The organism is Pseudomonas sp. NFX1, assembly GCF_051123555.1.
GTDB lineage: Bacteria > Pseudomonadota > Gammaproteobacteria > Pseudomonadales > Pseudomonadaceae > Aquipseudomonas > Aquipseudomonas capeferrum.
The window spans coordinates 2,341,477-2,399,147 of sequence record NZ_CP169366.1; the positions used below are offsets into that span (position 1 = coordinate 2,341,477).

General features: G+C 64.3%; 37 protein-coding genes (2 of these 37 only partly in view). 23 read left to right on the forward strand and 14 right to left on the reverse strand.

Going from position 1 to position 57,671, the window contains the following annotated elements; genetic code table 11:
* Positions 1–603, reverse strand: partial view of a class II aldolase/adducin family protein gene (locus tag DJ563_RS10190; protein WP_033697159.1) — the 5' portion only. Its footprint begins 129 nt before the window's first position; only the first 603 of its 732 coding nucleotides appear in the window; its start codon is at positions 601–603; its stop codon lies beyond the left edge, outside the window.
* Between the two features lie 27 nt (positions 604–630).
* Positions 631–1,686, reverse strand: a complete 1,056-nt coding sequence (locus tag DJ563_RS10195; RefSeq protein ID WP_274099744.1) for an ABC transporter substrate-binding protein — start codon at positions 1,684–1,686, stop codon at positions 631–633.
* Positions 1,687–2,042: 356 nt separating this feature from the next.
* Here DJ563_RS10195 and DJ563_RS10200 point away from each other — a divergent pair, with 356 nt between their 5' ends.
* The 12 genes from DJ563_RS10200 (at position 2,043) to DJ563_RS10255 (ending at position 18,397) form a co-directional block, all read left to right on the forward strand.
* Complete coding sequence (locus DJ563_RS10200; protein ID WP_047583974.1) at positions 2,043–3,275, forward strand: acyl-CoA dehydrogenase family protein; 1,233 nt, start codon at positions 2,043–2,045, stop codon at positions 3,273–3,275.
* Positions 3,276–3,363: 88 nt separating this feature from the next.
* The gene (locus DJ563_RS10205) at positions 3,364–5,139 is read left to right on the forward strand and encodes an ABC transporter ATP-binding protein (protein WP_274099746.1); all 1,776 of its coding nucleotides are present in this window, start codon (positions 3,364–3,366) and stop codon (positions 5,137–5,139) included.
* Entirely contained in the window at positions 5,132–6,979 is a 1,848-nt protein-coding gene (locus tag DJ563_RS10210) for an ABC transporter ATP-binding protein (RefSeq protein ID WP_434519425.1), read from the forward strand. The genes DJ563_RS10205 and DJ563_RS10210 overlap by 8 nt, the downstream gene beginning before the upstream one ends.
* A gap of 311 nt (positions 6,980–7,290) precedes the next feature.
* Positions 7,291–8,442, forward strand: coding sequence for an LLM class flavin-dependent oxidoreductase (locus DJ563_RS10215; RefSeq protein ID WP_434519426.1), 1,152 nt, complete (start codon positions 7,291–7,293; stop codon positions 8,440–8,442).
* A 19-nt stretch (positions 8,443–8,461) separates the two neighbouring features.
* Positions 8,462–9,526, forward strand: coding sequence for an ABC transporter substrate-binding protein (locus tag DJ563_RS10220; protein WP_434519427.1), 1,065 nt, complete (start codon positions 8,462–8,464; stop codon positions 9,524–9,526).
* Positions 9,523–10,581 (forward strand): ABC transporter substrate-binding protein, encoded by a 1,059-nt coding sequence (locus DJ563_RS10225; protein ID WP_274099750.1) that lies wholly within the window; start codon positions 9,523–9,525, stop codon positions 10,579–10,581. The genes DJ563_RS10220 and DJ563_RS10225 overlap by 4 nt, the downstream gene beginning before the upstream one ends.
* Before the next feature lie 204 nt (positions 10,582–10,785).
* The gene (locus DJ563_RS10230; RefSeq protein ID WP_274100382.1) at positions 10,786–13,029 is read left to right on the forward strand and encodes a TonB-dependent receptor; all 2,244 of its coding nucleotides are present in this window, start codon (positions 10,786–10,788) and stop codon (positions 13,027–13,029) included.
* Between the two features lie 71 nt (positions 13,030–13,100).
* Positions 13,101–15,548 (forward strand): TonB-dependent receptor plug domain-containing protein, encoded by a 2,448-nt coding sequence (locus DJ563_RS10235; RefSeq protein WP_434519428.1) that lies wholly within the window; start codon positions 13,101–13,103, stop codon positions 15,546–15,548.
* Positions 15,549–15,727: 179 nt separating this feature from the next.
* Positions 15,728–16,480, forward strand: a complete 753-nt coding sequence (locus DJ563_RS10240; RefSeq protein WP_434519429.1) for an ABC transporter permease — start codon at positions 15,728–15,730, stop codon at positions 16,478–16,480.
* 10 nt (positions 16,481–16,490) lie between these two features.
* Positions 16,491–17,246 (forward strand): ABC transporter permease, encoded by a 756-nt coding sequence (locus DJ563_RS10245; RefSeq protein ID WP_434519430.1) that lies wholly within the window; start codon positions 16,491–16,493, stop codon positions 17,244–17,246.
* Between the two features lie 11 nt (positions 17,247–17,257).
* A complete protein-coding gene (locus DJ563_RS10250) occupies positions 17,258–18,043 on the forward strand; it encodes an ABC transporter ATP-binding protein (RefSeq protein ID WP_274100379.1) in 786 nt (261 codons plus the stop codon).
* 57 nt (positions 18,044–18,100) lie between these two features.
* Positions 18,101–18,397 (forward strand): chorismate mutase, encoded by a 297-nt coding sequence (locus tag DJ563_RS10255; protein ID WP_186661321.1) that lies wholly within the window; start codon positions 18,101–18,103, stop codon positions 18,395–18,397.
* Between the two features lie 148 nt (positions 18,398–18,545).
* Here the strand turns inward: DJ563_RS10255 and DJ563_RS10260 are convergent, their stop codons facing one another.
* Positions 18,546–30,074 (reverse strand): peroxidase family protein, encoded by an 11,529-nt coding sequence (locus tag DJ563_RS10260; protein ID WP_434519431.1) that lies wholly within the window; start codon positions 30,072–30,074, stop codon positions 18,546–18,548.
* Between the two features lie 469 nt (positions 30,075–30,543).
* Here DJ563_RS10260 and DJ563_RS10265 point away from each other — a divergent pair, with 469 nt between their 5' ends.
* The 4 genes from DJ563_RS10265 to DJ563_RS10280 all read left to right on the forward strand — a co-directional run bounded on the left by DJ563_RS10265 (position 30,544) and on the right by DJ563_RS10280 (position 35,987).
* Positions 30,544–32,280, forward strand: coding sequence for a type I secretion system permease/ATPase (locus DJ563_RS10265; RefSeq protein WP_033697131.1), 1,737 nt, complete (start codon positions 30,544–30,546; stop codon positions 32,278–32,280).
* Positions 32,281–32,286: 6 nt separating this feature from the next.
* A complete protein-coding gene (locus DJ563_RS10270) occupies positions 32,287–33,627 on the forward strand; it encodes an HlyD family type I secretion periplasmic adaptor subunit (RefSeq protein ID WP_050506031.1) in 1,341 nt (446 codons plus the stop codon).
* Between the two features lies 1 nt (position 33,628).
* Positions 33,629–34,957, forward strand: a complete 1,329-nt coding sequence (locus tag DJ563_RS10275; protein WP_186661330.1) for a TolC family outer membrane protein — start codon at positions 33,629–33,631, stop codon at positions 34,955–34,957.
* A gap of 361 nt (positions 34,958–35,318) precedes the next feature.
* Positions 35,319–35,987 carry a class I SAM-dependent methyltransferase gene (locus DJ563_RS10280; RefSeq protein WP_434519432.1) on the forward strand — a complete coding sequence of 223 codons (669 nt, stop codon included), beginning with the start codon at positions 35,319–35,321 and terminating at the stop codon, positions 35,985–35,987.
* Positions 35,988–36,062: 75 nt separating this feature from the next.
* On the opposite strand, the gene quiC is transcribed toward DJ563_RS10280, so the two are convergent.
* Positions 36,063–37,970 carry a 3-dehydroshikimate dehydratase QuiC gene (quiC, locus tag DJ563_RS10285; protein WP_274100460.1) on the reverse strand — a complete coding sequence of 636 codons (1,908 nt, stop codon included), beginning with the start codon at positions 37,968–37,970 and terminating at the stop codon, positions 36,063–36,065.
* A 466-nt stretch (positions 37,971–38,436) separates the two neighbouring features.
* On the opposite strand from quiC, the gene DJ563_RS10290 reads away from it, so the two are divergent.
* Complete coding sequence (locus DJ563_RS10290) at positions 38,437–39,810, forward strand: MFS transporter (protein WP_274100459.1); 1,374 nt, start codon at positions 38,437–38,439, stop codon at positions 39,808–39,810.
* A gap of 38 nt (positions 39,811–39,848) precedes the next feature.
* On the opposite strand, the gene DJ563_RS10295 is transcribed toward DJ563_RS10290, so the two are convergent.
* The 5 genes from DJ563_RS10295 to DJ563_RS10315 all read right to left on the reverse strand — a co-directional run bounded on the left by DJ563_RS10295 (position 39,849) and on the right by DJ563_RS10315 (position 45,954).
* A complete protein-coding gene (locus DJ563_RS10295) occupies positions 39,849–41,261 on the reverse strand; it encodes a DOPA decarboxylase (RefSeq protein ID WP_274100458.1) in 1,413 nt (470 codons plus the stop codon).
* A gap of 81 nt (positions 41,262–41,342) precedes the next feature.
* Complete coding sequence (locus DJ563_RS10300) at positions 41,343–42,287, reverse strand: LysR family transcriptional regulator (protein ID WP_434519433.1); 945 nt, start codon at positions 42,285–42,287, stop codon at positions 41,343–41,345.
* Between the two features lie 138 nt (positions 42,288–42,425).
* Positions 42,426–43,136 carry a YebC/PmpR family DNA-binding transcriptional regulator gene (locus DJ563_RS10305; protein ID WP_434519434.1) on the reverse strand — a complete coding sequence of 237 codons (711 nt, stop codon included), beginning with the start codon at positions 43,134–43,136 and terminating at the stop codon, positions 42,426–42,428.
* A 95-nt stretch (positions 43,137–43,231) separates the two neighbouring features.
* On the reverse strand, positions 43,232–44,623 hold the full coding sequence (locus tag DJ563_RS10310; RefSeq protein WP_186661336.1) for an FAD-dependent oxidoreductase: 1,392 nt from the start codon (positions 44,621–44,623) through the stop codon (positions 43,232–43,234).
* 14 nt (positions 44,624–44,637) lie between these two features.
* Positions 44,638–45,954 (reverse strand): MFS transporter, encoded by a 1,317-nt coding sequence (locus DJ563_RS10315; protein ID WP_434519435.1) that lies wholly within the window; start codon positions 45,952–45,954, stop codon positions 44,638–44,640.
* A gap of 245 nt (positions 45,955–46,199) precedes the next feature.
* On the opposite strand from DJ563_RS10315, the gene DJ563_RS10320 reads away from it, so the two are divergent.
* Together DJ563_RS10320 and DJ563_RS10325 are read left to right on the forward strand one after the other, a co-directional pair.
* Entirely contained in the window at positions 46,200–47,069 is an 870-nt protein-coding gene (locus DJ563_RS10320; protein ID WP_274100273.1) for a LysR substrate-binding domain-containing protein, read from the forward strand.
* 63 nt (positions 47,070–47,132) lie between these two features.
* A complete protein-coding gene (locus DJ563_RS10325; protein WP_434519436.1) occupies positions 47,133–47,504 on the forward strand; it encodes a DUF2784 domain-containing protein in 372 nt (123 codons plus the stop codon).
* On the opposite strand, the gene tam is transcribed toward DJ563_RS10325, so the two are convergent.
* Positions 47,494–48,270, reverse strand: a complete 777-nt coding sequence (tam, locus tag DJ563_RS10330; protein WP_434519437.1) for a trans-aconitate 2-methyltransferase — start codon at positions 48,268–48,270, stop codon at positions 47,494–47,496. The two genes, DJ563_RS10325 and tam, sit on opposite strands and share 11 nt — an antisense overlap.
* A gap of 107 nt (positions 48,271–48,377) precedes the next feature.
* Between tam and DJ563_RS10335 the strand changes: the two genes are divergently transcribed.
* Entirely contained in the window at positions 48,378–48,569 is a 192-nt protein-coding gene (locus DJ563_RS10335; RefSeq protein WP_434519715.1) for a hypothetical protein, read from the forward strand.
* Positions 48,570–48,572: 3 nt separating this feature from the next.
* Here the strand turns inward: DJ563_RS10335 and DJ563_RS10340 are convergent, their stop codons facing one another.
* Positions 48,573–49,982: an amino acid permease gene (locus DJ563_RS10340; RefSeq protein WP_274100276.1), complete on the reverse strand. Its 1,410-nt coding sequence runs from the start codon at positions 49,980–49,982 to the stop codon at positions 48,573–48,575.
* 326 nt (positions 49,983–50,308) lie between these two features.
* On the opposite strand from DJ563_RS10340, the gene DJ563_RS10345 reads away from it, so the two are divergent.
* The 3 genes from DJ563_RS10345 (at position 50,309) to DJ563_RS10355 (ending at position 54,036) form a co-directional block, all read left to right on the forward strand.
* Entirely contained in the window at positions 50,309–51,733 is a 1,425-nt protein-coding gene (locus tag DJ563_RS10345; RefSeq protein WP_274100277.1) for a PLP-dependent aminotransferase family protein, read from the forward strand.
* A gap of 828 nt (positions 51,734–52,561) precedes the next feature.
* Positions 52,562–53,788 (forward strand): S-type pyocin domain-containing protein, encoded by a 1,227-nt coding sequence (locus tag DJ563_RS10350; protein WP_434519438.1) that lies wholly within the window; start codon positions 52,562–52,564, stop codon positions 53,786–53,788.
* Positions 53,785–54,036 (forward strand): bacteriocin immunity protein, encoded by a 252-nt coding sequence (locus DJ563_RS10355; RefSeq protein WP_434519439.1) that lies wholly within the window; start codon positions 53,785–53,787, stop codon positions 54,034–54,036. Before DJ563_RS10350 ends, DJ563_RS10355 begins: the two co-directional genes overlap by 4 nt.
* A 232-nt stretch (positions 54,037–54,268) precedes the next feature.
* Here the strand turns inward: DJ563_RS10355 and DJ563_RS10360 are convergent, their stop codons facing one another.
* The 3 genes in view from DJ563_RS10360 to DJ563_RS10370 are tightly spaced (at most 30 nt apart) and all read right to left on the reverse strand, a layout consistent with a single transcriptional unit that may run on beyond the window.
* On the reverse strand, positions 54,269–55,291 hold the full coding sequence (locus DJ563_RS10360) for a histone deacetylase family protein (protein ID WP_274098697.1): 1,023 nt from the start codon (positions 55,289–55,291) through the stop codon (positions 54,269–54,271).
* Positions 55,291–56,532, reverse strand: coding sequence for a Zn-dependent hydrolase (locus DJ563_RS10365; protein ID WP_434519440.1), 1,242 nt, complete (start codon positions 56,530–56,532; stop codon positions 55,291–55,293). The genes DJ563_RS10360 and DJ563_RS10365 overlap by 1 nt, the downstream gene beginning before the upstream one ends.
* A 30-nt stretch (positions 56,533–56,562) precedes the next feature.
* Positions 56,563–57,671 carry the 3' portion of an MFS transporter gene (locus tag DJ563_RS10370; RefSeq protein ID WP_434519441.1) on the reverse strand. It continues 196 nt past the right edge of the window, so only the last 1,109 of its 1,305 coding nucleotides appear in the window; the start codon falls outside the window, past its right edge; the stop codon is at positions 56,563–56,565.

A 57,671-nucleotide genomic window follows, 5' to 3' on the forward strand; every position in this document is an offset into this window, starting at 1 on the left:
CAACTGAATCTGCGCGCCCTCCTCCAGCAACAAGATGAACTCGGCCGTTGCCCGCAGCCCCTGCTTGCCCCACACGGTGGAGCCGCCGTTGGCTTCCAGAATGGCCAGGTTGAACGGGTTTTCGGCAATCTTGTCGAGGATGAAGTCCACCTCGGCCTGACGCCGGTCGATGTACACCGGCAACTCCCTGGCCAGCTGGTAGCGCTGCACCGGCACATAGTGGAACGGCAAGGTGCGGTGGGTCTGGGCCCAGGCGCCGAGGTAAGGGCTGTGCACATGCGAGACCGTGGTGATGTCAGGGTGCGTGTGGAACAGTTTGGTGTAGCGGCCCAGGCCGCCTTTGCCCTTGCCGACGATGACGTTGCCAGAGAAGTCGGTCACGGTGGCCTGCAGCGGCTTGCGGTGGTTCCAGGGGCCGCCGTAGTTCACCGACACCAGCAGCTCTTCACCGGGCACGCGCTCGATGAAACCGACCGTGCCATTGGCGGTGATGGTGTTGGTCTCGCGGAACACGGTAAACGCAGCTTCGGCTTCAGCCACCACCTGGTCGATGAAGGCTTGCAGTTCGGCAGTGACGGGGCGTTCGTTGATCAGTACGGTCATGTTCAATCTCCGGTTGCTAGTGCAAGGTCAGGCGCGGCGCTGGGCCAGCAGTTCATGGGCAGCTTGCAGGGGCCTTGGGTCGACCCAGTCGGCGATGTTGAAATCGGCTTCCAGGAAGCCATGCAGGTACAGAAAGTCTTTTTGCCTGCCGAGGAAGGCCAGGCGTTGCTCGGACAGGTCCGGCGCCAAGGTGGTGTGGAAGGCGCCGCGGTAGGCGTCGGCCACACCCTGGCTACCGGCGCGGGTTTCGTCTTCGAGGAAGCGGTTCAGTGCCTCGCGGTTGCCCGCGGCCCACTCGGCAGCGCGCAAGGTCTGGGCGAGGAAGCGCGCGACCAGGTCGAAATGGTTGTCGAGCAGGCTCTGGTGAACGGTGATCGGCCTGGGCGTACCGTTGTTGATGCGGTGGCGCGGGTCAGGCAGCAGGTCGAGGTCGACGCCCACCACCAGGCCCAGGCGCCGCGCCGCATCGGCAGCTGCCGCGCCCTTCACGTAGACGGCGTCGACTTCGCCGCGCACCAGGTAATCAAGGCCAGACCACAGGCGCTGCAGGCCCAGTTGCGGGGTAGCGGCGCTGGCCTGGTCGAGCAGCGCCACTTCCACCAGTTGCACGTCATCGAGCTGCAGGCTGGCCGAGGCCAGGGCGCCTTTGTAACCCTGCAGGCTCATGGCGCGGGCAATGCTGCCGGGGCGGCTGTCGCCCCAGGCCGGCAGGGCCAGGCGCTTGCCGCGCAGGTCGGCGGCGCTGCGGATGCCTGCGTCGGGGCGCACCAGGATGGTCTGCCATTCTTCGATCCAGGTCAGGCCGATCAGCCGGCTTGGCGAACCGGCGGCACGGGCGGCCAGTGCCGGCACGTTACCGCCTTCGCGAAACAGCCCTGGCAGCTGGTGATCGTAATGGTGGTGGCCGAGCTGACGGGCCTCTTGCAGGGTCGAGACCGGCAAACCGTCACGGGCGAACTCTTCGTCCAGCCAGCCAAGCTTGTAGGCAATGCCCGAGGCGGTGGGCACAGGGCAGCGGGTGAACCAGATGCGGTCCAGGGCGGTAGGGTCGTCGGTATGCGTTGCGGCAGTAGCACGTGTCATGGGGTGGCTCCTTGGGCGTCGTGAAAGCCCCATTGCAGCGTGCGTGCCAACCGCTGGAGGCCTTGATTTACGCGGAGCTCGTAGTCGCTCGCAGGCCCTGGCTGCTGGGCACGGAGCAGGATTGCGGGCGGGCTGCTGCCAGACCAGCAGGGGCACTGCTGCTGGGGCAGCAAAAGCTGGCGAGGGCCACGTGGAATGGGGCCTGGCGAGGGGTGGCAAAGATATTGCTCAAGGGCATTTGACCGCGGTGTCGCCATCCGCAGGTAAACCGCCTCCACAGGGGCCGTGCACGCCCTGCAGGGGCGGTTTACCCGCGCAGCAGGCGCACTGGCCCCTCAAGCAACCGAGACCTTTCCATGAGCGCCATAGAACCCAGCCCCACCCACCGCTTGACCAGCGAGGCCGAAGCCATCGCTGCTGCCCGCGAGGTCGCCGCACAGATCGCGGTACTCGCCGCCGACCCGGCCAACAACGGCCAACTGCCGCGCCGCCAGGCCGAACTGCTGTCCAGCAGCGGCCTCACCGCCATTGGCGTACCGGCCGAGTTCGGCGGCCTGGGTGCCTCGGTGCAAACCCTCGTCGAAACCGTGCGCCTGATCTCCATTGCCGATGGCGGCGTCGGCCAGTTGCTGCAGATTCACAACGTGATGCTGCGCGGCATTTTCACCGGCTACGCCAGCGAAGTACGTGACCGCCTGATCGCCGACGTGCTGGCCGGCAAGCGCTTTGGCAATGCCCTGGCCGAGGTCGGCGGCAAGAACAAGTTCGCCCTCAAGACCCGCGTCGAGCGCCGCGCCGATGGCAAGCTGGTGCTCAATGGCAGCAAATTCTACTCCACCGGTTCATACCTCGCCGACTGGATTTCGCTGACCGCCGCCAGCGAGGACGGCGGCGTTGGTGTCCTGCTGCACCGCGACACTCCCGGGCTGACCCTGGTCGACGACTGGCAGGCCTTCGGCCAGCAGAACTCGGTGAGCGGCACGGTGAACTTCGACGAAATCGTGCTCGACGAGCGCTACCTGTCGCGGCGTAGCGGCCCGATGAAGCGCACCGGCCTGACCTTCCCGCAGATTCTCCACGCGGCCATCGACACCGGCATCGCGGCCGGCGCGCTGCAGGCGGGCGTCGACTACCTGCGCGAGCATGCGCGGGCCTGGGTGGAAAGTGGCGTCGAGCGCGCCAGCGACGAGCCGCATGTCATTCGCCAGATAGGCGAGTACGCGGTGGCCCTGCGCGGGGCCGAGTCAGTGCTGCGTGATGCTGCGCGGGTGTTCGACGCGCATGAGCGTGACCCGGAGGACAAGGCCCTGCAGGACGAGCTGATTCTCTCGGTGGCGACTGCCCGTGCGCATTCCGATGGCGCGTCGCTGAAGATCGCCAGCGACCTGTTTTCGCTGCTGGGGGCCAGTGCTTCGTTGAGCAAGTGGAACCTTGACCGATTCTGGCGAAACGCGCGGGTGCATACCACCCATGACCCGATTCGCTGGCGGCTGCACAACGTGGGTAACTATTACCTCAACGGTGCCGATCCGGGGGAGTACACCGCTGTGCTCAATGCCAAGGAAGCGCAGGGCGCGACGCGCCGTTGAGCTTATGAACCCGGGGGGCGCTTTGCGCCCCCATCGCGACGCAAGGCCGCTCCTACAGGGGCCGTGTCGCTTTTGATCGAGCCTTTTCATGAACCATCCGCTTCTTCGTGCCTTGGCCATTTATCGTGAAATGCCCTGGCGCTTTGCGCTTGTCACCACGTTGTACATCGCTGGCAACCTTGGCCTGGTCTGGCAGCAATGGCTGATCGGCCACGCCGTGGACGATGTCAGCGCCGGCCGTGCCGTGGTGCGCCTGGCTGATGGCGGCCTGGACGCCGCCGTGGCCTGGCACTGGCTGTGGCTGCTGCTGGCCATCGCGCTGGGCCGTGGCCTGCTGCAGTACGCGGCAGCGGTGCTGTCGCTGGTGCTCAGCCAGGCCCTGCTGACGCGCCTGCGTGAACGTATCCTGACCCAGGTGCAGCGCCTGCACCTGGGCTACCACTGGCGCCACGGCATGGGTGAGTTGGTCACCCGCACCACCCGCGACGCCGACAAGGTGCGCGATGCGCTGATCACCTTCTGGCGGCAGATCATCGAAACACCCCTGGTGGTGATGGCGGCCGTGGGGCTGCTGAGTGGGTACGACCCGCTGCTCGGCCTGGTGCCACTGTTGCTGACCGGGGCCGGGCTGTGGCTGTTCGTCGTGCAGACCGATCGCCTGGTCAGCCTTGACCGAGCGGTAGGCGCCGCCTACGACCAGGTCAGCCAGGACCTGGCCGAAGGCATCGGTGGTGTACGGGTGATCAAGGCATTCGGCCTGGAGGGCCAGCGCATCGAGCGTTTCGCCAGCCAAGTGAACGTGTTCACCGGCCACGCACGGGCAGCCCTGGCCTACGCCAGCTCGCGCATTCCGCTGCCACAGGCGGTGGTGGCACTGGGGCATGTGTGGATCCTGGTGTACGGCGCCCATTGTGTGGCAGCGGGTACGCTGGGCATCGGCGAGCTGGTCACCTCGCTGCTGGTGGCCACCACGCTGGTGTTCCGTATCGAAGGCATCGGCCGGGTCATGCAGACCTTCGCCGACGCCCGTGCCAGTGCCGAACGTATCTGGCAGTTGCTGGACGAGCGCCCGGCGATCGTCGGCGGCCAAGCCACCCTGCCCCTGGGGCCGCTGGGGCTGAAACTGGCCCAGGTACGGGTCGGTGCGCCAGCGGGTGAGCGCGACATCCTGCATGACTGTTCGCTGACCCTGGAGCCCGGCGAGGTGGTGGCACTGGTCGGCGCCACGGGCACCGGCAAGAGCCTGCTGGCCAGCCTGCTGCCGCGCCTGGCCGACGTGCAGGGCGGCGCTGTGCTGGTCGGCAGTGACGCTGCAGGTTGGCACGATGTGCGTGAACTCGACCTGGCCGATTTGCGCCGGCGTGTGCAGGTACTGCCACAAGAAAGCTTTCTGTTCTCCGACAGCCTGGCCGCCAACCTGCGCCTGGCGGCCCCGCAGGCCAGCCCTGCACAACTGCGCGAAGGGCTGCGCCTGGCGGCGGCAGAGGACGTACTCGAACGCCTGCCCCACGGCCTCGACACCCCGCTGGGCGACCGCGGCGTGACCCTCTCCGGCGGCCAGCGCCAGCGCCTGTGCCTGGCTCGCGCACTGCTCGGCGCGCCCGACATCCTCTGCCTGGACGACGCCACCAGCGCGCTGGACGCCCTGGGCGAGCGCCAGGTGCTGCACAACATCCGCCGCCTGCGCGGCAGCACAGGCCAGGGGCCGACCTTGCTGCTGATCACCAGCCGCCTTTCGACCCTGCTGTTGGCCGACCGCGTGCTGATGCTGGAAAACGGCCGCATCAGCGCCAGTGGCAGCCATGCCGAGCTGAGCGCGAACAATGCCCACTACCGCGACCTGCTGGGGATCGACCATGACTGATACGCGCAACAAGACCCCCAGCGACATCGAGATCGAACAACATCTGGCGCGCCAGGCCTTGGACCGTGGCATGTTCCACCGCCTGCTACCGCTGCTGCGGCCGATCCGCCGACAGATCCTGGCAGTGATCGGCATCGAACTGCTGCTGGTGTTCACGGTGTTTCTGCGGCCCTGGTTCGTGCGCGAGCTGCTCGACAAGGGCCTGGTACCCAGCGCCGATCACTGGTTGCTGGACGAACGCCTGGTGCTGTGGCTGGGCTTGGGCCTGGCGGCCAGCTGGCTGGGGCGCTTCCTGCTGGCGGGGGTGTCGCAGTTCATTGCCGGGCGGGCGGCGATCCGCGTGCTCAACGACCTGCGGGTGAAGGTATTCGCCCATGTGCAGGCGCTGTCGGTGAGCTACTTCGACCAGACGCGCGCCGGGCGCATCATCTCGCGCGCCGATCGTGATGTGGATGCCCTGGAGCCGCTGCTGGTGCAAGGCCCGCCGGAGCTGCTCGGTGCTCTGCTGCGCTGCGGCCTGGCAGCGGTGATGCTGTGGCGTATCGAGCCAAGCTTCTTCTACAGCCTGGCCGCCACGGTGCCGCTGCTGGCCCTGGCTACCTGGCGTTTCAAACGGGTTTCGCAACGCAACTGGGCCAAGGTCGCCGAACAGCGCAGCCGTTTCACCGCCCACCTGGTCGAGAGCGTGAGCGGGGTGCGGCTGATTCAGCAGTGCGGCCAGGAACAGACCAACCAGGCGCGCTACCGGCGCCTGCTGGAGGACTTCAACCAGGCACTGATACACGGCAGCCTGCGCGCCGGCTGGTTTGCGCCGTTCACCGCACTGCTGAGCACGGCCGGCATGGCGGTGTTGCTGCTGGTCGGCGGCCATGGCCTGGCCGAAGGCAAGGTCAGCGTCGGCCAGGTGGCCGAGAGCCTGTTCTATGTGTTCCTGTTCTTGGGGCCGCTGCAAGAGCTGTCGGACCTGTTCGAACGCTACGCTACCGGCAGTGCCTCGGCGCAGCGGATCTTCCTGCTGCTCGACACCCGGCCACAGGTCCTTGACCCACCCTCGCCCCGCCCGCTGGCCAGGGCACGCGGCCAGGTGGACTTCGAACACGTGGGTTTTGCCTATGCGCCGAACAGCCCGCGCCGGGTGATCGACGGGCTCGACCTGCACATCCGCGCCGGCGAAGTGCTGGCCATCGTCGGCCCGTCCGGGCATGGCAAGAGCACCCTGGTGCAGTTGCTGACGCGGTTCTACGAGGTGCAAAGCGGCGCCGTGAAACTGGACGGCATCGACTTGCGCGAACTGGCCCAGCATGACCTGCGGCGCAACGTCGGTGTGGTGTTGCAGGACAACGTGCTGTTCAGCGGCAGCATCCTCGACAACCTGCGCCTTGCCGCCCCCGGTGCCGACGCTGCACGGCTGGAAGCGGCAGCCCGCGAGCTGGGGGCCGATGAGGTGCTCGAACGGCTGCCCCAGGGTTACCACACCGAAGTCGGCCCGCTGGGCGCGCACCTCAGCCACGGCCAGCGCCAGCTGGTGTGCCTGGTGCGCGCCTACCTGGCCGACCCGGCGGTGCTGGTGCTGGACGAAGCCACTTCAGCGGTGGATGTGCATACCGAACGGCGCATCCAGCAAGCCCTGCGCCGGCTGTGCCAGGGCCGCACGGCGATCATCATTGCCCATCGGCTGGCGACCATCCGCGATGCCGACCGCATTGCCGTGGTCCGGCATGGGCAGGTGGTGGAGCACGGCGCGCATGCAGAGCTGATGGAGCGTGGGGGGGCTTATGCGGCGCTGTATGAGGCGTATTTGCGCAGTGCCGGGGAGGTTGTTGCAGGTGCGCAAGCGTGATGTAGCGGCTGGCATGCCTTGGGATTTTTAGCGCCAGGGAGATCGAGCGCCGCGCGGGCGGCGCTCGATCTCCCTGGCGCTAAAAATCCAAAGCCATGCGACCTGGCTTCCCCATGACCTCAAATGCCCCTGCACTTCGCAGGCTCTCTCATGCTGCTCCCCCAGCATCCACTGCTTACCGATTGCTGCCACAGCAGCACCCGGCCCTCTGCCCCCTGCGCAAACCCCTGCCCCATAAGGCTGCAGCCGTGCATGGCACAGCCGTTGCACCTGCCTCCCCATCCGCACAACCGCCCCCCTCAGGAGCCCCCATGACCACCGAATTCTTCTGGCGCCTGCCCCTGGGCACCGATGGCCCGCAGTTGTCCACCGACCGCCACAACCGTGGCAACCCCCACCACCGCCCCGGCAACATCGCCCCCGGTCGCCTGCCCAATGGCGAAAACGACGGTTTCACCTACATCGACTACATCGCCCAGGTGGCCAAGGCCGCTGAACTGGCGGGCTTCGAGGGGGCCTTGCTGCCCACCGGCCCCGAGCCGTGGATCGCCGCCGCCGCGCTGGCCCGCGAAACCCGCCGCATACGCTTTCTGATCGCGTTCCAGGCCACCTGGACCCTCCCCGCCTATGCCGCGCAACAGGCCGCCATCCTGCAGAACCTGAGCGGCGGCAGGCTGGACTGGAACATCATCACCGGCGGCAACCCGGCCAGCCAGCGGGCCAACGGCGACTTCCTCGAACACGACTTGCGCTACAAGCGCACCGGCGAATTCCTCGATGTGATCCAGGGCCTGTGGCAGCAGGACACGTTCTCCTACGAAGGCGACATCTATCGCCTGGAACACGGCAGCCTGCCAGCGGGCCTGCAACACGAACGCAAGCCGGGCGTGTACTTCTCCGGGTTTTCCGATGCCGCGCTGGAGGTGGCTGCGCGCCACGCCGATGTGTACCTGAACTGGGCCGAGCCGATCGACAAGCTCAAACCCCATATCGAGCGGGTCAGCGAGCTGGCCGACAAACAAGGGCGCACGGTGCGCTTCGGCCTGCGCGTCGACCTGTTCGCCCGCGAGACCGAAGAGCAGGCCTGGCGTGAACTGCGCCAGCAGTTCGAGCGCCTGGAAGGCAAGGCCAGCGCCTCGGCCAAGGGCTTCGTCAGCGGCTCCGACTCGGTCGGCGGCGCACGCCAGGCGGCCTACCACCAACACCTGCAAGGGTTCGACGAGTTGGTCCTGGCACGCAACCTGTGGGCCGGTTTCGCCAAGGCCAAACCCGGCCCGACCGTGGGCCTGGTGGGTAGCCACCAGCACATCGCCGAGCGCCTGGCCGAATACCGTGATGCCGGTTTCAGCACCTTCATCCTGGCCGCCAACCCGCACCTGGAAGAGGCCTTGCGCATTGGCCAGGAAGTGCTGCCACTGGTGCAGCAGACTGCGGCCACCACCCCCTTGAAGGCCAGCGCCTGAAGCCGACCGGAGCATGCACATGAGCAACCCCCTCGACACCCTGTGGTATACCCGCTGCCCAGTGCCCACCGGCCTGGGCATCGCCGTGCAGCAAGGCTGGCTGCAGGACGACCTGGCCAGCCTCGGCACCCAGGTGCAGTCGCTGCGCGAGGCCGACCAGCAGGCGGTGCGCGAATCGCACTTCGACCACAGCCTGCGCAACTCGGTGCGCCACGGTGGCAGCATTCCGGCGATCTGGGCCCGTGCCCAAGGGCGGGACACACGCGTGATCGGGCTGTCCTGGGCCGATGAGGCGCAGTTGATCCTGACCCGCCCAGACAGTGGCATCCACACGGTCAAAGACCTCAAGGGGCGCCGCTTCGGCCTGCCCGACTGGGCCTCGGCGCAGATCGACTTCACCCGCGCCCAGGCCTTGCGTGGGCTGGAAAACGCCCTGAAGCTCGAAGGCCTGCAAGTGGGCGACGTGGCGTTGGTCAACTACCACTACGACGGTACCTTCAGCGACCGCCCGGTGCGCAATGTGGCCGGTACACCGGTATCCAGCAGCCAAAGCGAAGGCCGCAACCTGGAGCTGGCCGGGCTGCTGCGCGGCGAGGTCGATGCCATCTTCCTCAAGGGCGCCAGCGCCGTGCAACTGGCCCATGCCTTTGCCTTGCACACGGTGATCGACACCGGCAGCCACCCCGACCCGCTGATCCGCAGCAACAACGGCACGCCGCGTACCCTGGCGGTGGACAGCCACCTGCTGGCGCAGCACCCGCAGGTGGTGCGCACCTTGCTGTCGTCAGTACTGCGCGCCGAGCGCTGGGCCCATCAGCACCCCGACGAAACCCGCCGCTACCTGGCCCGGGAAACCAACAGCAGCGAATACTGGGTCACGGTCGCTTACGGCGCCGATGCCCACTTGCGTCTGAGCACCCGGCTGGAGGAGCAGGCCATCGACGCCCTGCAAGATTTTGTCGAATTTCTCAAACGCTGGCGCTTCATCCCGAACCGTTTCGAGGTACGCGACTGGATCGACCGCCAACCGCTGGACCACTTGCTGGCACCCACTCCCCTGGACAGGAAGCCCGTTACACCATGACCAAGCCACTGGAAACTCTCTGGTACACCCACAGCCCTGTGCCCACCGGGCTCGGCATTGCCGTGCAATCCGGGCGCCTGGCCGAAGCTTTTGCGCCGTTCGGCACCAACATCCAGTCGTTGCGCGAGTCCAGCGAACGGGAGGTGCGCGAAGCCCACTACGACCATCACCTGCAGAACTCCGTGCGCCACGGTGGCAACATCCCGGCGATCTGGGCCTATGCCAGCGGGGTCGAAACCCGGGTGCTGGGGCTGTCGTGGAGCGACGAGGTGCAGCTGATTCTGACCACCGAAGAAAGCGGTGTGCGCAGTATCCGCGACCTGAAAAACCGCCGCTTCGGCCTGCCCAAGTGGGCCAACGTGCAGATCGACTTCACCCGCGCGCAGGCCCTGCGCGGGCTGGAGAACGCGCTCAAGCTCGAAGGCCTGAGCGTGGCTGATGTCGATCTGGTCGACTACCCCTACGGCGGCACCTACAGCGACGATGCCAAGCAGCACCTGTACGGCGCCGAAGTGAGCCTGGACACCAGCCGCTTCAGCCGGCGCAACAATGAGCTGATCGGCCTGCTGCGCGGCGACATCGACGCGATCTTCCTCAAAGGCGCCCACGCGGTGCACCTGGCCCACGAGTTCGGCCTGCGGGTGGTGGTCGACACCGGCAGCCACCCCGACCCGTTGATCCGCAGCAACAACGGTACGCCGCGCACCTTGACCGTGGACAGGCACCTGCTGGAAGAGCACTTCGATGCCAGCCGCACACTGGTCGACACCGTGCTGCGCACCGAGCAGTGGGCCTGGGCCAACCCGGAGGAGACCCGGCGTTTTCTGGCGCGCGAACTGAACACCAGCGAGTACTGGGTAGCGGCGGCTTACGGTGATGATGCCCACCGGCGCTTGCGCACGACGCTGGATGGGCGTTCGATCGACGCGTTGCAGGACTTTACCGAGTTCTTGTTCAGGTGGGGGTTCATACCGCGCCGGTTCGATGTGCGCGAATGGATCGACTTCAGGGTATTGGAGAGTGTGATCGGCTCGACTTCGCGGTTGGCGGTGTGATTGCAGGGGGGCCGCTTGGCTGCCCCAGCATTCCTGATGAGCAGCTGCTGCCCCAGCAGCACCCGCCAAGCAGCCCACTGCTGCCAGATCGGCAACATCCTACAAATCAAATCAAATAGCCCTTATTAATCAATAGCTTATCAACCTGGCACAGTCCCTGCTCTAGCTCTCCCCAACAACGCTTTACATACGGGGAGATTCACCATGCACCAGCGCCATCCACTAGCCCGCCAGATCAGCCTTGCACTGCTGCTGGCCGGCACCGGCGGCCAAGCCGTCGCCGCCGGCGAAGACACCAAGGCCGAGCCAGCCCTGGAAACCGTCACCGTCACCGCCCAGCATCGCGAGCAGACCCTGCAGGAAGTGCCCGTCGCGGTGTCGGCGATCAAGGGCACCAGCATCACCGCCGATGGCGTGCGCTCGATGGGCGACATCACCACCTTCGTGCCCAACGCCTCGGCCAAGAACCCCGACGGCGATGGCCGCCCGCGCTGGTACATCCGCGGCCTGGGCACCGGTGATACCGGTGCGGCGACGGTCTTCCCGGTGGGCATCTACGCCGACGACGTCTACCTCAATGCACCGATCGCCGGGGGCGGCCCACTGTTCGACCTTGAGCGCATCGAGATCCTGCGCGGGCCGCAGGGAACCCTGTATGGCAAGAACACCACCGCCGGTGCGGTCAATGTCATCTCGAAAAAGCCGGCCTTCGACACCGACGGCTACGGCACCCTCGGCTTCGGCAGCAAGAACGAGCGCATTGTCACCGGTGCCATCGGTGGCGCGCTGGTGGACGAAAAGCTGGCCGGGCGGGTATCGCTGTATTCCGAAGAACGCGATGGCTTCCAGAACAACGATTTCGACGGCAACACCTATGGCGACGTGAACAAAAAGGCGATCCGCCTGCAGTTCCTCGCCCAGCTCAACCCCGACCTGGACGCCCTGCTCAAGCTGCACAGCCGCCAGTTCAAGGGCGACGGCAGCAACGGCTCGCTGCCGGTGGGCCGTTATTACAACGTCGGCTACGAGCGCCCCAATGGCCGCGATATCTCGCTCAACGTCAACGAGGACTACCGCCTCGACCACGACGGCGCGTCACTGACCTTCAACTGGTACCTGGGCGACTACACCCTGACCTCGATCAGTGCCTACGACTACATCCGCAACCGCTCCACCAGCGACGCCGACTACACCCCCTATGAAGTCAACGGCGCGGCAATCACTGACAATAGCTACCGCCAGTGGTCCCAGGAGCTGCGCCTGGCTTCGCCGGAAGACCGCCCGCTGCACTGGCTGGCGGGCGCCCACTACTTCCATGAAGACCTGGACAGCTCGGCCCAGCGCATCGTCACCCCAGGCCCGACGCCCAACGGCACCGGCTCGAACCAGGTCGGCACCACTGCGTTGCGCGACCTGGGCTATGACCACCGCACCGACAGCTACGCGCTGTTCGGCAACCTGACCTACGACTTCACCGATGATTTCAGCGTCACCGGCGGCCTGCGCTGGACCCAGGAGAAGAAGGACATCGACCTGGACCTGGTGCAACTGACCCGCGCCACGGCCAACGGCCCGCTGATCCCGCTGGGTGGCGTGGGCAGCAACGGCAACCGCCAGGAAGACAAGACCTGGGAAGCCTGGACCTACGACCTGACCCCCGAGTACCGCATCAACGACAACCTGCGGGTGTTCTTCCGCTACGCCCATGGCTTCCGCTCCGGCGGCTTCAACACCGGGCTGTCGACCAGCCTTGCGCAGTTGACCACGGTCGACCCGGAAGAGCTGGATGCCTACGAGCTTGGCCTGAAGTCCGAGTGGTTCGACCGCCGTCTGACGGTCAACGCCAACGTCTTCTACTACGACTACTCGGACATCCAGGTGAACCTGCTGACAGTCAACAATGGTGTACTCACCACCGCCTTGACCAACGGTGCCAAAGGTACGGTCAAAGGTGCCGAGCTTGAGATCGAAGGCCAACCGACCGACCGCCTGCACCTGCGCGCGGCGGTGTCGTTCCTCGACACCGAGTACACCGACTTCAAGAACACCAACCCCACCACGGGCGCGGTGACCGGTGACTACAGCGGCAACAGTTTCGTGCGCTCGCCACGCAACGTGGTGTCGCTGGGTGCCGACTACACCATCCCGCTGCAGGTCGGCGGCAAGCTGGTGGCCGGCGGCGACGTGAGTTTCCGCGACAAGGAATACTTCCTCGCCGACCGCCAGAGCAGCGCGGACGAGACCCTCAGCCAGCCGCACTACACCCTGGCCAACGCCCGCCTGACCTGGTTCAGCCCTGATGACAAGTTGAGCGTGAGCGGCTTCGTCAACAACCTCACCGACCGCCGCTACCAGGTGCATGGCCGGCCAAATGGCACTGCCGGGCAGTACGTGATCACCTACGGCGACCCGCGCACGGTCGGGCTGAGTGTCACCAGCCGGTTCTGATTTTTCTCACAAAGGGGCCGCTGCGCGGCCCATCGCGACGCAAGGCAACAACGCCTACTAAGGATATCCCCATGCCCCACTACACCCCCTTGGCCAGCGCCATCGCCCTGGCCATCGGCAGCCTTGCCGTGCCCGCATTCGCCGCCGAACCCGCCGCCAACCTCGACACCGTGGTCGTGGTCGGCACCCACCGCAGCGACGTCACTGCCCTGCAAAGCGCCGCGCCGGTCGACGTCCTCAGCGGCGAGAAACTGCAGGAAACCGGCGCCAGCGACCTGTCTGCCGCGCTCACCGCCTTGTCACCGTCGTTCAGCTTCCCGCAGTCGCCACAGGGCGCATTCGCCGGTTCCATCGCCCAGGGCGCCTCGTTGCGCGGCCTGGCCTCCGACCAGGTGCTGGTACTGGTCAACGGCAAACGCCGCCACACCAGCGCCAACGTCACCCGCCAAGGCCTGGTCAACGCCCGCGGTGCCGCAGCGGTGGACCTCAGCCTGATCCCGCTGTCAGCCATCGAACGGGTGGAGATCCTGCGCGATGGCGCTGCTGCCCAGTATGGTTCGGACGCCATCGCCGGGGTGATCAACATCGTGCTCAAGGAGCGCGATGACGGCGGCAACGCCGGCTACCGCTTCGGCGGCTACAACAAGGGCGACGGCCTGCAGCGCAAGCTCAGCGGCTGGAAAGGCTTTGCCCTGCCCAACGACGGCTTCCTGACCCTGGCCTTCGACGCCGGCAGCCAGGACCCGGCCAGCGATACCCGTGACGACAACCGCTTGTTCTACCCCGGCTCGACCAGCATCGACACCCCGCGCGAGCAGAACAACCGCTACCGCAACTGGCGCTGGGGCTCGGGCAACGTTTCCGACCAGTACAACTTCACCGCCAACGCCGAGATGGGCCTCACCGAGGGCCTCAGCGCCTACGGCTTCGCTACCTACGCGCACAAGAACACCGACGCCGAGAACTTCTTCGACCCGCCCACCACCCTGCGCAACAACTATGGCAGCGTGGCCCTGGCGCGCTACCCCGACGGCCGTCTGCCGGTGACCCGTTATGGCCTGGAAGACTACGCCGTCACCGGCGGCCTGCGCTTCGAAGACGAAACCCTGGGCCACTTCGACCTGGCGCTGAACTACGGCAATAACCGCGTCGACTCTACCGACCGCGACGCGATCAACCCCAGCTGGGGCAACGCCAGCCCATCGACCCTCTATACCGGCCGCCGCGAGGCCGACCAGACCAACCTGACCCTGGACTGGACCCGCGACTTCGCCAACGACTGGTTGTTCAAGCCACTGACCGTTTCGGCAGGGCTGGCCTGGCGTCAGGAAAACTACGACCTGACGGCAGGTGATGCAGCCGGCTGGTCCAACGGGCCGCTGTTCAACACCCTGGACCCAGTCACTGGCAGACGGATTCCGGGCTATTACTCAGGCATCACCCAGGTCGATGCCGTGTCGCTCGACCGCCGGGTGATCGGTGCTTACTTCGATGTCGAAGCCCAGTTGACCGAGAAATTCCAGGCTGGCGTCGCGGTGCGCAGCGAGCATTATTCGGACTTTGGCGACACCACCAACGGCAAGCTGTCGCTGCGCTATGACTTCACCCCGCAAATTGCTGCCAGGGCCAGCGCCAGCACCGGCTACCGCGCACCGTCGCTGGTGCAGAGCGGGCTGTCGTCGTTCAGTGTGCAGGTGGTCGAGCAGCCGCCGGGCAGTGGCAACTGGGTCGAGGTGCAACAACGCACCCTGCGCGCCGACAGCCCGGAGGCAGCGTTGCTGGGCGGCAAGTCGCTCAAGCCCGAGGAGTCGACCAACTTCTCCGTAGGCTTGGTCTGGCGCCCGCTGCCGAATGCCTCGGTCACGCTCGATGCCTACCGCATCGACATCGACAACCGCATCACCCTGTCCGACCAGTTGCCGGCCTCGGTAGTCGGCCCGATCTTCGCGGGTACGCCCTACGCCAACATCCAGAGCGCAGCGTTCTACAGCAACATCGCCGACACCCGCACCGACGGGTTCGAACTGGCCGGCCACTACCAACTGGACGTGGGCCGCTGGGGGCACCTGGACTTCAATGGCGGCTATGCACGCAACAATACCCGCATCACCGGGCTGGACGATGTTGGCAGCATCCCCGGCAACCAGATCATCGGCCGCAACACCCAGGGCCTGATCGAGGACGGTACGCCCAAAGACAAGCTGACCTTGAGCGCCAACTGGCTGTACGACGGCTTGAGCGTCACCGTGGCGCAGCGACGCTATGGCGAGTGGCAGAGCCGCAACGCCGCCAACCCGACGCTGGACCAGACCTTCGGCGCGCAATGGGTGACCGACCTGGATGTGTCGTACCGCTTTGACCTGGGCCTGACCTTGTCGGCGGGCGCGATCAACCTGTTCGACAGCCACCCGGACAAGCTGGAAGGCGCGCAGCTGTATGGGGTGCCGAAGTATTCCATCACCAGCCCCGAGGGCGCGCAGGGGGCGTTCTACTACACAAGCGTCAGTTACGACTTCTGATCCTCGTGGGCGCGGGTTCACCCGCGAAGACCCCCTGTTGCTGGCAGCCTGCTGCTGGAGCAGCAGCCCTGTGCTGCTCCAGCATCACCCCTTCGGCAGCCGCCGTATTTCCGGGCCCCCGCCGCCTGGCACAGCTCTTGCGATAGCCCTTCCATCGTCTGCTCCCCCCAAGGCCTGCCATGCGCTTGCTCTCGCCCCTCTCCTGGTTGATTTCCCCCGTGGCCCTGCTCGCCCTCTGGGCCCTGCTGGCCAACGCCGGGCTGTTCCCTGCCAACCTGCTGATCCCGCCGCTGGAGGTCTGGCACAGCTTCACCGACCTGCTGGCCACCGGCGAACTGCAGCAGCACCTCACCGGCAGCCTCTCGCGCCTGGCGTTGGGCTTTGGCGTCGGTGCGCTGGCGGGCCTGGCATTCGGCACCGCCCTGGCCTTGTCAAAAACCGTGGAGGCCTACTGTGCGCCGCTGTTTCACACCCTCCGGCAAATCCCCAGTATCGCCCTGATCCCGATGTTCGTGCTGCTGTTCGGCGTCGATGAAACCTTCAAGATCGTCATCGTCGCCAAGACTGCGTTCTTCCCCGTGGCCCTGGCCACCTGTGAAGGGGTGCGCGCCATCCCGCGCAGCCACTTTGAAGTCGCGGCGGTGTACCGCCTGCGCTGGACCACGCTGGTCGGCCTTATCGCCCTGCCCGCTGCCGTGCCCGCGATCGTCACCGGCGTGCGCGTGGCCCTGACCCGCGCCTGGGTGGTGCTGGTGGCGTGCGAGCTGCTGGCTGCAGACAGTGGGCTGGGGCAGATGATCGAAATGGGCCGGCAGATGCTGCGTATCGATGTGGTGATGGTCGGGGTGGTGATCACCGGGGTGATTGGTTTCACCCTGGACTTCGGCCTGCGTCGCGTCGAGCGACGGTTTACCCGCTGGCAGAGCCGCTAAGGAGTTGCTGATGAACCTGAAGAGTCTTCGTGGCCTGGTGCTGCCATTGCTGCTGCTCGGCGCGTGGGAGTATGCCTCGCGCCAGGACGCCGCTGGCGCCTATGCCTTTGTGCCGCTGGCCCAGGTGGGTGCGGCCTGGGTCGAGTTGCTGGGCAGCGGCGAGCTGCTGGTCAACCTGTGGGCGAGCCTGCTGCGCACCTGCACAGGCCTGGCGCTGGGCATTGTCGGTGGCATCGGCTTGGGGGCGCTGATGGCCCTGTCGGCACCGGCCAACCGCCTGATCGCGCCGCTGTTCCACGCCCTGCGCCAGGTACCGATGCTGGGCTGGATCCCGTTGATCGCCTTGTGCTTTGGCAACGGCGAAAGTGCCAAGCTGCTCATCGTCAGCCTGGCGGCGTTGTACCCGATGGTGCTCAACACCCTCGAAAGCCTGCGCCAGGTCGAGGGCCAGCACCGCGAAGCCGCCCGGGTGCTGATGCTCAGCCGCGCACAGCAGTTGCGCCTGATCCTGTTGCCCGCCGCCTTGCCGGGCATCGCCGCCGGCGTCTTGCAGGCGCTGGCGTTCGCCTGGGTGACCTCGGTGGGCAGCGAGCTGTTCCTGTCCTCGGGGGCAGGCCTTGGCAGCCTGATGATGAACGCCGAGGCCGGCGCACGCATGGAGATCATTGTGGTCTGCGTGCTGTGCATCGGCCTGTGCGGCTACCTGATGTCCTGGCTCTGCACCCTCCTCTCCCGCCGCCTGCTGCGCTGGCGCCCGACCCGTTGAAAGGCCCGACCATGAACGCCATCGCCCACGTTTTACCCACCACCGCCACCCACGGCGCACTGAACATTCGCGGCCTGAGCAAAAGCTACGCGCTCAAGGGCAAGCCGATGCAGGTGCTCAAGGACATCGAGCTGAACATCCAGCCTGGCGAATTCGTCAGCATTGTCGGCGCCAGTGGCTGTGGCAAGTCCACCTTGCTGCGGCTGATCGTCGGCCTTGACCAGGCCTACCAGGGGCAGATCCTGCTCGACCAGCAGCCCGTGCACGGGCCGGGCCTGGAACGCGGCATCGTGTTCCAGGACCACCGCCTGTTCCCGTGGATGACCCTGCAGCAGAACATCGCCCTGGCCTTGAAGAACCACACCATGCCGACGACCCACAAGGGCCGCCTGGTAGCTGAGCACATCGCCCTGGTGGGCTTGAGCGGTTACGAACAGGCCTACCCGCACCAGCTATCCGGCGGCATGGCCCAGCGCGCGGCCATTGCCCGGGCGCTGGTGAACAAACCCAAGGTGCTGCTGCTGGACGAGCCGCTGGGCGCTCTGGATGCCCTGACCCGGGTAAGGTTGCAGCAAGAGTTGCAACGCATCTGGGTGCAGGAGCGCTGCACCGTGATCATGGTCACCCATGACATCGAGGAAGCGCTGTACCTGGGCGACCGGGTGATCGTGATGGATGCCCACCCGGGCAGAATCCGAGAGGACCTGCGCATCGACCTGCCGCACCCGCGCGAACGTGACAGTGCCGTGTTGCAGGCTTACAAGCAGCGGCTGCTGGGTGAGCTGGTGGGGCATTGAGCTGCATTCGAGAGTGCGTGTGGTACTGTGCTGTGACACCCTCAAGGAGCCCCCCACATGGACGTACGCTGCACCTCGATCGAGGACGTTCGCTCGCGCATCGATCACATCGACCAGAACCTGGTCGCACTGCTTGCCCAACGCGGCCAACTGGTCGCCCAGGCGGCGACTTTCAAGAAGACCCGCGACGATGTGCGCGCACCGGCGCGGGTCGAGCAGGTGATTGCCAAAGTGCGTGCCATTGCCGGTGATACCGGGGCATCGCCCGAGGTGGTGGAACGGGTGTACCGGGCGATGATTGCGGCGTTCATCGATGAAGAGCTGAGACTGCATGCCGCGTTAGACCGGGAGTAAGTTGGGGCCGCTTTGCGGCCCATCGCGACGCAAGGCCGCTCCTACAGGAATATGCGATCTCATGTAGGAGCGGCCTTGCGTCGCGATGGGCTGCGAAGCAACCCCAATGTCAAGCCTGGAGGGCTTCCCTTGCCCTCACCTTTGCGACTCACCCCGCCAGCACGAAGTCCGCTGCCGTCACAGTCGTGGCATCGGCAACCCCTACCAGGCGGATCGAGTCGGTAGCGCCGATGCTGACCAGCGTATCGGCACCGACATCGGCGATGGTGACGTTGGTCGCGAAGGTCGCCGCAGTGATGTTGAACGCGGAGATATCCAGCAAGTCCTGCCCGCCCACCAGGTTGGCATCGAAGTTGATGATCAGGTCGGCGCCAGACCCCGCACCGAACTGGAAGGTATCGTTGCCATCGCTGGCGATCATCGTGTCATCACCCGCGCCGCCGTTGACCCTGTCATCGCCAATCGCGCCGTTGAGGAAGTCGCTGCCGCTACCACCTGACAAGATGTCGTTGCCATCATCACCGAACAGCGTGTCGTTGCCCGCCCCACCGCTCAGGATGTCATTGCCCAGGCCACCATCGAGGCTGTCGTTGCCAGTGCCCCCGTTGATGGTGTTGGCCAGCGTGTTACCGCTACCGACGAAGTTGCCCACTCCGATATAGGTCAGGTTTTCGACGTTGGCACCCAGGGTGTAACTGTCTAGCGTGGTACGCACGCTATCGGTACCGGCCCCTGCGGCCTCGATCACCAGATCCCCGGTGTTATCCACCACGTAGGTATCGTTGCCGAGGCCACCCACCAGGCGGTCAGCACCTGCACCGCCATTGAGCAAGTCGTTGCCAGCGCCTGCGCTGATGATGTTGTCGAGCGCGTTACCGCCAGCAGTGAAGTTGCCCACCCCGGTATAGATCAGGTTCTCGACATTACTGCTCATGCTGTAGCTGGCTAGCGTGGTACGCACGGTATCCGTACCGGCCCCCGTGGCTTCGATCACCACATCCCCGGCGTTATCCACCACGTAGTTATCGTTGCCGAGACCACCCACCAGGCGGTCGGCACCCGCACCGCCATTGAGCAGGTCGTTGCCAGCACCGCCGACCATGACGTTGTCCAGCGTGTTACCGGCACCGACGAAATTGCCCACGCCGGTATAGGTCAGGTTCTCAAGATTGTCGATCATGCCGTAGCTGGCTAGCGTGGTACGTATCGTATCCGTACCCGACCCTGTGGCTTCGATCACCACATCTGCAGCGTTATCTACCAGGTAGATGTCGTTGCCGAGACCACCCACCAGGCGGTCGGCACCCTCACCGCCATTGAGCAGGTCGTTGCCAACACCGCCGACCATGATGTTGTCCAGCGCGTTACCGCTACCGATGAAGTTGTCTATGCCGGTATAGGTCAGGTTCTCGAGGTTTGCACCCAGGCTGTAGCTGGCTAGCGTGGTACGCACGGTATCCGTACCAGCCCCTGTGGCTTCGATCACCACATCCCCGGCGTTATCCACCACGTAGGTGTCGTTGCCGAGGCCACCCACCAGACGGTCGGCACCGGCACCGCCATTGAGCAGGTCGTTGCCGACACCACCGACCATGATGTTGTCCAGCGCGTTACCGCTACCGACGAAGTTGCCCACCCCGGTATAGGTCAGGATCTCGAGGTTGGCACCCAGGCTGTAGCTGGCTAGCGTGGTACGCACGGTATCCGTACCGGCCCCCGCGACCTCGATCACCACATCTGCGGCGTTATCCACCACGTAGGTGTCGTTGCCGAGACCACCCACCAGGCGGTCGGCACCGGTACCGCCATTGAGCAGGTCGTTGCCGACACCGCCGACCATGATGTTGTCCAGCGCGTTACCGCTACCGACGAAGTTGCCCACCCCGGTATAGGTCAGGTTCTCGACGTTGGCACCCAGGCTGTAGCTGGCTAACGTGGTACGCACGGTATCCGTACCGCCCGCCGCCGCCTCGATCACCACATCCCCAGCGTTATCCACCACATAGGTATCGTTGCCATCACCGCCGGTCATGGTATCCGCGCCAAGCCCGCCGTCGAGGCTGTCGTTGCCAAGCCCACCGTTGAGGATGTCGTTGCCAAGCCCGCCAAACAGCAGGTCGGCACCGTCCAGGCCGGAGATCACGTCATCGCCCGTGCTGCCGATCAGGATGTCGTTACCGTTGGTGCCGACCAGCGTCAACCCTGGCACTGCATCAGTCGCCGCCGAGGTGAGTGTCTCCAGGGCGCCGAAGCCGTCGGTGTAGCGCACGATCACCCGCAGTTGCTGGTTCCCATGGTTGAGGCCCGGGGTAAAGGTGGCCGCAGTGGCGCCGATGATGTCGCTGAAGACGCCGCCAGTGCCTTGCTGCCACTGGAAGCTGAACGCCCCCAGCCCGTCAAGGTCGGCAATACTGCCGGTAAGTGCCGTCAGCGTCTGCCCCTGGACGGGCGTAGTGTCACTGATCAGTACCGCACCGGTCGGTGCATCGTTGGCGTTGGCAACCGGGTCGAGGATGTCGGAGGCAATGCTTTCTTGCACGCCGAAGTCATCCACGTAGCTGACCACCACCCGTATGTTCTGCCCCACCTGCGCCTGGGTCAGGACGAAGGTGCTGCCGATGGCGCCTGCGATGTTGACCCAACCGACACCGCGGTTCGCCTGCCACTGGAAGCTGAACTGCGGATTGCTCAGGCCGTCGGCGTCGACGATGGTCGCCGGGTTGGCCGTCAGCGTCTGGTTCTGCACCAGCAGCCCGGTCACGGCCGGCCCGGCGCTCGGTGCGCTGTTTGGCGCGGAGTCGACGATCTCCAGGGTGCCCTTGGCATCCTGATACACCGCCCGCACCCGAATGCTCAGCCCCGCCACGTCGTCGGTCACCCGATAGGTGCTGCCGATCGCCCGCGATGCTTCGCCTGCGGCGACGAAGGTGATGTCCTCATAGACACCCGAGCCCGGCAGTTGCTCGACCTGCCAGTAGTAGGCCACAGGCCCGTTGACCGCACCCGTCAGGTTGGCCGCACTGACGTTGTCGGCATCGTGCACCGCCAAGTCAGAGACACGCAGCAACTGGCCGGCAACCGGTGTGTCCTCACGCCCGCCCGTGGCATCGTCAAGGATCGCCAGGTGGCCCGATGGGTCGGCGTTGACGGCCGTGCCGACGCCAGAGGCAATGGCGCGGTCAGAGAACTGCAGCCGCTCGATGCCGGTCAGCCGATCGACACCATCACGCCCCGCCACCAGGTCGGTGACGATGACCGCATTGCCATCGACCACGACGCTGTAGTCGGTCGCAACCCCCGAGAACAAGGCGGTGTCATAGTTGTCGGTACCGCTGACAATCTCCCGGGTGATCACCAGCTGGCCCGGGTTGTAAGTACCGTTGAGCATCAGCGGTACCATCGGCTCCATGCTGTCGAACGTGGCGATTTCCGGGCCGGTGCCATCGCTGTTGGCGCGCACGCTGATGCGCACGTTGAGCCACTTGTCACCGTCGAGGATGTCATCGCCGCCGCGGCCTTCAAGCAGGTCGCTGCCGCTGCCGCCAAGGATGATGTTGCCGCCGTCGTAGAAGGTCGCACCGGCAGCCAGCAGGTCGGCCAGGCCGTTGATCAGGTTGATGTTGGTCAGCACGCTGCCGGTGGCACCGGCGGTGGGCAGCGAGGCGGCATCTTCATTGTCGCCACGCAGGAAGTCACCGTGCGCCGAACCCGACAGGCCTTCCATGATGTCGAAGCGTACCAGTGCCGAAGCACCCGAGCCCGGCACCGGCGGCACATCGAAGAAGCGGTCGGTGTAGTCGATGGTCACGCCTTGGGCGAGGCCCTTGAAGGTCGCCCAGTCGTAGCCCGAGCCGCCGATATAGCGGTCACCGAAGCCGAGGCTGCCGACCATGATGTCGTCGCCCCCTTCGCCGTTGAACTTGTCGTTCTCGTTGCCGCCGATGAACACATCGTTGCCGATCACCGGGTCGTTGCCGAGCGGGTCGAAGTTGTCGCCAGGTGCACCGTCCGAGGTGCCCTTCTCGATCCAGTCGTCGCCTTCGTTGCCCATGTCCTGTTCGTTGGCCTTGCTGCCCAGGATGAAGTCGTTGCCCTGGCCGCCAATGGCTTCGGAGGCGTCTTCACCGGTGACGATGAAGTCGTTGCCAAAGCCACCGATGATCAGGTTGATGCCATTACCGCCGTGCAGCACGTCGTTGCCGTCGCCGCCCTGGATATTGTCGTCGCCGCCCACGTCGCTGATGATGTCGTCGCCGGCACCGCCGCGCAGCTGGTCGTTGCCGTTGCCGCCTTCGATGCGGTCATTGCCGGCATCGCCCCAGACCGTGTCGTCGCCACCGCCAGAGACGAGGATGTCGTTACCGTTGCTGCCGCCCAGCACGATATGCTCTTCACCGGCGTAGCGAATGTAGTTGGTGTCGGGCCCGGCCGTCAGCGGGTTGTCGCGGAACACCACCTGCTGGCCGTTATCGCCCAGCGGGTCGGCATTGCCCAGGCCATCGTTGAACTGCTTGCTGCGGTCCACTTCGAGATAGAACGCCGGGTCCGAGAACACCAGGCCTGGCAAGTGGGTGGCCGACGTGTTGGCCATGATCAGCTTGGCGAACGAGTTGCTTTCCAGCTCGGCATTCATCGACAGGCCAGAGGTGCGCTCCAGGTAGTAGAAGCGGTCGCCGTCCTGGAGTTTTTCCATCTGGTTCTCGAACACGAAGTTGAAGGTCGAGCCGAGCATGCCACCGAAGGGTGCTTTCGCTTCGGCCAGGCCACCGATCCACAGGTCGATGGCATCGACCCCGGTCACTGTCACTGCCCTCAGGTCATCGGCGGTGCCCAGCACACCATCCTTGCCGGGCCGTGTCACGTTGGCCCAGGCTCCGGTGCCATTGAGGAAGTCCAGGCGGTCCGCCGGCGAACCGTCGCCACCGAACACCAGCGCCATGGCCGCCGCGCGCTTGTCCACCAGGGTGGTAGCACCGGTGATGGTGCTGTGCGTGCCGTAGGCGGCAATGAAGTTGATCAACGACTCCGCATGCTTGAGGTGTTGCACCAAATCGACCCAACTGGTGTACGGCTTGAGTTGGGTATCGCCGGTTTGCTCGTAGATATCGCGGCGCACGGCGTTGAGCGAAGGAATACCCACATCGCGGCCACGGGCGATGTTGATCGCCGGCAGGTCGAGCGGCAGGCCCAGCAGGTTGTTGCGCAGCGCCTCGGTGACGAACTCGTCGATTTCGTTACCGGCCTGGCGCGTCACCCCGCGCACGATGGCACTGGTCGCGTCCTCTGGTGTGACCCCACTGGCGGCGTACGCCAACGGATTGAGGAACGCGGCGATCAGGCCGAGTTGCTGCTCGGGGTTGGCGCTGGCCGGGTCCTTGACCACGTTGAAGTCGATGTCGAAGCGGTCGACGGTCTCGGTCAGCATCGAGTGGCCAAAGCGGTACACGGTGTGCGCGAACTCGGCGACGATCGAGGCATCGAGGTCGACGTCATACACCTGGGTCGGGGCGAAGAACAGGTCGACGCGCGGCTGGATGGTGCGCGCGAATTCCTCGAACACCAGGTGCTGATACTGCATCTCGGTGCCAAACTTGGCCGCCTGGAACAACCGCTCGCCATTCCACACCAGCGCATCGATCTCGGCCTGGCTGGCAGGCAGTGCGGTCACCGGGTTGAGCAGCCACTCGTTGAGGAAGGCCACGTCGCCCGCATCGAGTACGGTGTCCTTGGTTTGCGCCACCAGCCGGTTGTGCTCGGCGTGGAAAATCGCGTGCACGGCGGTCAGGCCGATGTTTTCGTTGACCCGGCCATCGCCCGCGATGTAATGCGCATCCAGCAGCTCGTTGTCGTAGGCCAGGTTGGCGCCTGTCTGCGGGTTGACCGGCACGGCGTTGCCCACCAGGGCATCGCCATCGGGCGCCAGCACGCCTGCGTTGAACACCGGTACGGCATTGTGGGCGATGTCAGCGAGGAACTCGTGGCCCGTGCGCACGGCATTGGTCAGGTCGATCGGCGCCAGCGGGTTGCCTTCGACCAGCACGTCATCCGCCGTGCCGCCCAGCCCATCAGCGCCCTTCATCACCACCATCGGGTAGCCATTGGGCCCTTTGACGAAGTTGCCATAGGCATCGGTCGCCAGCAGCGGCACGTTGTTGACGTCGGCATCGGTGAGGTGGATGCCGAGCAGGTCGTTGGCCTGCGCCTTGACCACCTTCCAGGTCGCCATGCCGCCGATTTCGCTGTCGTCCGCACTGCCGAACTTGCCATCGGCGCCAAGGTCGCGGTTGGTGATCAAGCGGCCGGTGGCGACGGGGCCCTGGTCGGTCATCTGGTAGCCGCGCAGGAACACCTGGTGCGAAGGGTGCGAGCTGTAGGTCTGGTTCTGGTCCACGAACGGCGTGGTGGTGTTGCTGTGCTCATGGATGTCGTCGGCATTGCCGAGAATGCCATCCGGCCCTGGCTGGTTGGTGGCGCGGGTCAGCACCATGAAGTTGGCGTTGCCACCGGGCACGTACAGCGGGTCGTCCGGTTGCAGCGGAATGAACACGGTACCCGAACCGCCTTTGGTGACCAGATCCAGGCCATGGTCGAAGAACTGCCCGAAGAAAGTCATCCAGGCGTTGAACGGCGCAGACAGCCCGGCATCCGCCGTGGTGTTTTCGAACAGGTAGACATCGTGGTCGTCAGTGGTACCGAACTGGCCATCCAGGCCAGGGCTGGCGACCACCCGTACGCCATCCTTGAGCACGTCGTCGTTGCCCGGCGTGCCGAAGTTGAGCACACCGTCCGCGCCCGGGTCATAGGCCGTGGCATAGGCGGCCGGGTTGTTGGAGGTCTGGTCGACGATCAGGTTGCTGATGGTACGCGGCTGCGAGTCGAACACCGCACCGCTGGTCTGCTGATAGGAGGACCCCGGAATAGCCGGCGAGCCGGGGCCGAAGAAGCCGGCCGGCGCACCTTCGGCCGGGTTGAACACCGGGTCGGTCAGGCGTGGGAAGACGTTGTCGGCAGCACCGAACTGGGTGTTGTTGATGCCATTGAGGTTCATCAGGTTGTTGTTTGAACCGTCAACTGCCCGCAGCCCCATGGCCGAACGGATGTTCGGGATCAGCGAGAGGATGTCCTGCCCGGCAGCATCGGCCTCGGCGATCTTGATCTGGGCCAGGATGAAGTTCAGGTCGGAGCGGACCATGTGCAGGCCCTCTCCCCCTTCGCTGGCATCGACCACCGGCGTTGGCGCCGTTGGTACCACGGGCGCGCCCGCTTCGACTACGGCAGTGGGCTGCGAGAACAGCACTTCGGTGGTGCCGTGGGCATCCTGGTAGATCGCCTTGACCCGCAGCGACAACCCGGCCAGGTCCGGCGAGACCTTGAACGCGGTGCCATCGGCGCTCTGGAACGCCAAGTCGCCGGCCGGCAACAGGATGATGTCTTCGAACACACCGCTGCCCGGGTCGGCCTCGAACTGCCAGTAGTAGGACACCGACGTGTTGTTGAGCAGCCCTTGTGGGTTGGTCGGCGAAATGTTGTCGCCATCCAGTACCCCGGCCATGCTCACGGTCAGCATGTCGCCGACGGTGATCGCGCCAGCGTTGCTGTCAGTGATGGTCGGGCTGCCGGTAGGCTGGGCGTTCACGCCCGCCACCAGCACGCGCTGGCCGTCGGAGAATTGCAGGCGCTCGATATGCAGCAGAGTGTCGGTGCCGTCATTGCCGACGGTATCGGTTACCGTCCACACATCGTCCGCCACATCGGCCGTGCCGCGGGTGTTCTGGGTGACAACGTAGTCGGCCTGAAGCCCGGAAAACACCGCAGTATCGAAGGCTGCACCACCGGTGGAGGTGCCTGGCAGGATTTCCCGCACGGCCTTGAGCTGGCCGGGGTTGTAGGTGCGGTCGAGCATGAACGGGATCATGTCGACCATGCTGTCGAAGCTGGCGATTTCCGGCCCGGTGTGGTTGACGTCGTCGGCGGCGTACACCGCAATCCGCACGTTGATCCACTTGTCACCGTCGATCAGGTCATCGCCTCCACGGCCCTCGATCAGGTCGCTGCCGTTGCCGCCCAGGATGATGTTGCCGGTGGCAAAGCCGGTGGTGGGTAAACCTGCATCGGCAAGGAACTGCTCCAGCCCGTGGATCAACGCCACGTTAGTCAGTGCACTGCCTGTGGTGCCGCCGTGATTGAGGATGGTGACCGCATCGACGTCGTCACCCTTGAGTACATCGCCGAACCTGGAACCGGACAACCCTTCGACTTCGGCAAAGCGGTCGAGGATCGAGGCCGGTGAAGCACCGACCGGGCTGAACACGCCATTGTTCTGGTTTGGCGCATTACCATGGGGCTGCGCCAATGCGGCCAGGCTCAGATCGACAGTCACACCGACCTTGTCATTCTTGTGGGTCACCCAGTCGAAGCCAGACATGCCTTCCATCTTGTCCTGGGCATCGCTGCCGACAAAGATGTCATCGCCACCTTCACCGATCATTTCGTCGAAGCCAGGGCCACCGACGAAGATGTCGTTGCCGATCACTTCGTCACCCAGCAGGGGCGCCAAGTTGTCGCCGGGCGCACCGTCCTGGGTACCCATCTCGATCCAATCATCACCCTCGTTGCCGGTCGGTGGCAGGTTGGTCTTGGCGCCTAGGATGAAGTCGTCGCCCTGGCCGCCGAAGGTGGTGCTGATGTCTTCGGTGGTGATGATGAAGTCCTGGCCGTCGCCGCCCAGGATCAGGTTGCCGGCAACGCCCATGCTGCCGGCGACGATCACGTCGTTGCCGGCGTTGCCTTCCAGGCGGTTGTCGCCAAACGAATCGGTGATGATGTCATCGCCCGCGCCGCCCAGCACCGCATCGTTGCCTGCGCCGCCTTCGAGGCGGTCATTGCCGCCGTCGCCGTAGACGGTGTCGTCACCTTCGCCAGAGATGATGATGTCGTTGCCCGCAGTGCCACCGAGGACCACATGGTCTTCACCGGTGTAGTGCAGGTAGTTGCTGTCGGCGCCCACGGTATCCGGGTTGTCGCGGATCACCAGGGGCACGATTTCCTGGCCGTAGATCATGATGCCGCCAGTCGGGTCGGCCTTGCCGTCGGCACCCAGCCCGGTGAACTGGTTGGCCTGGTTCACTTCGAGGGTGAAGGTGGGCGTCAGGAACACGGTGTTGGACAGGTGGGTGACATCGGAGTTGAGCATGATCAGCTTGGCGAAAGAGTTGTTTTCAAGCTCGGTGCCGAAGTTGGTGCCCGCCATGCGCGACAGGTAGTAGAACCGGTCGCCGTTCTGCAGCGCCTCCATCTGGGTTTCGAAGATGAAGTTGAAGCTCGACCCGAGCATGCCGCCGAACGGCATCTTCTGCTCGGCCAGGCCACCGACCCAGAAGTCGATGGTGTCAACGCCGGTGATGGTCACCCCGGTCACGTCGTCTGCAGTGCCCAGTACCCCGTCCTTGCCGGCCAGGGTCACGTTGGCCCAGGCACCAGTGCCGTTGAGGAAGTCGAGGCGGTCGGCCGGCGCACCCTCGCCCCCGAACACCAGGGCCATGGCGGCGGCGCGTTTGTCTTCCATGGTGGTCGCCCCGGTGATCGAGGCATGGGTACCGTAGGCGGCTATGAAGTTGACCAGCGATGCGGGGTGCTTGAGGTGATCGGCAAAGTCGACCCAGCTGATGTAGGCCTTGAGCTGGCTGTCGCCAGTCGCGGCCCAGAACTCACGGCGGGCCTCGTTCAGGGTGGGGATGCCGGTATCGCGCCCGCGTGCCAGGTTCAGTGCCGGCAGGTCGAGCGGCAGGCCCAGCAGGTTGTTGCGCAGCGCTTCGGTGACGAACTCGTCGATCTCGTTGCCGACCTGGCGCGTCACGCCACGAATGATCGCCCCTGCCGCTTCATCCGCAGTCGCCCCGCTGCCGGCGAACGCCAATGGGTTGAGGAAGGCGGCGATCAGGCCAAGCTGCTGGTCGGGGTTGTTGGGGTCGGTGAGGATCGGGTTGAACTCAGGGTCCAGGCGGTCGACGGTTTCGGTCAGCATCGAGTGGCCGAAGCGGTACACCACGTGGGCGAACTCGGCGAGGATGGCCGGGTTGATCGAGGTGTCATAGCCATTGGGCGCCAGAAATTCGTCGATCTGCGGTTGAATGGTGCGAGCGAACTCCTCGAACACCAGGTGCTGGTACTGCATCTCGGTGCCGACCTTGGCGGCCTGGAACAGGCGTTCGCCATCCCACACCAAGGCCGCGATAGCGCCGGGTGTGGTCGGTATCGCGGCAACGTCATCCACCAGCCACTCGTTGAGGAAGGCCAGGTCGCCTGCGGCAAGGATGGTGTCCTTGGACTGCTGGACCAGGCGGTTATGCTCGGAGTGGAACACGTGGTGCACGGCGGTCAGGCCGATGTTCTCGTTCACCCGGCCGTCGCCAGCGATGTAGTGGGCGTCGAGCAGTTCGTTGTCATAGGTCAGGTTGTTGCCACCTGCGCCCACCGGCTGCGCATTGCCCACGTCGCTGTCGGCGTCGGCCTGCAGCACGCCGCCGACCACCACCGGCGCGGCGTTGTGGGCGATGTCGTCGAGGAAGGCATGCCCGGTGCTCACGGCGTTGGCCAGGCTGATGGGCGCGGCGCGATTGCCTTCGACCAACTGGGTCACGTCATCGGCAGTCCCGGCAATACCGTCGGCGCCGTTGCTGATGCGCATCACCACCTGCGGCATGCCGTTGGGCCCCCGCAGGAAGTTGCCATAGGCATCGGTCGCCAGCAGCGGCACGTTATGCACGTCGGCATCGGTCAGGTTGATACCGAGCACGTCGCGGGCCTGGGCCTTGACCACGGCCCAGGTGGCCATGCCGCCACTCTCGCCATCGCCATCGTCGGCCGTGCCGAATGTGCCGTCGGCGCCCAGGTCACGGTTGGTGATCAGGCGCCCGGTGGCAATCGGGTCGCCGGCGGCGTTGAGCATGTACTCGCGCAGGAACACCTGGTGCGAGGGGTGCGAACTGTAGGTCTGGCTCTGGTCGACGAAGGGCGAGGTGGTATTGGGCTGGCTGTCGTCGGCCGTGCCGACCACGCCATCGGCGCCGGCCGTGCGCACGGCACGTGACAGCACCATGAAGTTGGTCGGGCTGTTGGGCACGAACAACGGGTCATCGGGCTGCAGCGGGATGAACACGATGTCGGTGGCGCTTTTGGTCACCAGGTCCAGGCCATGATCGAAGAACTGGCCAAAGAAGGTCATCCAGGCGTTGAAGCCCGCGGTCAGGCCCGCGTCTGCCGACTGGTTGGGAATGAAGAACACTGGCTTGTCGTCGGCGGTGCCGAACACGCCATCCAGGCCGGGGCTGATCACCGGCGCGGCGCCACCGTTGGCCTCGACCGCTGCGGGGTTGTTCGCGGTCTGGTCGACGATCAGGTTGCTGATGGTGCGGGGCTGGCTGTCGACCACCGTGCCGGTGCCGGCGTAGGCCGCACGGTAGGCGGGGTCGAGCAGGCGCAGGAAGGCGTTGTCGGCAGCGCCGAACTCGCTTTGCCCGGTCACCAGGTTGTTGAAGCTGCCGTCCACGGTGCGCAAGCCGAACGGCACCTGGCTGTTGGGCAGCAGATCGATGAGGTTGGCGCCCTTGGCGTGGGCTTCGGCGATAAAGATTTGCTTGAGGATGAACTCCAGGTCCGACTTGCTGAAATTGGCCATTTCAATTGCCCTCGATGTATCGAAGAAACAAGCGGGGCAACAGGGTCCTTCCCGCGCCCAGTCAGTTGACGTGCGCAGTTCGTGGTTCGGTTTTCCGGGGATGTACAGGCGATGACTTCTGGTCAAACGCGATCCCTGTAGGTACGGCCTTGCCGGCAACCATTCAGGGCCCGAATAACCAAGACTAAAGTCGTAGAGTCAAACCTTGTCAATAAGACGCCGTAAAAATGACTCTCGATGATAATGCGTTGCAACTCGCTGTTTTTACGTGACTTATGAGAAGTTCAATGCATTTATAGAGCAAAATGATATTACAAGACTTTTCTCTGCAACCTACGCTGCTGCTTGTGGGAGCAACGCAGCGTTTTCGGACTATAGAGCGACCCGCCTGCGAGCCGATCAGAAGCCACAGCTAGAGCTGTCCGGGACGCCGCAACGGCCTCCGGTTTTGTGAAGAGGGAGGCCCCAGATGCACAAGCAGCCGCGCACCCGTTCCGAGTTGGCCGAGGCGCTTTTTCGCCTGCGCCGCAGCTTCTACGCCCTGGCAGGCTTCAGCGGCGTGATAAACGTCATGATGTTGACGCCAGCCGTGTACATGCTCCAGGTCTATGACCGCGCCCTGGTCAGCCGCAATATCACCACGTTAACAATGCTGACCCTGCTGGTGGTGGGGCTGTTCCTGCTGATGTCCGCCCTGGAAATGATCCGCACCCGGGTGTTGATCCGGGTTGGCAATTGCCTGGACATGGACCTCAACCAACGCATCTTCAGCGCCGCCTTCGAGCGCAACCTGAACCGCGCCGGGGGCAACCCGGCCCAGGCCCTGCAAGACCTCGCGCAGGTCCGCCAGTTTCTGACCGGCAATGGCCTGTTCGCCTTCTTCGATGCGCCGTGGACGCCGATCTACCTGCTGGTCTGCTACCTGATCCACCCGCTGCTCGGGCTGGTCACGATGATCGGTTCGATGATCCTCGCGGGCCTGGCGTACCTGACCGAGAAGGCCACGCACAAACCGCTGGCCGAGGCCAACCACGCGGCGCTGTCCTCCGCCAACTACGCCAACAACAACCTGCGCAACGCCGAAGTCATCGAGGCCATGGGCATGCTGCCGTCGATCAGCAAGCGCTGGTATCAGAGCCACCTGCGCATCCTGCAGATGCAGACCCTGGCCTCCGACCGTGCAGCCCTGATCAGCAGTACCGGGCGCTTTGTGCGCATTACCCTGCAATCGCTGATTCTCGGCACCGGCGCGCTGCTGGCAATCGAAGGCAAGATCACCCCGGGCATGATGATCGCCTGTTCGATCCTCACCGGCCGCGCGCTGGGGCCGGTCGAACAGGTGATCGCCTCCTGGAAGCAACTGCTCGGCTGCCGCACGGCCTGGGGCCGGCTCAACGAGTTGCTGCAGGACTACCCACGCCGGCCACCGAGCATGTCACTGCAACGCCCGGTGGGCATGCTCGCCGTAGAGAATGTGTTTGCCGGCGCCCCCGGCACCAACACCACCATTCTGCGTGGGGTCAGTTTCAGCCTGGCGCCGGGCGAAAGCCTGGGCGTTATCGGCCCCTCCGCCTCGGGCAAGTCCACCCTCGCCCGCCTGCTGGTTGGCGTCTGGCCGACCCAGGCCGGCAAGGTGCGCCTGGACGGCGCCGACATTTTCAACTGGAACAAAAGCGAACTCGGCCCCTGGCTCGGCTACCTGCCGCAGGACGTGGAGCTGTTCGAAGGCACCATCGCCGACAACATCGCGCGGTTTGCCGAGGTGGACAGCGAGGCGGTCATCCGCGCCGCCAAGAGCACCGGTGTGCACGAGATGATCCTGCGTTTCCCGCAGGGTTACGACACCCGCCTGAGTACCGATGGCAGCCCACTGTCCGGTGGCCAGAAGCAGCGTATTGCCCTGGCCCGTGCGTTGTACGGCGAACCCAACCTGGTGGTGCTGGATGAACCCAACGCCAACCTCGACGACGTCGGTGAAAAGGCCCTGGTCGATGCCCTGGCTGAACTCAAGGCGCGTGGCGCCACGGTGATACTGGTTTCCCATCGGCCCAACGTGCTGTGCGCCGTCGACAAAGTGCTGATGCTGCGTGACGGCGGCGTGCAGATGCTGGGCACGCGGGACGAAGTCTTCGCAGCGCTGCGTAAAGCCAGCGTGATACCGGCGGGCACAGCGGCGCCGCTGGCGTCGGTAAAAGTACGGGAGTGACCGATCATGCACATGAGCCAACCTACCGAGTTGATCCCCGCCGAGGCGAAAAACCTGATCGACCTGGATGCCGGCAAACCGGCGCGCTGGGGTGTATGGCTGGTCGTTGCCGGCTTCGGCGGCTTCCTGCTGTGGTCGTGCCTGGCGCCGCTGGATGCCGGCGTGGTCGCCACCGGCACAGTCAAGGTCACCAGCAACCGCAAGGCGGTGCAGCACTTGAGTGGCGGCACCGTGGAGGCGATCCTGGTGCGCGAAGGCGAAGTGGTGAAAAAGGGCCAGGAACTGGTGCGCCTCGATGCCCTGCGCGCCGTGGCCGAACAAGGCGCAGTCAGCGCCCAGTACATTGTCAGCAAGACCGTGGAAAACCGCCTGGAAGCCGAGCGCGACAGCCGCGACACGGTCAACTTCGACCCGGCCTTGCTCACGCGTTTCGGCACTGACCCGCGCCTGCTGGCCGCCATGGACTTGCAGCAACGCTTGCTTGATACCCGACGCGCCGGCCTGGCTGGCGAGATCAGCATCCTCGAAGAGAACCTGGCGGCATCGGCCGTGCAGCTCAAGGGCCTGCAGCAGGTGTATGGCGCCCGCGCCTCGCAGATCAACTTCCTTGGCCAGGAACTGCAAGGCACCCGCGTGCTGGCGGCCGAAGGGTATGTGCCACGCAACCGCCTGCTGGAACTTGAGCGCAGCAACGCCGACCTGTCCGCTGGCCAGGCCGAGAACCTCAACAATATCGCCCGGGTGCGCAGCCAGACCACCGAGATCAAGCTGCGCATTCTGCAGCGCCAGCACGACTATCTGAAAGAGGTCGAATCGCAACTGACCGACACCGCCAAGGAAAACACCACCCTGGCCGACCGCCTGCGGGCGCTGGACTACGAAGTGACCCACACGGTGATCCGCTCGCCCATCGACGGCATGGTCCAGGCGCTGGGGATCGCCACGGTCGGCGGGGTGATCCAGCCCGGCGCCAAGCTGATGGAAGTGGTCCCGCTCGACGAGCCGTTGCAGGTCGACGCGATGATCCCGGTACAGGCCATCGACAAGATGGTCCCAGGCCTTGCCGTGGACATCGCCTTCCCGGCCTTCAACCACGCCCAGACACCAAACATTCCTGGCCGGGTGAAGACCATCTCTGCCGACCGCCTGCTCGATGAAGAGAGCAAGCAACCGTTCTACCTGGCCCAGGTGGACGTCTCGCCCGCCGGCATGAGCCTGCTGGGTAGCAACCACATACGGCCCGGCATGCCCGCCACCGTCACCATCAAGACCGGTGAGCGCAACCTGCTCAGTTACCTGCTCAAGCCAATGCTCGAACGCGTGGACAGTGCTTTCAAGGAGCAATGAAATGAACCGACACTGCCTGTTGTTGTGCCTGTTGGGGTTGTCCTTGCCGGCCAGTGCCATGGACCTGAAACAAGCCTGGGACCTGTTGCAATACCAAGGCCCTGTCTACCGCGCCGCCGAGCATGAAAAACAAGCCGGCATGGAGAACCGCGCCATTGGCCAGGCCGGCCTGCTGCCGCAGATCAATGCCACGGCCTACTACAACAAGGTCAATGGCACCCAGCACCAGAACAGCCTCGAGAACGATCTGGACTACGACTCCAAGGGCGCCAGCGTGCGCCTGCGCCAGCCGCTGTTCAACAAGCAGAAAATGGCTGAATACCGCCAGGGCGAGCAGCGTGCCGACTACAGCGTCGCGGTGTTCGACGCCAAGAGCCAGGATGCTGCGGTGCGCCTGGCCGACAGCTACTTCGATGTACTCCTGGCCAGCGAAACCATCACCCTGGCCAAGGCCAAGCTGAACGCCTTCGAAGAGCAGCTTGCCTCGGCCAAGCGGCGGATGGAGCTGGGCGCCGGCACGGTGACCGACATCGACGAATCGGTCGCCCGTCGCGACCTGGCCGAGGCCGACCTGATCGAGGCGCAAGACAACCTGGTCAACGCCCGCCGCACGCTTGAGGAATACATCGGTGAAACCCCGGCATCGTTGACCACCCTGCAGCCGGGCTTCAGCACCCCGCCACTGCTGCCGGGCAACCTGCAGGACTGGCTGGTCAAGGCCCAGGCCGACAGCCCGCTGATTCATGCACGCCGGCACAGCTATGAGCTTGCCGAAGAAGAGGTCAACCGGGCCAGGGCCGGGCATTGGCCGACGCTGGACTTTGTGGCGGGCTACACCGCAGGCAGCAGCCAGTCGATTTCAGAGCTGAATCAGCGCAACCAGTACAACTCGATCGGGCTGGAACTGAACATCCCGCTGTACAGCGGCGGCAGCACCAGCGCGCTGACCCGCCAGGCCAGCGCCAACAGTTCGAAAGCACTGGACGAACTCGACGCCACCCGTCAGGAAGTCATCTCGGGCACCACCCGTGAGTACCGCGGCGTGCAGAGTGGGGCCATGCGTATCCAGGCGCTGGAAAAGGCCGTGGCGTCCAACGAACGCTCGCTGATCTCGACGCGCAAAGGGTTCAAGGAGGGTGGTACCAGCACAAATTCGGATGTGCTCAACGCTGAAGAACTGCTGTTCGACGCGCGCCATGACCTGTTCGAGGCCAAGCTGAACTACCTGATGTCGCGCCTGCGCCTGGCGTCATCGGTGGGCAGCCTGGGGGATGATGATATCGAGCTGGTCAACGACTACCTGGGGCCGGAGCTGATGGTCAGTAAGTGATGGCGGCTAGGTGCCTGTCTTGGGTTTGGAGGTGGGGCGCAGATCGAGCGCCGCCCGCGCGGCGCATCGCGACGCAAGGCCGCTCCTACATTTGTTTCGGGCCAGTGAGGCCAGTGGCATTTGCGCGCGACCGCCTTGTTTGTACGACGCGATATTGAGGCGGGCACCAAGGGGCCGCGCGCCAATGGCCCAGGAATAATTGGCCCGAAACAAATGTAGGAGCGGCCTTGCGTCGCGATGCGCCGCGCGGGCGGCGCTCGATCTGATAGGCGCTGAAAATGCCAAGCCAGGCACCTGGTGGCCCCCAAGGGGCCGCGATGGCGGCCTATGCTTGAATCAACCCAATGCTGCGGACACCCTCATGCCCAACCCCGAAGACACCGTGCTGCACAGCTGGCAGCACAACGCCCAAGCCTGGATCGACGCGGTGCGCAGCGGCGCCATCGAGAGCCGCCGCCAGGTTACCGACCAGGCCATCCTGCTGGCCATTCTCGGCCGCCAGCCCGAGCGCGTGCTGGACCTTGGCTGTGGTGAAGGCTGGTTGCTGCGGGCACTTGCCGACCGCGGCATCGAGGCGGCCGGGGTGGATGGCGACCAGACCCTGGTGGCCGCGGCACGCGCGGCAGGGTCCGCGCAGGTGCACCTTGCCAGCTACGCCCAGCTAGCCGAGGGCGACATCAACGTTGGCCGTGACTATGACCTGATCTGTGCCAATTTCGCGCTGCTGCACCAGGACATCATTGCGCTGCTGGCAGCGCTGAAGGGCTTGCTGGCACCCGGTGGTGCTCTGGTGATCCAGACATTGCACCCCTGGAGCGTGGCAGCGGGCGATTATCAGGATGGCTGGCGGGAAGAGTCGTTCGCAGGGTTTGCCGGGGCCTGGCGGCCGATGCCGTGGTATTTCCGCACCTTGGCCAGCTGGCTCAATGCATTGGACATGGCCGGGCTGCGCCTGGTCAGCCTGCAGGAGCCGCAGCACCCGCAAAGTGCGGTGCCGCAGGCGCTGCTGATGGTGGCCGAGGGGCGATGAGCCTACGCCGAAGGATCTTCGGTGACCGCAGCCACACGCCCCTGCCGACTCAATGAAACATGAGTTCTGCTGCGCTTACAGCACCGGCTTGCGCGCCGCCCCACTGCGGGCCTTGGCCATCGCCGCCAGGCGCACGGCGACGTTGGCCGCGCCATACCCGGCATAGCCACCCTTGCGCTGGATGATCTCGAAGAAGAAACGCTCCTCGAACGGCTCGGTGTAGACGTGGAACAGCTCGCCACCCTGGGCATCACGGTCGTACAGCACGTTGTAGTACGCCAATTCGCTGAGGAACTCGTCATCGAAGTCGAAACGCGCTGCCAGGTCGTCGTAGTAATTGAGCGGAATCTCCAACAGCGGTACACCGGCCAGCTTGGCGCGCGCTACTTCACGGAAGATGTCGTCACAATCGAAGGCGATGTGATGCACACCCGAGCCCCGGTAGCTGGACAGTGCATGGGCAATGGCCGTGTTGCGGTTCTCGGAAATGTTCAACGGCAGGCGCAGGGTGCCGCATTGGCTGCGCAGGGCACGGCTCTTGACCAGGCCGTAAGGGTCCGGCAGCACCACTTCGTCGTCGGCAGCGAAATCGAACAGGCTCTTGTAGAACAGCACCCAGCTGTCCAGCGACTCGGCCGGCAGCGCCAGGGCCATGTGGTCGATACGGCGCAGGCCACCGCTGGCATTGGCGGTTTTGTCCAGGCTGAAGTCGGTGTCGTACAACGTCTGGCCAGCGCTGCCCGGCTCTACCAGGTACAACAGGCTGCCATCGGGTGCCCGCACGGCAGGCACTTCACATTCGTTGGGGCCGACCAGGCCGCGGAACGGCTGGCCACGGAAGGCGGTGGCACGCTTCAGCGCAGCCTGCTGGTCTTTGACCCGCAACGCCGTGGCGCACAACGAAGGGCCGTGCGCCTCGAAGAAGTTGTGGCCGAACGAGTAGGGTTCGGCATTGAGGACGATGTTGATGTCGCCCTGGCGCAGCAGCTGCACGGCCTTGCTGCGGTGTTTGCCGGCATCGGCAAAGCCCAGGCGTTTCAGCCAGTTGCTCAGGCGTGCGCCCACCGCCTCGTCGACGGCGAACTCGAGGAATTCCACGCCGTCGTAGGCGCTGGCTGCAGGCGGGGTAAACAGCACGCCAGGCTCCACCGCCACGGCCTCCTGCTCCAGGCGCAGGCGGGTCTGCTCTTCGAGGTACAGCAGCGAGCGCAAGCCGTCGGCGGCGTTCTGCCGAGGCGGCGCGGCGCGGAAGCCGTCGTTGAAGATTTCCAAGGACAGCGGGCCGCGATAACCGGTGGCAAGGATTGGGGCGAGGAAGCCGGCCAGGTCCATTTCGCCCTGCCCCGGGAAGCAGCGGAAATGCCGGCTCCACTCCAGCACATCCATGGCCAGGATCGGGGCGTCGGCCATCTGCACGAAGAAGATCTTGTCGCCAGGGATGTCGCGGATCGCGCTGGGGTCGCCCTTGAGCGACAAGGTATGGAAGCTGTCGAGAATCACCCCGAGGGCCGGGTGGTCGGCTTGGCGCACCAGGTTCCAGACCTGCTGGTAGGTATTGACGTGGCGGCCCCAGGCCAAGGCTTCATAACCGATGCGCAGGCCCCGCTGGCCGGCATGCTCGGCCAACAGGCGCAGGTCGTCCACCAGCAACTGTTCGTCGCCCAGGGCGTCGGCCTGAACGTTGCTGCACACCAGCACCAGGTCGGTACCCAGTTCCTGCATCAGGTCGAACTTGCGCTCGGCGCGGTCGACGTTCTTCTGCAGGCGCTCGCGGCGGCAGCCTTCAAAATCACGGAACGGCTGGAACAAGGTAATGGCGATGCCCAGGTCGGCGCACATCTGGCGAACCTGGCGCGGGCTGCCAGCGTAGTAAAGCAGGTCGTTCTCGAAGATCTCGACGCCGTCGAAGCCGGCGGCGGCGATGGCTTCGAGCTTTTCCGGCAGGGTGCCGCTCAAGGACACGGTGGCAATCGAACGCTGCATGGCGGGATTTCCTTGTTGTTAGGGGACGACGGCGCAGGAAACCTACTGTGACAGTACCTGGCACGATCGATTATTCGCAGGTAAAGTCGCCTCATCAATCCCTTTGTACGGAATGGTTAGTTTTGTGTTCGATTACCGAACAAAACACGATTTCGCGAATTGCTACACCGCCAACCCGTGGTCAACATGAAACCAGACGCAGGCACACCGACCGATGCCCTTTGCCAAGACGGTCGTTCGGCAGAACCTGCGCTGACCAGCCCAACGTCACAACATAATAAGTTCAATAAAACCGGGTACCGACCTATGAACACTGCTCTGGCCTTGCGTTCCGCACCTGTCTCCTGGCTGTCTGTAACGGCCTTGGCGCGGAATACCCCCGCACTTCACGTTTGACCCCACTCCCGAGATAACCCCACGTTCGCCATGCGCCGTGCGGGAACCAACAAGAACAACGGAGACAACAATGGCTCACTCCAGCTCTCAAGCCAAGAAAGCGACCGCCAGTGGATGGATAGGCTCGGCACTCGAGTACTACGACTTCTTCATCTATGCCCAGGCTGCGGCGCTGATCTTCCCGCAGATCTTCTTCCCCAATACCGACCCCAAGATGGCGATCATCGCCTCGCTTGCCACCTACGGTGTCGGCTACCTGGCCCGCCCGGTCGGGGCCTTTGTGCTCGGCCACTGGGGTGATACCCGCGGGCGCAAGAACGTACTGCTGCTGTGCATGTTCCTGATGGGCCTGTCGACCATGGCTGTGGGCCTGCTGCCCACCTACCACGACATCGGCATCCTCGCCCCTGCCTTGCTGGTGGTGCTGCGCCTGATCCAGGGCTTTGCCGTGGCCGGCGAGATTTCCGGGGCCAGTTCGATGATCATGGAGCATGCGCCGTTCGGCCGACGTGGCTACTACGCCAGTTTCACCCTGCAAGGCGTGCAGGCCGGCCAGGTTCTGGCGGCGGCGGTATTCCTGCCACTGGCCTACTTCATGCCCAGCGAAGCCTTCAATGACTGGGGCTGGCGCATTCCGTTCCTGATGAGCGCCGTGGTGCTGATCGCCGGCTTCATCATCCGTAAGGAAGTGCACGAGACGCCTGCGTTCGTGAAGGAAGAGAAGCAGGACAAAGTCGCCAAGTCGCCGGTCAGCGAGGCCTTCCGCCACAGCTGGAAACACATGGTGCTGGTGATGTTCATGGCACTGATGAACGTGATTCCGGTGGTCGCTACCATCTTCGGCGCGGCCTACGCGGTGCAGCCGGCCTATGGCATCGGCTTCGACAAGAGCGTGTACCTGTGGATCCCGGTGGTCGGCAATATCGTTGCGGTGCTGGTGATTCCCTTCGTCGGCAACCTTTCCGACAAGATCGGCCGTCGCCCGACCATGATCGCCGGGTGCCTGGGCTCAGGCCTGCTGGCCTTCGTCTACCTGTATGCGATCAGCATCCAGAACGTGCCGCTGGCCTTTGCCGCCTCGATCGTGATGTGGGGCATGGTCTACCAGGGCTACAACGCTGTGTTCCCAAGCTTCTACCCCGAGCTGTTCCACACCCGTTACCGTGTTTCGGCCATGGCCATCGCGCAGAACATCGGCACCATGCTGACCGCCATGTTGCCCGCGCTGTTCGCCATCGTGGCACCGCCAGGCTCGGACAACATTCCGCTGGTGGTCGGTAGCATGGCGTTCTTCATCACCTGCATCTGCGCCCTGGCGGCTTATATTGCACCGGAAACCCACCGCATGGCGATGGAAGACCTGGGCAATCCGCAGGCCAAGCCGATGGAGAAAGAAGCGTATGAGGCCACCCGTAAAGGTAGCCTCCAGACCGTAAGCCACTGACAGACTGCAGGGGGCCGCTTTTGCGGCCCCCTGCATGTTCAGCCCTTGACCACTGCCTGCAGCCCCCGCCACAGTTTCTCGACATGCTCACGCTCAGTGGGCAGCGCCCCCACCGACACCCGCACCATCCACCGGCCATTCAAGGTTGCCGGCGTTACATAGGCATCCCCAGACGTATTGAGCCGCTCGGCCCAGCCGCGGGTATGCGCATCCAACGCCTCCCCTTCCAGCCCCGCCGGCCGATGCTGGATGCACAACGTCTGCAATTGCACCGGCGCCAGCAGTTCCCAGCCCGGCGTCGCCTCGACCTGCTCGGCAAGCCACTGGGCATTCTCCAGATCACGCCGCAAGCGTGCCTGCAGCGCTTCGACACCCTCACTGCGCAACATGAACCACAGTTTCAGCGCACGGAAGCGGCGCCCCAGCGGGATGCCCCAGTCGCGCAGGTTCTTTACCTCGTCATCCACCGCCGACTGCAAATAGCTGGGGTTGGTGCTCATCACGCGGATCAGGTGCTGCGGGTCGCGCACGTAGTAGATCGAACAGTCGAAGGCCACGCCCAGCCACTTGTGCGCATTGACCACCACCGAGTCGGCCAGCTCGATGCCATCCCACATCCAGCGGCACTCCGGCAGGATCATCGCCGAGCCGGCCATGGCCGAGTCGACATGCAGCCACAGGCCATGGGCCTGGGTGATTTCACCGATCGGGCGTAACGGGTCGAGTGCGGTGGTGGTAGTGGTGCCAGTGGTCGCAACCACCGCACACGGCTGGTTACCCGCCGCCAGGTCCTGCTCGATGGCTGCTTGCAGGGCAGCCGGCTGCAGGGCGAAGCGCTCGTCGGTGGGGATCAGGCGAATGTTGTCACGGCCAAAACCTGCCAGCAGTGCGGCCTTGTCCACCGAACTGTGGGCGTGGGCGCTGACGTAGACGATCAGCGGCTTGGCCTGGGCCTGCAGGCCGCCACGCACCAACGCGTAACCGCTGGCACGTTCGCGGGCGCAGATCAGCGCCACCAGGGTACTGGTCGAGGCGGTGTCCTGGATCACCCCGCTCCATTGCCCTGACAGGCCCAGCAGCTGGCGCAGCCAGTCGAGGGTGGTTTCTTCCAGTTCGCTCAAGGCCGGGCTGGACTGCCACGACAGGCCCAGTACGCCCAGGCCGGTGCTGAGAAAATCACCCAGCACCGACGACAACGTGCCGTTGGAGGGGAAGTAGCCGTAGAAATCAGGGTGCTGCCAATGGGACAGGCCTGGCATGACCAGTTTGTTGACATCGTCGAGAATCGCCTCGAACGGTTCGCCCTGCTGCGGGGCACATGCTGGCAGGGCTGCCTTCAGGTAGCCGGGCTCGACCTGGGCCATCACCGGGCGTTCGCCCACGGTTTGGCGGTAGTCGGCGATCAGGTCGATCAGTTGGTGGCCGTACAGGCGGAATTGTTCGGGGGTCACGGGCGGTCTCCTTTGGGCAGTTTGCTGCCTTCAGTCTAAGTGCCGCCTGCCCCCCAATGAACCCCGCTTCGCGCATACCTCCTATGGCGTTGGCGCATGCCCACCGTACACACCGAACTGCGACTGGCGCCACAATTCGAACACCCGGTTGCGCAACCAGCGGTGCTCGGCCGAGGCCTGCAGGCGCTGATGCCATACCACCCAGTAGCGCTGGCTGTGGTCGATAAAGCCCAGGGGCCGCCAGGCCAGGTCATGCAGGCGGCACAGTTGCCGGGCAATGTGCTCGGGCACCGTCGCCACCGCCTGGCTATTGCCGATCACCTGCACCGTGGCGGAGAAAAACGGCACTTCCAGGCTGACCCGCCGCTGCAGGCCCTGGGCGCGCAAGTGACGGTCGATGAAGCTGTCCTTGTCGCCACCACCGGAGATGCGCACATGCTTGTGCGCCAGGTAGTCCGCCTGGCTGAGCGTGTAATGGGCTGTCAGCGGGTGATCGCGGCGCATCAGGCAGACGGCGCGATCTTCACCGAGCAAGCGACCATGCAGGTTGGCGGGGGACTCGTCGAACAAGGTGGTGGCCAGGTCGATTTCGCCGCTGGCCAGCAAGGCATACTGGCCGGCTTGCCAGGTGCGGTATTCGAGGCTGACGCCCGGGGCTTCGTGCTCCAGCGCCGCCACCAGCAACGGCAACATGTGCTCGGCGACGTAGTCGGAGGCCGCCAGGCAGAAGCGCCGTTCGCAACGGGCCGGGTCGAACACGGCCGGTTGGCGCAGGGCCTGAAGCTCTTCGAGTACCTGGCGCAGGGGTTCGACCAACGCTTCGGCATATTCGCTGAGCACGTAACCACGGCCTTGGCGCACCAGCAGCGGGTCGTCGAAGGCTTCGCGCAGGTGGGCCAGTTGGCGGCTCAGGGCCGATTGGCTGACGCCCAGGCGCTCGGCGGCGTGGCTGAGGTTTTTCAGCTGCAGCAGGTGGTCGAGGGTACGCAGATGGGCGAGGCTGAGGGAGGCGAAGGTTGAGTTCATGGGTGTTCGTCTCCGGGCCGCAGGCGAGGGCTGCGCCCTCGTTTCGCGACGCAAGGCCGCTCCTACAGGTACAGCGCTGTACCTGTAGGAGCGGCCTTGCGTCGCGAAAGGGCCGCCAAGCGGCCCCAGGGGCACAAATCAGTCAGTCAGGCCGACATAGACGTTCTGCACGTCATCGTTCTCGTCGATCGCCTCGAGAAACGCCTCGACCTCGGCCAATGCCTCAGCGCTCAGGCTGGCAGCACTCACCGGGTTCTTCGGCGTGTAGCCGATCTTTGCCGAGGCCACGGTAAAGCCATGCTCCGGCAGGGCCTTCTGCACAGCGTCCAGGTCGGTGGTGTCGGTGATGAACAGGGTCGAACCCTCTTCTTCGCCTTCCTCGAAGTCCTGGGCACCGGCTTCGATGGCGGCCATTTCCGGGTCGGCATCGCCGTTCGGGGTGGCTTCGATCAGGCCGACGTGGTTGAAGTCCCAGGCCACCGAGCCGCTTGCACCCAGCTGGCCCTTGCGGAACAGCACACGCACCTGCGCGACGGTACGGTTGATGTTGTCGGTCAGGCACTCGACGATCAGCGGCACCTGGTGCGGTGCGAAGCCTTCGTAGCTCACCGCATGGTACTGCACGGCATCACCGTCCAGGCCAGCACCTTTGCGGATTGCCCGATCCAGAGTCTCGCGGGTCATCGAGGCCTTCTTGGCCTGCACGATGGCCAGGCGCAGGCGCGGGTTCATGTCGGGATCGGCGCCCGATTTGGCAGCGATCTGAATCTCTTTTGACAGCTTGCCCATGACCTTGCCTTTGGCATTGGCCGCTGTTTCTCTATGTTTGGCTTTCCACTGTGCGCCCATGTCGACTCTCTTGTTTCAACGGCCAGTTCAGGAAGCGACCGGCCAAAAAGTGGGTGCAGTTTATACGCCCTCGGGCCTGTGATCGACAAGAAATCTCATGCTTTGTCGGCCTTGCCGGCCGCCGCCGCGAAACGCGCCAGGCGCACATCCAGGTGCCGCGGCCGTAGCCCGCGGTCCTCGGCGCGCTCCTTGCGACGGATGGCATTGCGCACCATCAGCGAGCCCAGGTAGCGAATCGGCTCGGGCGGGAAAAGCCCCAGCGGGCCGTTGACCAGCGGCGAGCGGGACCACGGGTTGTCCAGCCCCAACGCCAGCGACGAGAGGATCTGCCCGCCCATGTGGCACGGCCCGACGCCGCTGCCGGAATAGCCAAAGCCGTAGAACACATTGCCCTGCCCGTCCAGCCGGCCGAAGAACGGCAGCCCGGTCACCGAGCGGTCCGACGGCCCGTTCCAGCTTGCCGCCAGCGGCACCTCGGCCAGGGCCGGGAAGAACGCGCCCAGGCTTTCGCGCAGCAGCGGCCGGTACGGCGAAGGCTGGTCGAACACCGGCAGCATGCGCCCGCCATAGGCGAAGGTATTGCCGCCCTTGCCGAGCATCAGCCGGCCATCGGAGGTGTTGTGGTAGTAATGCACGAAGATCCGCGAGTCGAGCACGCTGACGCCGTTGTTCAGGCCAATTTCGCGCAGCAGGTCGGGGCACGGCTCGGTGATCACCATGTCGCTGGAGACGATGGCCACGCTGCGCTCGAACTGCGGGAAGGCCCGCGCCATCCAGGCATTGAGGCCCAGCACCACCCGGTCGGCGCGCACCGTCCCATGGGCGGTACGCACTTGCACCGGCGCGCCGTGTTCCAGGCTGGCCATGGCCGTGCCTTCATGGATGCGCACCCCGCGCTGCAAGGCCACACGGCGCAGGCCACGCACCAGCCGCCCAGGCTGCACGGTGGCGGCCGCCGGTGAGAACCAGCCTTCCAGGTGCCGCGCCGAGCCAGCCAGGCGCTGCACAGCCTCCAGCGGCAGGCGCTCGAATGAGTTAATGCCCTGCTGCGCCAGCGCCGCGATCACCGCATCGGTCGCGCCCACCTGGGCCTGGTTGGTGGCGGTGTACAAGGTACCGTCGAGGCGGTAGTCGCAGTCGATGCCGTTGGCCGCGCAGAACGCGCCAATGGCCGCGATGCTGCGCTCCGACTCGCGCACCAGGCGCACCGCCTCGGCCGTGCCGAACAACCGTTCAAGGGTGAAGTACTTGGCCGACCAGGAAAGCGCGCAACCGCCGTTGCGCCCACTGGCACCTGCGCCGCAGATGTCTGCTTCGATCAGCATCACGTCCAGCGCCGGCGCCGCCTCCTTGAGCATCAGTGCAGTCCAGAGGCCGGTGTAGCCCCCGCCAACGATGCATACGTCACAACGCGCGTCGCCTTGCAGCGGTGGGCATAGCGCATCCTGCTCCGAATCCAGGGCCTGTTGCAGCCAGAAGGGTCTCATTCGCTCGCTTTCCTTTAGGTACGCAGTGGCTTGATCGCCATGCTGGTGTTGGGTGCCACGTCATTGGCTTCGGCCAGGGTGGCCGGGCGGCTGTTCCAGTGCGGCAACAGCACCAGGGCCGAGAACAGTGCGCAGCCGGCGAACACGATGAACACCGTGACGCTGTCGAAGTAACCGGGCAGCAGGCCGCCAAGCACCGCCCCCACCGAGCCGCAGCCATTGACGAAGCCCGCTGCAGTGGCACCGGCCTTGGCCGTGCCGAAGTCGATGGCAGCCGCACCGCTGATCATCGAGTCCGGCCCGTACAGGGTCAGGCCCATGACAAACAGCAGGCCCACCACCATGACGATGCTGCCGCTGTGCATGGCCGCCATGAACGCCGCCAGGGTCACCGTCAACAGCAGCAAGCTGATCACGCAGGCCGGCATGCGCCGCGCGCCGAACAGTTTGTCGGAGGCCAGGCCAATCATGATCGGCCCCAACAGCCCAGCCAGCTCGAAGGCGGTCGGGATGATCGCCGCGCCGACCTTGCCCACCGATGGCATCTGCTCGAAGACGATTACCGGCCCCCACAGCAAGATGGCGTAGCGCGCCGGTTTGAGCAGAAAGTAGGCCAGGCCCAGGGTCAGTACCGTGCGGTTGCGCATGATCTCGCGCAGTGGCGCCCATACGCTGCACAGGTTGGCGCCCGGCGCCATGCTTTGCGGCTCGGGCTCGACGGCGGGCAAGCCGACGTCTTCAGGTTTGTTGCGCTGCAGGAAGAAAAACAGCACGGCCACCAGCGCGACCACGGCGGCACTGGAGTAAAACGCTGCGTGCCAGGTACCGACCAGGGTGTAGGCCCACCAGCCAGCAAACGGCGAGGCCACCAGGCCGCCGAAGGCATAGCACGAGCTCCACAGGCCCAGCACCCGGCCGCGCTGCGCGGCGGGGAAGAAACTGCCGATGTTCTTGCACAAGCCGGCCCAGCCGGTGGACTGCGCCAGGCCCTGGATCAGCATGCAGGTGGCGAAGATCGGGAAGGTCGCGTAGCTGCCCATCACCACGGCCGCCGCCGCCGAAATCAGTAAACCGCCGAGCACCACCACGCGAGGGCCGAAGCGGTCGGCAAGCATGCCCCAGGTGAACTGGCCCACGGCATAGGCGGCCAGGTAGATGGCATCGAGGTTGGCCATGGCGGCCTTGTCGAGCATGAAGCTTGGGTCTTCGGCGATACCCAGCTTGGCCACCGAGAAGGCCTTGCGGGTGAAGTAGAAGGCGGCATAAGCCAGCCAGGTAATTGCGAAAATCTGCATACGCCAGCGTTTGAACGTGGCTAGGGAATGGTTCATGTGAGTCTGACCTCTTGCTCAAGTGTGCCGGCAGAATGTGAAGAAACGCCTGTCTTGTTCTTGTGTTGCGCACAGCGATGACGGTGGCCCGTCATCGGGTCAGATGGCGCTGCAAGAGCACCATGGCCCGGCTGGCGCTTGTGGCACCAGCGTTGGGCTGAGGGCTATGGAAACAGCTGGTGACTGATAAATAAAATCGATTTATCGTATTTCACACATAAGCTCAGCTTGTTACTGGAGTCGTCATGTCGGTCTCACACGCTCAACTCAAGGCCTTCCACGCGGTGGCGGTGCACGGCAGCTTTACCCGTGCGGCGCAAAAGCTGTTTCTTACCCAGCCGGCAGTCTCCGACCAGGTGCGCAAGCTCGAAGAGCGCTTTGGCGTGCTGCTGTTTCACCGCAACAAGCGCTCGGTGCAACTGACCGACCTGGGCGAGCGCCTGCTGGGCATCAGCCAGCGCCTGTTCGCCTGCGAAGCCGAAGCCCTTGACCTGCTGCAGGACTCGCGCGCCCTGCACACCGGCAGCCTGGTGCTGGCGGTGGATGCACCGGTGCACGTGCTGCCGCAGATCGCCCGATTCTGCCAGCGCTACCCGGGTATCCAGGTGAAGATCGAGACCGGCAACACCGATGAGTCGCTGGCCCGGCTGTTCAGCTACCAGGCCGACCTGGCACTGCTGGGGCGGGATGTCGACGATGAGCGCCTGCATTGCCTGCCACTGCGCCGCGACCCGATGGTGGCGTTCGTTTCCCATCACCACCCGTGGGCCAGCCGTGGCTCGATCAGCCTGGCGGACCTGGATGACACACCGCTGGTGCTGCGCGAGCCTGGGTCGGTGACGCGACAGACGCTGGAGGAAGAGATGCAGCGGGCCGGCTTGCGGATTCGGCCGGCGATCCAGGTAGAGGGCCGGGAAGCGGCACGTGAAGCGGTGGTGGTGGGGATTGGCGTGGGGGTGGTGTCGGCGGCGGAGTTTGGCGCCGATGCGCGGGTGTGTGCGTTGCCGATCGTCGATTGCCAGCGGCACTTGACCGAGACGCTGGTGTGCCTGAGCGAGCAGCGTACACGGCGGGTGGTGGCGACGTTCTTGCAAATGGTGCAGGAAGGGTTGTAAATCCGCCCCATAGCTTCCCGCTAACGCAAAGCTCGCGTCACCCTACCGCCTGGATAACTGCCAATGCTCTTTCGCCTGACCGCCGACACGCTGGTGCTGCTGCACCTGGCCTTCATCCTGCTGGTGCTGTTCGGCGGCCTGCTGGTGCTGCGTTGGCGCCCTGCCCCGCTGGTGCACCTTCCAGCCCTGGCCTGGGGCCTGGCGGTGGAATACCTGCACCTGGGTTGCCCGCTGACCCGCTGGGAAAACCGCATGCGCAGCGCCGCTGGCGATGCGGGCTACCAGGGCGGCTTCGTCGAGCATTACATCTGGCCGCTCATCTACCCCGCCGGCCTCACACCACAGACCCAGTTGCTGCTGGGCACCGTGGTGTTGCTGCTCAATCTCGGCATTTACGGTTACGTGCTCTGGCGCTGGCGCCGCCCTACCGGGTAGCGATCACGAACAACCGCGGGAACGGCAGCAATACCTTGCCGTCGGTGGACGGCGGGTAGTCGCGCTGCATCGCCTGCAGGTACATCTGCAGGAAGCCTGCCTGCTCGTGCTCGTCCAGCCTGGCCAGGTAAGGCCGCAACGCCGAGCCCTTGAACCACTCCACCACAGCTTCGGCGCCACCCTCCAAGGGGTGATGGTAAGTGGTACGCCACACATCCACCCGCGTGCACAGTGGGCTGAGCAAGTCGTAATAGAACGCCGCATTGTGCCTGGGCGGCAGCTGGAAGTCGGCAAACTTGGCGGCCCACGGGCCTTGGCCGGCGATCTCGCGCAATTGCCGGTGCGCCGGCTCGTCGAGGTTGTCCGGGGTCTGCACCGCCAGGCTGCCGCCCTCGCTCAACTGGCTGACCAGGTGCGGGTACAGCGAAGCATGGTTGGGCACCCATTGCAGCGAGGCATTGGCCAGGATCAGGTCCTGTGCTTGCGGCGCGGTCCATTTGCCAATGTCGGCAATGGCGCAGCGTACCCGGGGAACACACAACCGTTTGCGCTCACGGGCCTTGTCGATCATGTCGGGGTCGCTGTCCAGCGCCATTACCTGGGCATCGGGGTAACGCTGCAGCAGCACTTCGGTGGAGTTGCCCGGGCCGCAGCCCAGGTCCGTGGCATGACGCACCGGGTGTGGCGGCACGGCGGTCAGCAGGTCGCGTACGGCGCGGGTGCGCTCATTTTCGAAAAGGGAATACTGGGTGGCGGACCAGGCCATGTGCGGCTCCTTTGGGCGGGCAATGCGCTGAGCATAAGCCATGTGCTGCCTGTTAGGGGTTCCTCGCAGGCCGGAACTGACCGCCTATGCTTGAAGTCAGTCCTTACATGCGCATGCCTATGAAAACATACCTGGCCCTGGCCATCCTGACCCTGATCGCTGCCGCCGCCCTGCTCGGTTCACCCTGGATGAACCAGCGCTTCCACCTGCCCGACCGGCATGCGAGTGAAAAAAGCCAGGCCCTGAACGCAAAAACGGCCGGGTCCCCAAGGGAGCCGGCCGTTTCGAACAGCGACTAAGGCTTAGTGGCGCTTGGCGCTGCGCATCTGATGCACGACGCCCATGGCCACCACGACCGCCGCAGCGATGCCGGTGGAGATCACCAGGATCTGGTAGTCAGGCATGAACGCCATGGTCACCAGGGCGGCCACGATGAACGCGATCACCAGGTAGGTCAGCCACGGGAACAGCCACATCTTCAGGCGGACTTCCTTGCCTTCGGCAATCAGCTTGCGGCGCATGCGCAGTTGCGAGAAGGCGATCACCAGGTACACCAGCAGCGCGATCATGCCGGTGGTGTTCATCAGGGTGTCCAGCACATCTTTCGGGCGCAGGGTCTCGCTGAAGTTGATCAGCGCACACACTACCGCCACGGCGCACGAACCCATGATCGCGTATACCGGTACACCGGTGCCGGCGCGGGTGATCTTGAAGAACGACGGCGCGTCGCCACGCTGGGACAGCGAGAACAGCATGCGCGAGGCGGTGTAGTGACCGGAGATCAGGCAGCTGCTGACCGAGGTCAGGACCACGAAGTTCATCAGCAACTCGGCATACGGCACGCCCAGCAGCTCCAGGGTACGGCGGTAGGCGCCATAGCCCGAGACGCCCAGATGCGGGTCGTTCCACGGTACCAGGCAGACGATCAGGAAGATCGAGCCGACGTAGAACAGGCACACACGCCATACCACCGAGTTGGTGGCCTTGACGATCTGTGCGGCCGGGTCCTTGGCTTCGGATGCCGCAATGGTCACGATCTCGGCACCGAGGAAGGCGAACATCACCCCGAGCAAGGCACCAATCACCGTGGTGATGCCGTTGGGCATGAAGCCTTCTGCGGTCAGCTGGCTGATGCCGCGCACTTCACCAAACTGCCAGACGTTCATCACGGCGGCGGTGCACACCACCAGGAAGCAGACGATGGCGATCACCTTGATCAAGGCGAACCAGAACTCGAACTCACCGTAGTGCTTGACGTTGAAGAAGTTGACGGTGATCAGCAGCAGAGTCGTGGCCAGCACGAACACGTTGACACTGACGTCAGGGAAGAAGCCGTGCAGGATCTTGCCCGCCACGTAGGCTTCCCACGCCATGAGGATTACCCAGTACCACCAATACAGCCAGCCGATGGTGAAACCGGCCCAGCGGCCAATGGCGCGGTCGGCGTAGGTGGAGAACGAGCCGGTGTCAGGCGAGGACGTCGCCATTTCGCCGAGCATGCGCATGATCAGCACCACCAGGATGCCGCCTGCCAGGTAGGCCAGGACAGCGGCCGGGCCGGCGCTGTGGATCACGCTGCCGGAACCGACGAACAAGGCGCCGCCGATAACCCCGGCGATCGACATCATCGTCAGGTGGCGCGACTTGAGGGAGGCACTGAGCTTGCTCTCGTGCCCGCCTTTCGCGGTGGTGGTTGTGGATGTTGCGTCCATCAGTTGTGTACCCCGTGCTTCTTTTTATCCAAGGAAAACTGTGAGGCCCCGATGGCTAGCGGCCTCACCTGTACATCAGTGCTAATGCGGGCAGGATGGTGTGAACAAACACACGCAGGCCATCCATGGCGGCCTGCTGACGCGCCCGAAGGTTTGCCCTTCGAGCGAACTGAACATGCTTTATGTGGCGATATCCGACACCTAATGTAAAAATGTCCGACGCAGAGAGCCATGCACAGTGGCATGAATCTCGCACTGCACTGTACAGGCCGCCCATGCAATACACCTTGCAGGCGCCTGGCGCCAAGCACCCTGAAGGCCCCCGAATGTTCGAATTACATCCAGACTCCCCAACCCCGCTGGTCAACCAGATCATCGATGGACTGCGCGAGCTGATCGACAACCAGACGCTCAAGCCTGGGGCCAAGGTCCCGTCTATCCGCGCCTTTGCCGCGACCTACTCGGTGAGTACCTTTACCGTGGTCGAGGCTTATGATCGTCTGGTCGCCCAGGGCCTGCTGGTAAGCCGGGGCAACGCGGGGTTCTTCATCAATCGCGCGGCCGGCGAGTTGCTGGAAAAACACAATGCCGAGGCCGACACCAGTCGACCAACGTTCAACTCTGAATGGTACCTGCAGCAGATCTTCGAGATCCGCCAACTGCCGTTCAAGCCCGGCTGCGGCTGGTTGCCCAATGACTGGATGTACGAAGACGGCCTGCGCCGCGGGTTGCGCCAGGTCGCCGGGAGCCCGCTGGAACTGTCTGGCTATGGCGACCCCATGGGCCTGGCAGAACTGCGTGCGCTGACCGCGCAGAACCTGCAGCAAGAGCTGTCGATTGTCGCCAACCCGGCGCAACTGATGCTCACCCACGGCGCCAGCCAGGCCCTGGACCTGGCCGCGCGCACCCTGGTACGCCCAGGTGACGTGGTGCTGGTGGACGACCCCGGCTACCCCAACCTGATGAGCATCCTGCGCACCCAGGGCGCGACGCTGGTCGGCGTACCGCGCACGCCCAACGGCTACGACCTCAACCAGCTGGAACAACTGCTGGCGCACCACCGCCCGACGGCCTTCTTCACCCAGCCGCACCTGCACAGCCCGACCTGCTCACGCACCCCGCTGCCGCAGCTGCACCGTTTGCTGCAACTGGCCAGCCAGCATGGCTTCCGCCTGGTAGAGAACAACCTGTACGCCGACATGGTCTCCGAGCCGCAGCCATGCCTGGCCAGCCTCGACCACCTGCAGCAGGTGGTGTACGTGGGCAGTTACTCGAAGAGCATTTCGCCCAACGTGCGGGTTGGCTACATGATGGCCAACCCGGAGCTGATGCAGAAACTGGTACACCTGAAAATGCGCTCGGGCCTCACCACCTCGCAGGTGATGGAGCGCGTGGTGTATGCCGCGATCATCGACGGACGCTGGCGCAAGCACCTCAAGCGCCTGCGCCAGCGTTTGGCCGAGGCGCACCAGGAAGTGGGCCGGCACTTGCATCGGCTGGGTTTCGAGTTGTTCACCGAGTCGGACGAAGGGATGTACATCTGGACCCGGCATCCGGCGATTCCAGATAGCGCAGCGTTGCTGGACGATGCGCTGGAGCAAGGGATCATGCTTGGGCCTGGGCAGCTATTCATGGTGGATGCCAAGGCGACGGGGTGGATGCGGTTCAATGTGGCGTTCAGTACCGACCCTGCGATGTGGGAGTTGTTGGAGAAGGTGCTGGTGAAGCATGTGCGGCGGGGTGGGGTTTAGTGGGGTTTAGGGCTTGCCATGGCATTTGCAGCGCCTGTGAGATCGTGCGCCGCGCGGGCGGCGCACGATCTCACAGGCGCTGCAAATGCCATGGCGAACACCGGGGGACTAACGCCCCCTGACGCAGCTCCGCGAGCGGAATACTCTCACGCTGCGTTGATAGTGATTTAACAAAGATCCTCCGTGGTTCAAGCAGCACCCTGCTGTTTTGACACATGGAGGTTTCAATGCAAGGCACAGTTTTTCTGCCCGATTCGCATGTCATCGGCCGCCCCCCCGATATCTGTCCTATTTCCACCCCTTTTTCCCTTCGGCCTTCCTCATTGGCCTTATCCCGCTGGCGGCCCACTAGTTTCAGCCCCCCCAACTTCGCCTCCAGCAATGCCAAATTCTGCGCAAATTCTTGAAGCAATTCACGAAGATGCTAAGAAACCTTTAGACCTTCGAACACTAGCCGCCGCAGTGGATGTCGAGATTGAATCAGCAATCGTGGAGGCCGGGTTAAATCGGGATAACGCCACCCACAGAAGACAAATAATAGAGTCGCTCGCAACAAGGAAATTAGACGCTCTCGAAACCCATGAAGCCAACGTAAACAAACTGGTAGGGCACCATCCTCTTTGGAAATCCACTGCTGCCACGATAATCGCTTACGAACAGCGGTACGGAAGCATTGATGATGACCCGTAACTTTTTATTCAAAGAATCACATACAGTTACGCCGCAGCGAGAAGCCGCGACTATGCAGCTGTCGAGATCTACTACTTTTCCACCCTGTTGGCCGGGTCCACTACAGAGGAAATTCGAGCACGCGTAAATGCTCGGGCCTTGGTCGAAGCCGAACGCATCGCCGCAAAAGCCGCCGCCAAAGCCGAGGCCGAACGCATCGCCGCAGAAGCCGCCGCTAAAGCCGAGGCCGAACGCATCGCTGCAGAGACTGAATTAATTCGCCTCGCAAACACCTACTCTGCATCTGGCTCTGTCGCAGTAACAGGATCGGTAATTATCACTGCAGTAGGCACAGTCGTATCCACTTCCGCAGAATATTTATTAAGAGGCGTGATTGGGGCCGCCGTTGGCGCAGTTAGTGGATTTACTGCTAGCGTTGGCGCAGGGTTCGTGGTGGGTGTTTCGGCTCTTTTCTACTCTCCAAACCTCGGGAATGGCGAGCTTCCTCGCCGCTATTCCCTGCAGACCCCGTTATCCGATCTAGATCCCCAACTCAGTGTCCAGTTGGCCGCAAGTGCAGCCGCTTCGGCTTCATACATCGATCTTCCCTACCGCTTCAGCTCTCAGCTCAACGCTAATGACGATTCGGAAATTTTTGCCGTCAAGACGGGCGGGGAAGTCGTGCCTTCGCAGGTGCGTATCCTAACTGCCTCATACGACACTCAACGCAATGTATATACGGCCACTACGGCAGACGTACCACCACGTACCCTGACCTGGACACCTATCGTCACGCCGGGCGATAGCTCAACAGGATTGCCCGCCGATCAGCGCGATACACCTATTTACAAAGGGGCAACGCTCAAGCCCATAGAAATCAGGATCGACAGCTATCCAGGCGTTGCCGATGCAAGCTGGGATGACTACGTCATCATCTTTCCGGCAGACTCCGGATTGCCGCCTATCTACACGATGTTTCGGGATCGTCGAGAGGAAATGGGAACAGCCAGCGGCTTAGGCGTTGAGGTCGACGATCATTGGGCCACGAGTGTTGAAACACGTAAGGGAGCGCCCATACCCAGGCAAATTTCTGATTTATTGAGAGGGCAACAGTTTCGAAACTGGAGAGCCTATCGAGAAGCACTGTGGAAGGCCGTCAGTAGTGACGCTTTCCTCGCCGCTCAATTCGACCCTGTCAGCATCGGGAGGATGAGGAAAGGCTTTGCTCCTTTTGCGCGTTTGCATGAGCGCGTTGGAGCGCTCGCCTCTCTTCAAATTCATCATAAAACTCCTATATCCGAGGGCGGAGATGTATATAATTCAGAAAACATTGTAATTGTTACACCAAAGCAGCACATCAACATTCATCACGGAGAAATCGAATGAAAAAGACAATCACTGATTTTACCGAAGCTGAATTTTTAAATTTTGTAATGCGCATTTATGAAGTAGATTACCCAACTGACAAATCCCACACTGACGCGATATTTGAATTCGAACGACTTTCTGAGCACCCTAAGAAATCAGATTTGATATTTTATCCGGAGCCCGGAAAAAGCGGCCCGACGTCAATTGTAGAGGAAGTGAAAACTTGGCGACAGGCTAATCACAAACCTGGATTCAAAGCCGAGTAGCACAGAGAAGGCTATCAAACAAAGCTCCGTACAAATGCTACGGAGCTTTGCGCCTCTCTTTTCAGGGATTATCTGTTGCGTTCGCCGCGGTTTGTTGTCGGTATTTCTGCTTTCTTTGCCGTCAAAACGGACGGGGAAACCATACCCTCACGGGTGCGATTCCTCACCGCTTCATACTACGCACAACGAAACATATATACCGCCACTACTGCGGCTACCGGCCTTTACAGGCTTACAGCCATTGCGCTTTTTCAGCAAAAAACGCCCGCGCATTCGCCTCCAAACTCTCCAGGTGATACCCCCCCTCCTGCACTATCACACACGGCAAGCGCAGCGCCCGAACCCGCTCTCCCAACGCCGCAAACCCGTCGGTGGTCACCGCCACCTTGCTCTGCGGGTCCAGCTGGTAGATATCGAACCCCAACGACAACACCAGCACCTCGGCACCAAAGTCCTTCACCGCACTCAGTGCAATCTCAAGCTGATTCATGAAATCCGCCTCACTGGCCCCATGCGCCATCGGCAGGTTGAGGTTGTACCCCTCCCCCACACCCTCGCCGCGCTCGTCCGCGAACCCGGCCACCCCCGGGTAGAAGTTGGTCGGGTCACCGTGCACCGACACATACAGCACATCACTACGGTCGTAGAAAATCTCTTGAATCCCCTGCCCATGGTGCATGTCGGTATCGAGGATCGCCACGCGGCGATAACGGCCGCGCAAGGCCTGGGCCGCGACGGCGGCGTTATTCAGGTAGCAGAAGCCGCCGGCCGCATCGAAACGCGCATGGTGCCCCGGTGGGCGGCACAGCGCATAGGCCGCAGGCTCACCCCCGAGAATGGCCTTGGCGGCGGCCACTGCGCTTTGCGCCGACCAGTAGGCCGAGCGCCAGGTGTTCTCACCCACGGGGCAACTGCCGTCGGCCAGGTAGCGGCCAGCCTGGGCGAGAATGCCGCGCAGGGCATTGGGCTCGCGCACGAAAATGTTCGACATGACCTCGTCGCCCCACTCCTCGGGCACTTCCTTCCAGCGTGCATGGGCCTCTTCGAGGAACGTCAGATAGGCCTCACCGTGTACCGCCTTGAGCGGGCCCAGGCCGGCATCTTCGGGCTGACGAATGTCGAAGCCGAGGTCATTGGCCGCCTGCAACAGGCGCTGGGCACGTTCGGGGACTTCCTGCGGGGTACGCATGGCGCCGCGCGAGTAGTAGCTGCGCGGGTGGTGCAGCAGCTGTTCGGGGTGAAAGTAGCAACGCATCAGGCTTCTCCTTGTTCGACCCGGCCGGCACGGGCCAGCACGGCGTTGAGCAGTACATCGGCGCCCTGGCGGGCATCGTCGGGCAGCACGTCTTCAGCCTCGTTGTGGCTCAGGCCACCGACGCAGGGGATGAACACCATGGCCGTCGGGCAGTAACGGGCGAGCAGAATAGCGTCGTGGCCAGCGCCACTGACAATCGCCTGCTGGGCATAGCCCAGGCCGTCCACGGCCTGTTGCACGGCGGCCACACAAGCGGCGTCGAAGGGCGTCGCCGGGCTCACCCAATGGCGCTCGATGCGTACCTGCAGGCCACGCTGCGCGGCGATAGCCTGCAGTTTCAGACCAAGCTCTTGCTCCATCGCCTCAATGGCCTGGTCACGGTGGTGGCGCAGGTCGACGGTGAAGCGCAGTACACCTGGGATGGTGTTGCGCGAAGACTTGGCAATCGACAGCTCGCCCACCGTGGTCAGGCCTTCGGGGGCGAAATCGGCGGCCAGTTGCTCCACCGCCTGGATCATTCGTGCCGCGCCGTACAGGGCGTCCTTGCGCAGCGGCATCGGCGTGGTGCCGGCGTGGGCGGCCATGCCTTCGACCGTCACGTCGAGCCAGCGAATCGCCTGGCCACCACTGACCACACCAATGCATTTGGCGTTGTCTTCAAGGATCGGGCCTTGCTCGATATGCGCTTCAAAATAAGCATCGACCTTGCCGCCCAAGGGGCGCTGGCCGGCATACCCCGTGCGTTGCAGCTCATCGGCGACGCTGATGCCCGCAGCATCGCGAATAGCCAGCGCCTGCTGCAGGTCAAGGGTACCGGTGAACACTGCCGAGCCGAACATGGCCGGCGTGAAGCGTGCGCCTTCCTCGTTGGTCCACACGGCAATCTCCAGCGGCTTGCGAGTGCGGATGCCGAGGTCGTTGAGCCGGCGTACCACCTCAAGGCCCGCCAGCACACCGTACACACCATCGAAACGGCCGCCTTCGGGCTGGGTGTCGAGGTGGCTGCCCATCATCACCGGTGCAGCCTGCGCATCGGTGCCTGCGCGGCGGGCGAACAGGTTGCCGATGGCATCCACCGACAGGGTCAGGCCGGCCTCGCGGCACCAGTGGCTGAACAGTTCTCGGCCGGCCTTGTCTTCATCGCTCAGGGCCAGGCGGCAGCTGCCGCCACGGGCCGTGGCACCGACTTCGGCCATGGCCATCAGGCTCGCCCACAGGCGTTCGCCATTGCTTTTCAACATGTACAGGTACTCCAGATCGAATCGGGTGGATCAGGCCATTTCCAGCTGCTGACTACGGGTGTACTGGCGCGCCAAGGCCAGCACGCAGAGCAGCGAAATGGAGGCGATCAAGGTGTAGAACACCGCCATCGGCCACCACTGGCCGCTGAAGGTGTGGGCCAGCCAGGTGCCGATCAGCGGCGTCAGGCCCCCGGCAATTGCACCGCAGATCTGGTAGGCCAGGGAGATCGCGGTGTAGCGCACGCGGGTTGCGAACATGCCGCTGACATAACCGGCGATCACCGCATAGAACGACGCCATGCAGGCCGCCGCCAGGGCGATGCCAAGCACGATCAGCGGGCCCTGGCCCGAGCTGACCAGCACGAACATCGGATACGGCGAGGCCATCGCCAGCAGTGCGACCAGGGCCAGGAAGCGGGTAGCGCCGACTTTCTCGGACAACCAGGCGGCCAGCGGTTGCAGGCAAAACTGGATGACCGCCACGAAGAACAGGCATTCAAGGATCAGCGAGCGATCCAGGTGCAGCTGTTGGGTGGTGTAGCTGATCATGAAGGTGTTGGTGAAGTAGACCCCGGCAATGCCCAGGGTATTGGCACCGATGCACAGCAGCAGCGGGCGCCAGGCGGTGCGCAGCACTTCGAACACCGGCGCCTGCTCCTTGCGGTGGGCCTTTTCGGCCTGCTCGCGGCTGGCGATGAATTCCGGCGATTCGTTGACCCCGAGGCGGATGGCCAGGCCTACCAGCAGCAACAGTGCGCTGGCCAGGAACGGCACACGCCAGCCCCAGCTCATCAGTTGGTCTTCCGGCAGCCGGGTTACGGCGCCAAAGGCCAGCAGCGAGAGGATCAGGCCCGCCGGGCTACCTAACTGGGCAAACGAGGCAAAGAAGTTGCGTCGGCCCTTGGGCGCGTGCTCGCCCGCCATCAGCACCGCCCCGCCCCACTCCCCGCCCACGGCGATGCCCTGGACGATACGCAGCACAATCAGCAGCACCGGCGCGGTGGCGCCGATCTGCGCGTAGGTCGGCAGCAGGCCGATGCACACGGTGACGATGCCCATCATCAGCAAGGTGATGACCAGCGACTTCTTGCGCCCGATGCGGTCGCCCACATGGCCGAAGATGACGCCGCCCAGCGGGC

Excerpts from the sequence above, each read along its gene's own strand:
- DJ563_RS10195 (WP_274099744.1), bottom strand. The coding sequence starts at position 1,686 with ATGACACGTGCTACTGCCGCAACGCATACCGACGACCCTACCGCCCTG.
- DJ563_RS10200 (WP_047583974.1), top strand. The coding sequence starts at position 2,043 with ATGAGCGCCATAGAACCCAGCCCCACCCACCGCTTGACCAGCGAGGCC.
- DJ563_RS10205 (WP_274099746.1), top strand. The coding sequence starts at position 3,364 with ATGAACCATCCGCTTCTTCGTGCCTTGGCCATTTATCGTGAAATGCCC.
- DJ563_RS10210 (WP_434519425.1), top strand. The coding sequence starts at position 5,132 with ATGACTGATACGCGCAACAAGACCCCCAGCGACATCGAGATCGAACAA.
- DJ563_RS10215 (WP_434519426.1), top strand. The coding sequence starts at position 7,291 with ATGACCACCGAATTCTTCTGGCGCCTGCCCCTGGGCACCGATGGCCCG.
- DJ563_RS10220 (WP_434519427.1), top strand. The coding sequence starts at position 8,462 with ATGAGCAACCCCCTCGACACCCTGTGGTATACCCGCTGCCCAGTGCCC.
- DJ563_RS10225 (WP_274099750.1), top strand. The coding sequence starts at position 9,523 with ATGACCAAGCCACTGGAAACTCTCTGGTACACCCACAGCCCTGTGCCC.
- DJ563_RS10230 (WP_274100382.1), top strand. The coding sequence starts at position 10,786 with ATGCACCAGCGCCATCCACTAGCCCGCCAGATCAGCCTTGCACTGCTG.
- DJ563_RS10235 (WP_434519428.1), top strand. The coding sequence starts at position 13,101 with ATGCCCCACTACACCCCCTTGGCCAGCGCCATCGCCCTGGCCATCGGC.
- DJ563_RS10240 (WP_434519429.1), top strand. The coding sequence starts at position 15,728 with ATGCGCTTGCTCTCGCCCCTCTCCTGGTTGATTTCCCCCGTGGCCCTG.
- DJ563_RS10245 (WP_434519430.1), top strand. The coding sequence starts at position 16,491 with ATGAACCTGAAGAGTCTTCGTGGCCTGGTGCTGCCATTGCTGCTGCTC.
- DJ563_RS10250 (WP_274100379.1), top strand. The coding sequence starts at position 17,258 with ATGAACGCCATCGCCCACGTTTTACCCACCACCGCCACCCACGGCGCA.
- DJ563_RS10255 (WP_186661321.1), top strand. The coding sequence starts at position 18,101 with ATGGACGTACGCTGCACCTCGATCGAGGACGTTCGCTCGCGCATCGAT.
- DJ563_RS10260 (WP_434519431.1), bottom strand. The coding sequence starts at position 30,074 with ATGGCCAATTTCAGCAAGTCGGACCTGGAGTTCATCCTCAAGCAAATC.
- DJ563_RS10265 (WP_033697131.1), top strand. The coding sequence starts at position 30,544 with ATGCACAAGCAGCCGCGCACCCGTTCCGAGTTGGCCGAGGCGCTTTTT.
- DJ563_RS10270 (WP_050506031.1), top strand. The coding sequence starts at position 32,287 with ATGCACATGAGCCAACCTACCGAGTTGATCCCCGCCGAGGCGAAAAAC.
- DJ563_RS10275 (WP_186661330.1), top strand. The coding sequence starts at position 33,629 with ATGAACCGACACTGCCTGTTGTTGTGCCTGTTGGGGTTGTCCTTGCCG.
- DJ563_RS10280 (WP_434519432.1), top strand. The coding sequence starts at position 35,319 with ATGCCCAACCCCGAAGACACCGTGCTGCACAGCTGGCAGCACAACGCC.
- quiC (WP_274100460.1), bottom strand. The coding sequence starts at position 37,970 with ATGCAGCGTTCGATTGCCACCGTGTCCTTGAGCGGCACCCTGCCGGAA.
- DJ563_RS10290 (WP_274100459.1), top strand. The coding sequence starts at position 38,437 with ATGGCTCACTCCAGCTCTCAAGCCAAGAAAGCGACCGCCAGTGGATGG.
- DJ563_RS10300 (WP_434519433.1), bottom strand. The coding sequence starts at position 42,287 with ATGAACTCAACCTTCGCCTCCCTCAGCCTCGCCCATCTGCGTACCCTC.
- DJ563_RS10305 (WP_434519434.1), bottom strand. The coding sequence starts at position 43,136 with ATGGGCGCACAGTGGAAAGCCAAACATAGAGAAACAGCGGCCAATGCC.
- DJ563_RS10310 (WP_186661336.1), bottom strand. The coding sequence starts at position 44,623 with ATGAGACCCTTCTGGCTGCAACAGGCCCTGGATTCGGAGCAGGATGCG.
- DJ563_RS10315 (WP_434519435.1), bottom strand. The coding sequence starts at position 45,954 with ATGAACCATTCCCTAGCCACGTTCAAACGCTGGCGTATGCAGATTTTC.
- DJ563_RS10320 (WP_274100273.1), top strand. The coding sequence starts at position 46,200 with ATGTCGGTCTCACACGCTCAACTCAAGGCCTTCCACGCGGTGGCGGTG.
- DJ563_RS10325 (WP_434519436.1), top strand. The coding sequence starts at position 47,133 with ATGCTCTTTCGCCTGACCGCCGACACGCTGGTGCTGCTGCACCTGGCC.
- tam (WP_434519437.1), bottom strand. The coding sequence starts at position 48,270 with ATGGCCTGGTCCGCCACCCAGTATTCCCTTTTCGAAAATGAGCGCACC.
- DJ563_RS10335 (WP_434519715.1), top strand. The coding sequence starts at position 48,378 with ATGCGCATGCCTATGAAAACATACCTGGCCCTGGCCATCCTGACCCTG.
- DJ563_RS10340 (WP_274100276.1), bottom strand. The coding sequence starts at position 49,982 with ATGGACGCAACATCCACAACCACCACCGCGAAAGGCGGGCACGAGAGC.
- DJ563_RS10345 (WP_274100277.1), top strand. The coding sequence starts at position 50,309 with ATGTTCGAATTACATCCAGACTCCCCAACCCCGCTGGTCAACCAGATC.
- DJ563_RS10355 (WP_434519439.1), top strand. The coding sequence starts at position 53,785 with ATGAAAAAGACAATCACTGATTTTACCGAAGCTGAATTTTTAAATTTT.
- DJ563_RS10360 (WP_274098697.1), bottom strand. The coding sequence starts at position 55,291 with ATGCGTTGCTACTTTCACCCCGAACAGCTGCTGCACCACCCGCGCAGC.
- DJ563_RS10365 (WP_434519440.1), bottom strand. The coding sequence starts at position 56,532 with ATGTTGAAAAGCAATGGCGAACGCCTGTGGGCGAGCCTGATGGCCATG.